This window comes from Vibrio sp. 10N.286.52.C3 (assembly GCF_041468865.1).
In the GTDB taxonomy this organism is placed as follows: domain Bacteria; phylum Pseudomonadota; class Gammaproteobacteria; order Enterobacterales; family Vibrionaceae; genus Vibrio; species Vibrio crassostreae_C.
The window spans coordinates 1-57671 of the sequence record NZ_JBFRJM010000071.1; the positions used below are offsets into that span (position 1 = coordinate 1).

Sequence of the window (57671 nt, forward strand, 5' to 3'; positions counted from 1 at the left end):
TGATGCACTTGCCACTTGAGCCGCCGACTGTGGTGCTGAACTTTCAGGGCGTGAGTTCGTAGGTACAGTGTCAGAGGTCTTCGACGTCTCTACCGTTTCGGCTGATTTATTATCAGGAGCTACCTCTTGATTGCTTTGCACTTGGGTACGCTGATTATTACTGTCCTCTGGCTGTAATGGGCTACTAGGTAATGCGCTAACAACCATTGAAGCTAGTTTGGAGAAACCTGTTTGATCATTGCCTTGGGTTTGTTGTGTCGTTTTTTCCTTTGAATTATTTGCCTCTGTTGGTTGCGCATCAGGTTGGGTATTTTCTGTTGAAGCAAGCATCTCCTCTTTCTCTTGCAACGACGTAATTGCCTGATTAGCGGTCATTTCACCTGAACTTACAGCATTGAACAGTTGAGCTCCTTCTTTTACAGAAATCGTATTACTGTCAATGGAGTCAAAGATTTGTGATTTCTGTTCGTCACTCATACCACTGTTCTCTGATGCCTCCATAAGTGCCAAGCTTTGCGCTGCAGTTTCAGCGAATTTTGTCATTGAACTTGGTACTGGTGACGGCTCATTTGACGGTACAGAACCCGGCATTGCTGTGTTCGCTACGGTGTCATTAACACCCGTTAATGGAGTTGTTCCGTTAGATTGGCCCTCTTTAATTGCAGCTTCATTTTGCTCTTTACCTGTCGCTTCAAGTTGTGACAACTTCACTTCATTCGGTGTATCTTTAGATGCGTGGTAAGCTTTCTGGTGTTCGGCCACATCCTCTATTCCAATCTGCAGATAATGTTTAGATAACAATTTGCCATTTACGACATCGTAATTCTTATTGACCTCAGATTGATTTGATAGATTCGAAACTTGCTCATCAGTAAGGGATGTACCAAGTGTTGAGGCAACATGAGCAACGTTGTTGTAATCAATGTCTCTGAACCCGTCCTCAGAGCCACCCATAAACAGTTTATAGTCCTCTAACGCTTCCATGGTGTATTTGCCCGATGCAAGTCCACCGACTTCTTTGGCAAATGACTCATCCTCAGACATTTCCGTTCTTAGTTGTTCTATATTCCCAACCGCATTATTGTGATGCTTGATTTCAGTGTCACTGAGTAGCCCATCTTTATTGAGCGTGTTCTCATCACTGGTTAACGCGATCACAGCGGCGCCATATACACCTTCGGAATTAGTGGTGAGTCCAAAATCACGAGCACTTGGGCTAGTTGCAATTTGTGGTCTTGTTAGTAAATCAGCACCTTTATTCAATGGTGATTCTAAGTGCTTCATGTTTTCTGCGGCAGGCTCTGATAGCTGTTGCGCTGTCGCAGAGTGAAACTGAGAAACTAGCCCCGCTGCAATGTCATTTACCAATCCACCACCATCTTTCGCAGCACTCTTAACTTCTTGAGAAATTGGAGTTGGATTAACTGTATCAGTGGCAGTTTTAATGGCCTTAATTTCATCTGTTTTCTCAGGCGCAACTTTTGATGCATTGGCGCGAGCCTTATCAACATTTTCCCCGTGCTCATCTTTGATATTTTTGGTGGTCAATAATGTACCAACCTCACCCAGTCGTTCATCTCGTGTTTTCTCAAAGCCTTGCTGGTATCTTTGAATTTCTTCCGGAATGCCTGCTACGGCTGAGTTGCTGGTGGTGTCTTTCACAGACCCTAAATTGTTACTCATCGTGGCAAAGTTTTTCGACATATCATTAAGTGCTTTGTCACCAATCAAGAAGTCGGCTTCATTGAATTTCTGCGAGATATCCATCAAGCCCGATTTCATTGAATTAATGTCTTTAGCGGTCGCCACTTCTTGATATTGATTAACCATTTCACTTGAGAAAAGTACTGCTGCTGCACGACCCACATCTCCGTGATAGTATTTAGATGCATCACGTTGTATTTGGAGGTTTCGGGCCTGAGCATTGGCATCAACGACTCTACGCTCCTCTGGGCTCATGTTGGCCATCTCACTTTCGGTGTTATAACCATTAGCCACCCACTCTTTAAATTCCTTATTGTTTGCCGCATTTGTAAAATTGGTTGAATAATTTTGATTCAAACCTTTTGCAACACCCAATGCGTGTTGCGTCGTTTCTTGGAATTGTTTCGCAGCTGTATAACTTTTCAGGTCTTGAATAGCATTTTGTCCCGTTTCGCCCCAACCTGTCGTTCTTGAAAGACCATGAACCTTTTGAATCGCTTCTTGACTAGTATATTGAGCACTGGTGCCGCCTTGTTCACTGGTCACGTAACCTAAGCTTGCCTGCAATGCCTCTGCCTCACGTTCCGTAAGGTTAAACCCGCCTTCTGCGTTAACCTGAACTCGGCCATCAAGACCAACCGAGAAATCACTTTTGCTTCTTGAACCCACTCGGTTTGTTTTTCCGGAACTCTTGTCATTACTCTTAGTGTCAGTAACTTGGACTCTTTCTGTTTTTGAATTGCCCTTATCTTCTATATGGCTAGTTCTCGTCACGGGGCCACGTCCGTGTCGTCCTGCAGCCTGAGAGCCCCCCTGCGTATTCGACATTGTTTTATTATTTTTTGCATTACTGTATTGGGTAGAGTCAGAAGCTTGAGTCGACGTCTTTGCACTCTCAGAGTTTTGCTGTGTTGAATCCTCTCCACTTCCCCAACCGAAACTTCCGCTACCCGAGCCACCACCACCCATTACTAACTTACCCATCAATTGAGTAATTTCTTGAGTATCTAGATTGGTGTTTTTCTGTAAACCTTCACGCACCTGCGCTGCAAATTGAGCATTTTCAGAATATTGATGACTATCACTACCGTTCACACTTTTTCCTTTTTGAATCTGCGTCATAAGCTGAGAAAGCTTGCCCCATGACTGTTGATGTGAAGCTTGGGATGATTGAACTCGCGACTCTGCCATACTTGATGTAAGGGATAAGTTACTGGTCATATTCGACATACCACTGAGTGTTGGCATGTTTTGATCTTGAATTTGATTTGTTGAATGAACCACACCGTTATCACCCATAGTCCAACTGTGATTACCCATTCTGAGTGAACCATTTTTGGCACCAACGGCAATATCTGGTGCGACAGCACTAGGATTAACATGTGCGGTTCCCCCGATCTTGCCAGCCATACTCACGGTTGCGTATTCGCCACCTTTCAAAAGCATATAAGCCAACATAGGAACCATTGTCGTCATGTAAGATGCGGTCGCTATATAACTTCGCGCTTCGGAATAGAAATTGGACAATCCCCCTATGGTGTATGCTGTTTGCTCAGTGATCGACGTTTCCAACGCATTTTGAATAGACCAATCGAGATAGAAGTTAATCAGAATCATCACAAATGGATACAATCCAACTAACACTAAGAATCGCATGTATGACGCGGCGATCTTAAAGCCCCCTTCACCAAAGATGATAAAGAAGGACATAAGTGGTGCAGCAAACCACACGAACGCTTCAAAAAATGAGATGGTGGCAGGGGCCATTTCAAGCCACAAGTTTCTGTCACCTGCCATAGTGAAAAGACGCTGTTGTTTAGCTTGATATTCCATAGCGTCAACAAGTTGGCCTCGTGCAGAATGACTAGCATCTAACCCCATAGCGTTCTTTTTGACGTGATAATCAAGGAAGTTATTCATTTGAAATGTGTAGCTGTCCATTGATGCAGAGCCCAACTGCTGAAGTGCAGAGCTTACTTGTGTCGCTGATATGCCTTTCGCTTCATTTAACTCATCGAGTCCGTCTGCTAATTTCGATTGGTCATTATCAATGTATGCGCTCAGTGCAGTGTAAGAGTCTTTACACGACATGAATGACGGTTGCCCTTCAAGATACATGTCGATGTACCAAATCGTTGAGCTGACCTCCATCGCGGCCCAAGCATCGACATTCGTCAATACATTGCCAACCTTCGCCTCTTGATAGGCTCCACCAACTTCCATGTCTTTGAACAAACAGCCATTCATGTAACTGTCTATGCTGCGTATGAAATCACTATCTGCATGCCCAATAGTACGAATATTCGGACTATTTACAGACCCTTCGATAGCCACCAGCGTTCTAAGTGCGTCTAAGTGTGTGCCTGAGTTCTGGGGCATCACAAAGATGTCACTCAAAATATCGATAAACGCGATAGGTACTTGAGTCGTTACAGCTCCACCGATAGCCAAACCAATAGGAATGTCAGTAAAATACGCTGAATCACCCGTACCAGCATGTTCGACTACAATGTCGACTCTCGGGTAGAAACACAGCATCCAGATAAGATAGCCCTTGCACACTGTTCCTAAGAATTCACCACCAATCTGACCCTTTTCAAAGAATTGTTTGAAGGCTGCAACGAAGAAGGAAAGAACTAATCCAAGACCGAACAAGTAGTTAGGCTGTCCAAATTCACCTGTTGATTGATCGAACGCCATCGACAAGCCAAGGAAAACTTGTCTAGCCCAATCAAAATTACCAATGGTATATATCAGAAATTCCATGACTTAGTTCTCCATACTCTTCTCGACTAACATATGCAAACGGTTCTTAGAGTCTTGTTGTTCATAGTGGCGGTCCACAATGTCCATCTGTATGTTCAACATTCCTCTTGCTTCTTTTATGTAGGCTTGGGCATTAGCATCGCTGTCGGCTTTAGCCGCGATTGCAACCGCATCCAAATACGCACGAGCAGATGTGAAAAATTGCATCGCAAAGTTGTACGCGTATTCATTAGCAATTGCCTCGTAGTAACCTTGGACCTCTGAACTTTTTCTGTATTTGGTCGCGAGTAAAGCTATGTAGCCATATACATCCATACCGCCACCCTGTATCACTGCTTTTTGAGTAGGACCAAAATCATTCGCACCGCGAGCACCTGTTCGATAGACCTCTAATACGCCTGCGGTCCCGTCTGTCGTTCCGTCCAACGCTTCTAAGAACTGTTTGTTCAACGGCCTCCAATCAATCGTTTCCTGAGTAATATCGAGACATTTAGAGCTGGCCACAGTATCTGGGTTACCGTCATTACACTTGAGCCTTGTCACTTGTTCTTGAGTATCAAAGCCACCAAAGGCGATATCTAGCAGAGTCAATGTCGCAGGAACCGGAGTTGTCGCAATTGAAGAGGTTTCGACACCTTGGCGGTCAGGGTCAGTGTTATCAGCAACATCTCGGATCTCGGTCCCAACTAGTGACATGACGGTTTCCGAAAATCTAGGGAAGAAGTCAGCGGCACCAACATTCATTTTTGATGTTCTCATGCCGTTAATTAGCAGGTTACCTGTCAGTAATTCCTCACCATTCTGAACTTTTTGGGAGAGCTCAAGCAATGAAGTGCCTGGGGCTATGTTTTGAAACCAATCAGCTGAATCTGTCGCAACACCAGTTGAGTTTGCGGCTTGACCGATTGCTAAAGCATCTCGGATTGATTGTTCATATGGGCCGACCGCGTTGGCCATTAATGCCTGACCCGCTTCACATGAGTTCTTGAAAAATTTGTTCCATTCATCCATCGCTTTTTTCAAGGCTTTGATGTTTGCAGCACACGTCGGACACAGAGCATCTAAAGCTAGGTTGAAGGCATACGACGCACTACCCGCTGCAATTTGTCTCATTGAGTTTTGGAGCATCCCTGTTAAATCTTTGATCATTGAAAATGAACCCAGATTAAGGTCGATTCCGTTACATCCGGCTTTCATCGACGGAACTTGAAAGTTCACGATATTTGGATCATGACTCTTAACACGGTATGAAAAAGAACCGAGTGCGATGGCGTTTTTATTACTGGTTTCGTAGTCGACAATACCATGACCTGTCGAGTACCCATTGAAGACGTCTTGCATTGGGTTGGCCAACACATTCATAGAGCATGTCAGCGAGGCGGCAACGATAAAAGACCTAATACGTTTCATAATTGATTGCCTCCTGCGCTTGTGCATTGACATTCTTTGTCAAACTTTTCTGTTGGTCTGATTCAGGCGAAGGGATAAACGGCAACACATTAAGTACCAACTCCTTCGCAATTTCGTAGCTGTCTTCAACCACTACTCGCTCATAAAACTGATATTCACTTGGTTCTAGAGTTTGAGGGTCAATAAGGTGAAGCTTGGCGAGTTCGTAGCTTGCTGACTCTGCAGAGCTATAAGCGGTCAAAGCTTCAGGGACCTCAAGAACGAGAGCTTCATAACGCAAAACTGGGAGCAAACTTGAATAGAAATTAAGTAGGCTGACTTTCAACGCGTTGATGTCGCCTTTATTCGACGTAATAGCGCCAAATAGCCGCTCGTAATCGGGCATTTCTACTATTTGTCGAGTCGTCGATTGATGGGAGTTGGTAGTGTTTGATGACGTAATCACGGGCTTTTGTGACTCGTTAGCCATCACTAATGTACTGAATGTCAGTAGAACCACTGGTATAAGCTTCATGACCATATCCTGATAGAGAACTAGGATTAGTGTTACTTAACGCCAGTGCAAAAAATTCAAATAAGGAGCCTTTTTTCGGTAATTAACGTGCAACTGATATAAAAAAGCCTGCTCATTAACTAATGAACAGGCTCCAATTAACCGCGATAAAGTTAGTAACCTTGCTGTGCCTTGAGGTTCGATTCTAAGATTTCAACTAGATAGTTTGCGTCTGTTAAGGCTCTTTCTTCATCAATATCTTCAAATCGTGTAATTTGCTGTAGTGACTCAACTGCCGACGCGTCGTTAAATTGTTCTTCTGAAATCACATTGGCCGTCTTTGCCTGAATAAGAACCAATCTGACTATTTCACTTTCAGTCACAATGCCTTGTGAAATGGGCGCTACGAACTCACCGGAATTACCGACTAAAAACAAAGCAGGCACTCTTTGAACGCCTAGCTCTTTATACTTCTGCTTGGTATCCGGTTGATACTCAGGAAACATACCATTTTCCATTGGCGCTAAATCGATGCTGATCGCATTTACATTAAAGCCATATTTGCTCATGAGGCGTTGGACAATTGGTGCTTGGCGTTTACAGTAATCACAAGTGCTCTCAAAAAAGAACCATAACCCCGCTTGTTTTGCTACTTCTTGAACCACTTCCTGTTCTGCACGATTCTTAGCTTCATTCTTAGCATTAAGAGCAAAACTCGATGTTGGCCTTGCTTGTGTTTCATCAAGAAGAGGGTTGTTGATGACATCTTGCATCCACGCTTCCCTAAAAGCAGTCGCCTTGTCCATAATCACACGTTGCATGTATCGGGCTCGTTGGATGTTCTCCGGACTAGGGTCATTAATTGCTTCACCAACAAACTCCATAAAGTGCGCTCGAATCCATTTCGTCGACATAGGTTCAGGACCAGATTTTGCTGTACTTGGAGGGGCAATAGGGACTGGTGGAGACACGGGCTTTTTGGGTTCTTCTGGTTCAGGCTCCCCATAAAAGTGCCAACCTTGAGCGGCACTTTTATCATTGACGAAATTTGCATCTGCCGTCGCGGTAGCTGCAAATGCAAGGGCGCATAACATCGATAAGCCTAGATAGTTCGATTTCATAATCTATACCTCAGCGGCTTTGGCTTTACGACGATTTCTCGCTCTTTCTGCACGACAATGAGCACAACCAGTACCAGGTCTTTCAGTGTGGCCAATATATTTTGTCCCACACTCACATTTGAAAATGTGGATCGTACCGTCACCGATACGATGAAGGAGTTGAACAAATCGATTGAAATTCACGTAAGCACGTATGTCTTCACTCGATTCATCAAATACTCTTGCATAAGCATCAAGCATCTTGTCGATATTGTCTTGAAGCGGCAATTTTACTGATGGGTCATTGGAGAGGATTGAATAATAAGCCCAAAGCTTATTCGAGATGGGAAACGCTTCCGGTACTTGATGAAGAAAGCTCGCATCTTTACCCATTCTTGATTTTTTAAAGTCTGTCTGCATTCGGCCAAGCTCATGTTGAGCAGACTTAGGCACTGAACCTAAAAGGTCTTTAATTGTGGCTGCGTTTGCACCAAAGCGTACAAGATCGAGTGCTCGCGTCTCCAATTTCAGCGCCATTTGAGACGCTGTGGATAATTGTATCTCGGACATATGACTATCCTTTCAAATTGTGAACAGACTGAATTTAGATCATATCGGTCAAGGTACGCATACGAATGCGTTCTACGCCGACATTGTGACTTTGAAATTCATGAGTCTCTAAGGCATTCAACATCTCAGCTTCAGTACCTTCGTGAAATACGAAAGGATTTATACCGGCAGATGTGAACCTGACAATTTGAAACAACTCAAAACTAGCAAACTTAATGATTTCTTGTTGAGTTGCCATTAGCTCAATCATCGCAGAATGCGGATCTGTTTGAGCGAGGTTGTGCATTGCGAGAATTAGTGATTGGCACTGAAAACTCATCTCATCGGTAGAAGGTGTAGATTCAGAAGTGACATTGAGATAAGCGTTCAATCGTGTTCGATAATTTTCAAACTGGCCTGTTTCAATTGCGGTATTGAGAACCGATAAACCTGTTTGTTTAGTGCAGCCAGAACGTAATGGGGCAAGGGTAAAGATATGGTGCTGCATCTCTGCAAACTTCTCTAGAGTATCGGGCTCGATACTTATAAATCGATCTACGTCGATGTTAGTCAGAAAGTTAATTTGAGCGGAGCATTCTCTGTTAGTTAAAACAGATTGGTGTGCAGCTGACAATATGCGAGCGGAAATTGCACGCACGGCTGCCATGTGGCCTAGACGTTTCATAAGTAAATCTTCCATGCTTTTACGCGGTTTGAACGATCCCAACATTGACCTTTCAAACACCTTACTAAGCTCACCACGAGCGTTGTTAGGTTGCGTTTACAGTATTGACGTTGTGTTCATTTATACGAAATTACGAATTCCATAATACGCAATTTGTTTTAGTGAACTCTTGGATTATTGCATAAATGTATAAAATCACAACAATGATTACAAAAAAACATACACATTCTCAACATTAACCCTTGACTTATTACAAATGTACTATTTCTAAATCAACTGATTAATCCGCTTGAAGTCAAGTTATCAACCAGTTCCGTAGATACCAAATCTGCTGGGTCTGTCTGTGGTGATTTAGCTTCAGGTATCTGTGGAGAATTTTGGGAAGAACCGTGTTCGTTGTTGGTGTTCACGTTACCCAAAAATCGATTAATAATTGCTTCACCGGATTGGTGATATAACAGCCCCAATTGGAAAAGAATTGGGAGTAACCAACTTCGGTTTTCACAATGATTCAATTCGCTTAACAAAACTGGGAAATCACGTTTAGATATTCTAAATCGCTCATTAACCTTCTCGCCGTTGAACGGCATCGTAAGCTCAACTTGTGATGATATCTTTTCCCAGTTCGACTCGTGCAATCGCTTAATCACTGCGCCTTTGTTTAGTATTCGTCGCAACATGATGCGCTTAAACTTGGGACTATCGGGGATCTCGATAGCTCCCCTTTCCACCCAAGTCGACAGGTTAACATCGATACTATTACTCATAAGCTACGCAACCTTGTTTGAATTAACACCCGCGATTTGTCTAGCTAACTCAGCAAAACCAAGGCATACAGCAACTTCATGTTTCTCGACTAACTTCACAGTATGTCTCGGAAATGCACGTTCTAGCGCTCTCGCGAAATCGGGAGCTGGACCACCAGACACAATAAACTCTTGTATGTCTGATGCTTCACCAAGCATGTTTGTAAGTAAATCGACTGCTTCATTACACAAACTGTCAATCAGCGGCAAGCAATCAAAGACACCATCAGCGACAGGGAAGTCATACGTTTCAGCAAATATTTCGAGCTTTTTCGTGTTGAATGCCTTGTCTACCAATTCGGTCCCGATGGACGTACCCAAAACCTCAGACAGGTAGGTGCTCAGGCTTCTGAGAATTTTCCCCTGACCTAGTTCGAATGCCTTTGTACGTTCTTCGTCGATTGTAAGCCCCGTTGAAGTCAAGAAGTCGGTTGTTCCATAACCTGGGTCAACAGTAACTCTCGCTCGGTTCCCAAGCGCCTCCATAATCCCGCAGTTCATTTTCTTTGCTTCAGACTTTGCATGATAAGTAAGTGCGCCAAGTGGCTGCGGCAATACATGTGCCTGTTTTACTCGGATCACTCGCCCATCCACATGATGTTCACCAATCATAAAATTGAGTAGTTCATCTTTACGATCAAGTTGGTTTAATGGAAGACCAGCCACCAGCAAGTCAATGCAATCCGTTTTTAATAGACTTAAGCCACCGATAAACAGCGCCTTGTAAGCCGGACTTGAGATGTAACGTTTATTAAGAAGTCTTTCGTTGGCGTCAGCTGCTTTTGACAAAACTCCCGGCCCCACTTCATAACTACTTCCGTCAATGTTCACTAAAACCGTATTTCGCTGAGTTGTGCCAAACGATTCCAGTCGCTTCAGCTCTGTAGGATTCACCTTTACAGCTCTTGATGGGAAGCAATGGTAATAACAGTGATCGCCTGTTATTTCAGATGCAACGCAGGTGGTTCCAAAGCCTACATCTATCGCTGCAACTTCCAGTTGTTTGTTCATAATCAATCACTCCGATCATTTGTCTTGATGTCAAACCTAGTGATACACAAAAATTGATGATGGTTTAGCAATTAGTGAGGGTATTTTTCATGTTTATTGTTAGCTGTTGAAAAATATCGTGCATGAATCGAATAAAATTGTATTGCGTATGAGGAAAATCGAGATGCTTGGGAAATATTGATAAACACCGTAATAAATCGGTTAAGAAATGACATTTGTAGAAACAATTGAAAAAAATTGCATAACATCGTTTCTATTTTGGTGGGATTGGGAATTGTATGGGAAGATTTGCGCGTTCTTGAAAGCAATTAGCCAGAAATCGAAAATCGTTACTCAAAAGAACGTCCATCAACCGACATACACATTTTGAGCGGTATTGTTAATCCTTATTTTCAATGACGCGCCTTAACGAAAGTAATCTAGTTCTGATCATCACTGCTAATCAACCACCATGAAACGACAGTTCGTTTCAGAATTTGGCATCACTGTCCCTACATATATCAATGGTGGTATCAAAATTCGACTAAAATTGAACCACCAAAACATTAGCACCTGCTAATGAATGAGATGTCTGACACCCCCCTCAATATATGTAGGGAATTTGAAAATGAGGATTTTATGAGTGTGGTGGACATATCTCCTACATATACATGGGGTGGTATCAAAAAGACGAAAAAGTGACTGGTGACAACGAAAATTCACACGAAAATTCAGCCTTTCGTCATATATTAGTGGTGGTGTACCACCCTCCGTATAGTAGTATTATAAAGGGGGAGCTAAAAAAAAGGCTCCCGCCAAGGGAGAGGTCGCTGGCGCATGGCAATTTAGAAAAGACCCTGCCCGAGAGTTAATCATTGACCGTGACACCCTAAGAATCGGAATCGACCCTGCCCGAGCATCAATCATCGACCGTGACACCCTAAGAATCAGAATCGACCCTGCCCGAGCATCTTTCATCGACCGTGACACCCTAAGAATCAGAATTGACCCTGCCCGAGCATCAATCAGCGACCGTGACATCCCATGAATATGATTCGACCCTGCCCGAGAGTGAATCAATGACCACTGGCTAACCGTAAAGAGTCTAACCAAGACATTGAAATGGAATCCTGAGCGGTACAGCCCTTCTTAAAAACAAAAAAATAAATATAAATATCCAAAAATCATCTCAAGCCGAACGGTACTACCCAAGATTGAGTCGTTGCCCGAGACGGTTCAATTTCTCGGGGTGACAATGAATATGAATTAATTACTAAACAATCTAGAAAATGGTGTTCAAGCCAATTGTCTTTGACGGATTCTCAACTCACGATGACCAGCGGATTCTCGGTTAAAAGACCGGCGCTGGTGCCGCGTCATGCCATCCCGTGTCAGTGCGAGACATGCGGGATTAATTCCCACGCCAGAGCGAGCGCCTGGGTACTGGTCATCCGCCGAGTCCCATCGCCCAGTTCCAAGGCAGGGAGCTGGTGGCAGGTAATAACGTCCAGTGTCGGTCAGAGATATTGAACTTGGATATTAGTTACCAGCGAGCCCCGGTCCGTGCATTCATCTCCAGCAGGTAATCGGGTGATAAACCGGCGCTGGTGCCGGGTCACATCATCCCGTGTCAGTGCAAGACATGGGAATCGTTACCTACGCCAGAGCGAGCGCCTGGGTACTGGTCATCCGCCGAGTCCCATCGCCCGGTTCCCAGCCGAGGAGCCGGTGCCGGGTCATAACATTCAGTGTCGGTCAGAGATATTGAGCTTGGATATTTGTTTCCAGCGAGGCCCTGGTGATAATCACGACCAGCAGGTTCTCGGGAGAAAGACCGGCGCTGGTGCCGGGTCATAACATTCAGTGTCGGTCAGAGATATTGAGCTTGGTATTAACAATCCGTCGTACCAAGTTGATTCAATAGGCTTGAGATTTGGTCGAGCTTTAAGTCATTCGTGTTGATTTTGATTAGTTTGAATAGCCCGACTGTTTTAGGCCCTAAGCTAATTGGCGCCGCACTGCCCGAGCAAAAGGTCCGTTCGTTCACCAAAGCCTATGAGTGTTCATCTCCCAGTGCCAGTGCGAGACATGGGAATTGATATCTGTGCGGGAACGAATACAAGGGGTTCTGGCCAGCCGCCGGGGTTCCAGCCGAGGAGCTGGTGTCTGGTCATAACATTCAGTGTCAGTCACAGACTTTGAACTTAGATATCTGATACCAGCGTCGCCTGGTGACCAGCAGGCACTCGGGTGAAAGACCGGCGCTGGTGCCGCGTCACATCATCCCGCGTCAGTGCGAGACATGGGGTATTAATACCCACGCCGGAGCGAGCTCCGGGGTAATGGCCAGTCGCCGGGTCCCAGCCGAGGAGCTGGTGCCGGGTTTACTGCATTCAGTGTCGAGCAATGACATTGAGTTTCAGTTTTTTTATCAGCGAGGCCCAGGTGATACTCGTGACCAGCAGGTTCTCGGGTGATAAACCGACGCTGGTGCCGCGTCACATCATCCCGTGTCAGTGCAAGACATGGGAATCGACATCTGCGCCGGAAGAAATTCTTGGGTGCTGGTCATCCGCCAGGGTCAACTGAAGACCGGCGCTGGTGCTGCGTCACATCATCCCGTGTCAGGCAATGACATTGAATTTCAGTTTTTGCTACTAGCATCGCCTGGTGACCAGCAGGTTCTCGGGTGAAAAACCGACGCTCTTGCCTGATCAGAATACCGACAGTCAGGCTAAAATGTTGGGGTTGTGCTTAAGATGGAAGTTTACTTACCGACCATTAATTTCTATTTGAGCTTACTGAATACATACTGACAATTCTTAAGCCACGGACACCATTGCTAGTCATTGCCTGATTAAAAAGCCTAAGAGTACATTCGGCCCAGAAATGTTCACCTCCCAGTGCCTGTCCAAGAGGTAGATAACGTCGAGGTCCTGATGACCAGCAGAAAACTGAGCGCTGGTGGCTGGCTCGCAACTGAAATGTCATTCAAAGATGTGGGAATCGAAATCTACGCCGGAGCGAACACCAGGGCGCTGGCCAGCCGAGGAGCTGGTGCCAGGTTTATTGTATTCAGTGTCAGGCAATGACATTGAGTTTGATAATTTTCATACCAGCGAGGCCCAGGTGATACTCGTGACCAGCAGGTTCTCGGGTGAAAGACCGACGCTGGTGCCGCGTCACATCATCCCGTGTCAGTGCAAGACATGGGAATCGACATCTGCGCCGGAAGAAATTCTTGGGTGCTGGTCATCCGCCGGTTCCCAGCCGAGGAGCTGGTGGAAAGTCATTAGTTCCAATGTCATTCAGAGAAATTGAGTTGAGCGACTGCACGAGCTCGAATCGTTGGTCACCAGCTGAATTCCACGAACGCTGGTCATGTCTAGTCCCCCTTCCCTGTCATAGCGAGACAAAGTGTTAGGCTGAACAAATTCAAATTCGTGGATACGACTTTCATGATTGAACCATTGTTCATACCAACGTAAACACCCGCAGACCTGCCCTATTCGGAAAGCAATTCTGAAATCTATTAGCGAAAATTCGTCCCTTATTTGAAAAAACGTCGATTTATTTCATGCAGTATCAACCAATACCCCATTTGGGAAGGAGACAGGGTTTATGCATGAACAGGCGGATGTCCTTGACGTTCAAACAGACGAACTTGATGTTCTTACTGAGGACATTGAGGCTGATGTTCAGGTTAAAAAAGACGATATCCATGCAGATTTAAAATTGGGTTTGATCACCAAGAACCTAAAACGTAATGCAATGGAACTGAAGGCGGTCTATGCCGAAGCCGGTGAACTTATAGCCGAAATGGAAGACTTGGCTGACAAGTATTACCGAAAACCTCAGCTCGAACAGAACCATGTAATTATCAAAGACAATTCTTACAACCGTAGAAGCACGTTCGCCAATACAGGCCATGTACTGATTGGGACTAAGTATTACACCAAAGACAGAGACGGTTGGGAGATGGTGATGTGTTTTGAACTTCGAATGCGTGACATGAGCCGCTTAAACAAAACAACAAAAAAGAAGGCGTATCACTTTGATCCCGATAAGAAGATTCCGAATTCAGAGAAATACTATGAAATTCCTAAGTTCGCGACGAAGTACGAGAACAAGTCAGAGAACAAGATTCCCTACAAAGTGCTGACCCACCCTTTTTCCAAATCACAATGTAAAAAATACATGAGGGATTGGGAATTAAAGCTGTTCCTAGCATTTAAGAAAATCATCAGTCCACCCACACGACGTTACCTCGGATTAAGGGAGCGCTATAAAACGCTTCGAGAGGAACGACGCGTATTACTCAGCATTTTCATTGCAGATAGAGGGCTCCCACTAAGCAGGGAATACAACCGAAAAATAGGCGAGCTAGAAAAGGTCATCGCTGACCATTACCCAGAACTCATCAATCTCTAAGGAGAATCACCATGGCTGAATTTAAGCAAATGCGACGCCACATCCCCGTTTCAATCGTGTGTCGAAGCGAGACAATGTACCGCTACTTAGGTCAAAAAGGCGGTCAATTGGTTGGCGCAACACAACGAATTGCGACGCTGTACGAGTCCACCGAAGACAACGATGAAAACCGTGATGCGGTAGTGTCTATCTTTGAAACCAACTTTGAACATTTGGAAGAAGGTCAAGGTGAGTTTGCAAGACAGGCTGATGCAGTGAAGCGTAAATACCGCAAACAAAATCGCAATGTACCTTTTCCTGAAATCGAAGTACCAGATAACCACAAAGTCGTCATCGATGTGACCCACCCTGTCTTCCAACGTGTGTTGCAGGTCATTCGAAAGTTCGACAACTCGATGGCGGTCATGGAAGTACTTTGGATGGTAGGCGATGTCGACGAAGAACGTTACAAGTACGCGAAAATCAAACTCGCTTCTACGATGTCGCGCTTCTCTAACGACGTGTTCCGTATTACCAACCAACTTCGCTCGCTAGACACTGGTCGCGGCACAACACACCAACGCGTTAATCAACAAATCAATCAAAAGTTGAAACCAGTAGAGGTTGTTGAAGAGGTCACCGATGAGCAGCCAGATAACGTGTCGGCTCCATTGAATGAAGCTGAAACTGAGCAAGAAGCAGAACCGGTGGATATTCATGCTGGTGGCGCTGAGATATTAGGCGAAGACGAAGACCCACTGAGTGCGGAAGAAATTCAAACCGTAATAACTCAAAAATCCGATGAGTCACTACAGGAATCAGCTTAATGCGAATGTTTGATGGCGTCAGATCAAAATTAACTCAAAGTGCAATTATCGTAAAAGAGAAATTGCGCTTGAAAACTGGTGAGCTGCATGAGGAGTTCGCCAGTGAAACTATTTTGAAGCAGCAGCAGGAGATCACACGCTTGCAGAAAGAAGTCGCAAGCATGATCAAATACCCGCCGACGCCAGATGGTGTCCCTGTCTTAACGAAGGGGGACATTTTATTCGCTTATAGAGGCATTATTAAGGAAACCTTCCTTGCCGTAGGCATGCTCGAAGGTACAGATAAAAACCTGACTCCATGCTTTATGAACACGTACATGCACGCGATCCGTTCTGTGATTTCATTTTTCCACCTACTGCCTGCTAGTGAGTACCATCATCACAATGAAGTTGGCGGCCTACTTCGTCATTCATTAGATGTTGCCTTAATGACCTTAAGAATGTCGAAGGGCTCTCGGCCTTTGGCTATCGGATTCCAAGATGAGGAGATGCTACGAGAACCGCGATGGCGCTTTGCCGCATGGTTAACAGGTTTGTTGCATGATGCAGGGAAAGTCATTTCTGACATGAGGGTTTCGGGGAAAGAGCTGGATACTACCTGGAACCCACAAATTGAAACCATTTACGAATTCAGTGAAAAATACGGTATTGACCGCTACACCGTTAGCTGGAATCCACGCCGTGCTAATCATTACCATGAGAAGCTGTCAGTGCTGTTATTAGACAGAGTTCTGAGTGACACAGCAAAGCGCTGGTTATATCAATCTAACGATAACCTTTCAGGACCAATCATTGACGCGCTGCAGAATTATGCCCGTAAGGAAGGGTATATCGAGAAACCATTGCGCCGTGCCGATGCGCTCAGTGCCGAACGAGATCGTAGAACCCAATTCCACAAACTCATCGGACAGCGTAAAGCCGGTAAGAGTCACGGCATTATCTCGGCCATCCGTGATTTACGAAAAAACCGTTGGAACAAAGTCAATGAAATCGGTGCTCGCATGTATGTCATTGATGGGGAGGTATATCTCGATTACCGAAATGGCGTGCAAGACATCATCAGCCACATGAACGCCAATTCTAGCAACTCGGGTCACCTAGCCAGAATTGAATCCAACATTGGTATTGTGGTTCAGGAGATGGAAGAGCTAGGTATTGTGGAGCCGATGCACGAAGAGTCAGACTTTGTGAGGCTCACATTTACAGCGAAGCAAGGGAAGATGCGACAAGTTGATATCGTTCGTATCAGTTATCCAGATTTGGTCTTCGAAGGTGAATTACGCCCACCTAACCTTAAAGACTGTTACATCGAATTTTCTAGCATGGGCGAACGCTTAACAATCGACGCCAAAGGCAGCTTGGATTATACCGAGCCAAAAGATAACCCATTTCAGACCCTTTATAACTTGGACCCAGAGCAAGGCTCCCAAGTGAATCGTAATAAGGCTCGTTCGTTGAATTTGCCGGGGCTACCAAAACCACCTGAAGAACTCATGCAAGCTGCTGAAAATCAATCACCGACAACGACCCCGCAGCAGATCAATGCACCAGCACCGGCCAACACGAGCAACGATGGGAAGCCAGCAACAGCGACACCTGCTCAAAACAACGTACCTGCGCAGAAACCAGCACCCAAACCACAAGCAACGAAAAAGCCAGCAACGAAAAAAGCAGCGACTAAGACGAACACCACAAAGGCAAACTCACCGTCAAAGACAAGGGGGCCAACAATCGTGTTCGAAAATGAAACAAATCAGTCGGTGGAAGAAAACAATGCGGCACCTAGTGTATGGGATGGCATGAACATCAACGCAGCTGACGACAAACCGGTTCAGGCACCGTCGTCCAAACCTCTAGCCACCGCAGCTAAAGGGCGTAAGTCCCAAACACAGAAAGCACCGCAAAGAGCTTCCGCTTTAAAAAATGTGTCTGATAAAGACCTAAGAACCTTGTGTTATGTGATGGCATGGGCGCTATCCAATGGTAGGACCGATGGTGATTCCATTGTCAGCTACAGCTCAAGAAATGCGATCTACGCGCACAAAACGTGGGTTCTTTGTCTTGTAGAGATGACCAACATGGAAATAAATACAACGGCCTTTTTTGACCGCTTCGGAGATGACATAGAGCCAGGGAAAGTATTGGGCATTGACGCGACAGAGCACATCAAGTTGGACAGCAGTTGCGTCAAAGCCTTCGCAGAGCTGTTCGGTGTGGGCGAAAAGCTGTTCTTAGATCAAATTAAAAATTTCAATGACTATGGTAGGCCGGAGCGTATGGATAACCTCGATTTCTTTGCAGGAAAGCTCACCATTAACAGCGAGCAAGAGAAGTTAATTTTAGATTCAAACCTCGCCAAAGAATTGAACTTAATTGCTAATGGAGTCGCTTCTGATGTTTAAGTCAAAGACAAAACCCCTGTATGACGATATTCAAGACTACTTCCGTGAAGTGTTTGAGATACAACAAGCTCGCGCATGGCTGGCTTCGGGTGCTTTTTTCAGTGTCGCTGGTGGATATCAAGCATTGTACAACCTATTCACTGAGACACCGGCTCCCGATACGGTGATGCTGACAGGGCTAGGTATGGCCACCAGCTTTGTCATGGCCGCAAAACGATCTTCTGAAGCATGGCCAATTCTAAAGATGCAAGCTCGATTGTGTTCAAACAAACTGGATATAGAGTCTTTGGAAGACACTCGAAAGAAGGCAGAAAAATACAAAGACCGCATGTACTTAGGGACCGGCTTTAATTGGGGGCCTGAGCACGCCATCAATATGTATAAAATCAACGCCCTCCCTTCTGCACGCCGCGACCAAAAAGTGCCTTTATATTTAAGGAAGTTTATCCCCTATAACCCTGATCTGAACGAAGCATTAGGTGGGGAGCCATTCCTCATGGCCTTGGGCAACGAGAAAGCTGTGACTGTGCATTATGATGTAGGCCGCGCACACACAATCATCTACGGCGTTCCGGGCTCTGGCAAAACAACGTTGTTAAAGTTAATCGCATTAAACAAACTGTGGTCAAAGCGAAAATGCTTGCTCATCATCATCGACCCAAAAAATACGCCGGAAATGCGAAATGGGTTGAAAGCAGAGATGGTTCGTCAGGGTAAAGGGGACCAGTTCTACTATTTTGCCCCCGCACGGCCATCAGAGTCTGTCGTTGTTGATTGCCTAGCCAACTATAACCGAACATCGGAACTGGCAACCCGTGTCGTTGAATGTATTCCAACGGGCGGCTCTTCTGGGGAAGTATTTAAACAATTCTGTTGGGAACGTGTAAACCAAATTACTCAGGCAGCGGAATACATCGGTGAACGACTCACACTTCGTACCCTTCATTACTACCTGCGTGAAGGTCTAGTTCGTCTGGTAGAGAAAACGTGTGAAACGTACTTCAGTCAAGAAATAGGTGTGGACTGGAAAGCCCAAATGAACGGTCGCATCAAGGCCATGGGCTCGCAAGACTGGCTTGAAAATATGATCATGTATTATTCCGATGTCATGGCCAAAGACAAACCTTGCTCTCAACTTTCTGGGATCATTGACGCCTTCCATAAAAAGTCATCTGAAGTGAGCACCAAAACTGGCTCATTGAATGCAATTCTGGAACAACTTTGTTCGGCGCCTCTAGATACTTTGTTGTCCCCTGATTTAAATAATTTGTCGGACAACCAACCGAACGTCGTTAATTTACGCGAGTTATCAAACACAGGTGGAGTGCTGTACTGCGCCACAGACGGTTTAACAGACCCAGTGATTTCAGGCACCTTATCGAAGCTTGTGTCGGCAGCTGCAGCGGCATCGTCAGCTGAACGTTATAACTTTGGTACAGGAGAAGAGCCAGAGGTTTGCTTTATGGTTGATGAAGCCCATAACGCGCTTAATGATCCAATCCTGAATTTACTCGCCGTCGGTCGTCAATCCAAATACGAACTGTACTTAAGTACCCAGTCCATGCCCGACATCGTAGAAAAAACCTCGCAAGCGACCGCCGATAGGATAACCGAGCTGTGTGCCAATACCATCGCCATGCGATGTGAAGGCAAAGTAACTCGTGAATATGTATCAGAAAAGATGGGGGCTGCCGATCTAAGAAAGCATCAAAAGATGATTTCAAACAGCGCCTCAACACAAGATTCCGTCTCTTCATTCAATTCAGGTTCTGGTGTACGTGAGTCATCAGAAGAGCGCAGTTTATTTCCACCGTTCATGGTATCGGCCTTACCCAATTTACAAGCTATATGCAGCTTCTCAAATGGAAATAAAACCCTACTCCGCCTGCCTGTAGAGCCACGTTAAGGAAATATTATGAAAGTATCGACCAAATTCAAAAAAATTACTGCCAGCGTTTATCTGAATCGAACGATCGATAAAGAGTTGAGCGAGCGATTGAATTATCAAGCGTTTATTTGGCCGTCTCTTGGTGAGGTTCAAATGCGAGTAGTGAGGTTATTCGGTGACGTTGTGCCAGCTTCTTTCAATGAAGGAGAAGAAGAACTCTTACTTGACGTGGTATTGCGAGAGATGGCCGATACATGGGATGAGCATTATGAAACACACGGCAAGGAAGTCGCCTTCAAGCACATCTTTTTGAAAGTGTTTGACCGAACCTCAGAACTGTTCAAAGTCATGGTCACATCAGAAGACACAAAGGCAGGCTGCGACCTAATCTGGGACCCGATTCGCTGTTCATTTTCAGACTTTGCTACGTCCAGCCGCGTATGTTGCATGGAAGTCATTGACAGAAAACTAACCTCAGAGAGCGAGAAACATTGTCGCCAACTGAGCCTGTTACTGCTCCCTCAACTCTTCGGTCGTCCTGAACTCAATACAATGGGTATCGCACCCTACGCCTTCGAAGATCCTCGCTCGGTGAATTTGTTAGACCTGTTACTCAAACCTGAAAAGATATTGGAGGCTGCTCATGGCGCATGATACCCAATCTTTTATCGACGAAGGTAACAAAGCCCTACTCGGTGATGGTGTCTCGATACTAAACCCGTGGGTAAGACTGGGGTTTATGATCTGGTTCTTTTCTTTGTTGTATTGCTGGTTTGGTATGTCAGCGGAGCAATTTAGAGCCGACGTCATCGATGAGGTGTCCATTGTTCAGTCGACAATGACCGAAGAGCAATCAGAAATAGTGTTCGACCGTGTAAACGGTCAATACCAGACGACGATGGTCGATACGGGCATCTCCAATGTCATTGATAGATTTTATATCAAACCTGAAAAAACAAATGGGTCCGGGGTCTTTATTGCAGGCATATCAGAGCGGCTGGTGGATAACACAAAGATGTGGTGGTATCGCAGCATACTTCGACTGAACGTACTCATGGAATGGCTTCTTTTAGGCGGGGTGCTTATCTTCGCGTTCATGAGTGATTCTTACTACGAATATCGTAAGCGAATCTACGCCTTTACACAGCACAACGTGAAAATAGCGGCACTGGCCTTTCGCATGATATTCATCATTCTCTTTTCACTATGGGTCTTCCTTGTTGTCCCCATCATTGATGGCGGATTCTGGCGATATTTACCCCTATTTTTCATTGGTTTATGCATCCTATTAACCACCACGATCATGCGTGAATTCCAACGCTTTTAAACAGACATAGGTAATCAATAACATGCGGATATTTAAAAAGAAGAATCAAGAACCAAAGTCATTGAGAGAAAACCTCAAAGAGTTTACGCAGCGATACCGGTCTATTCACAACCTAAATCGGATTAAGGTTGGTTTCATTGTCTTTGGTGTACTGTTTGCCGTTGGTCAAACCATATATAGAAGCCATTACTTCAATATGCCAGTGCCACATATCGCCTTAATCCAATTAGAGGGAGCGGTAGAAAGAGGCAGCCCTACCGCTGACGGCACCATACTTTCAGAAAGCATCAGGAAAGCAATGAAAGACCCTCTCGCGCACGCGATTTTAATCGAAGCCAATTCACCTGGTGGGAGTCCCGTGCAGGCAGAGATTTTACATCGCACCTTAATGTCCATGAGAGAAACTACCAATAAGCCGGTCTATTTTTCGATAGGAGAAATGTGTGCTTCTGCGTGTTTATACATCAGCTCTTCCGCTGACAAGGTGTATGCACATAGAAATTCATTGATTGGCAGTGTCGGGGTACGAATGGATACATGGGGGTTCGACAAACTCATTGAACAAGTTCAAGTTCAAAGACGAACGTACACGGCGGGTAGAAACAAAGCGCTTTTGGACCCATTTTTACCTGAAAACCCAGAAGCAACAAAGCACATTGAGACGCATGTCCTCCAGCCGCTGTTCGAAGAATTTAAAGATGCCTTGATTGAAGGTAGAGGCGAGAAATTGATGACGGATAACCCGGACATCTTTACCGGTTACATCTGGACCGGGGCTGAAGCTGTCGATATAGGCTTTGCAGACGAAGTGAAAACGCATTTCGAGATCCGTGAAGGACTAAGAGATGAATACCAAGTCACGGACATACAGAACTACACCAAAGCTAAATTCAGCATGATGAAGATTCTGAGCTCGGACTTTTGGGCAGAAGTTCTGGTTAAAACCGCCATCAAGCTGCGTGCAGATACCGAGCTGGAATTGAAATAGACGTCATGCTGGTTAAGAGCTGGCACTTGTCAGGGAAAGTGACATCAGGATTGCTTCTGTGATGTCACTCTCCCTGAATATCAAGTGAAATGGATGACATGATTGCGAAGAGCGTGCTTTCAATGTCGTTCAAAGACAATATTCACGCAGGTGGTGGAGTGATGGCAAAGGAGCCTACCCCTGTATGCGATAACATAAAATGTTATTGTTGAATAATATTTGAGCAGGGTAACTGAAGTATCTTCATATACTGGATGCGTTTCAGTTCGTGGAGTACCAACAAGCACGTAATCGAAGGGTGTGATGTATGTTGTGTTTCTTTTATTCGCAATGGCAAATGCTACAAAGATTGATCTTGTGCCAATAAATGTGACCGGATTCAAACAACGAATGATTTGAGTCAATGAAATTATCAACTTGGCTAGAGCAATTGCATAAGCCATTGATATTTCTATAAACAAAAGCATTCACTCATTAGATAGCTGTAAGCCCTTTCATTACACGGGATTATGCACATGATCCGGTAAGACGTTTATTAAAGATGCCTATTTGCCAATAGCAGATCCCTTAATTACTATATTCAAAACTATGAGAAAATTATCACTCCAATCTTATTGCAGTTAGGTGGCTTATGAGTAACAAAAAACAGGGACGTGACAACAAAGCAAGCACTGATGAACTCAATTTGACGCATCTGCTTCCTACACCTAACGGTAATGATGTTCGCGACGAAGTAAATGCGATTTTCCACAAAATGTCATGTTCTGAGCATGAAACCAATAAATTTGACGCTGAATGCTGCAAGAAGGTAGCGGATAAATTGACGCACCTCTATGCGTCAAGAGGGATCATTAGCGGTGACTTAACTGAGCATCATAAGCAAATCGTGGATTTTTCTCCTGAAGTGGAGCTGCAGCGCTATTTAGAAGGCCAAGCAGAAGATGAGCTTTTATGTAGCGCTCAGTGCCAATCATCAAACCACCAGCCGAATGCCTCACCGCCTGAGTACCCAATTGACACACTCAATGATCGGATTCTTGCGATTGTTGCAGAAGGTAAATACCTAGAAAGTCGCATGAAAGAACTCGGCGCAAAGGGTGGTGGTATTAGTACGATGAAGCGTTCGATTAAATACAAGTTACCCGATTGGGTTCTTAAGCATTGTGATGTGATTAGCGAGATCCACTTCAAGGCACTCCATAGACTGGATTACAATGTCAGTCGACAAGAGACAGAATCTTTCTTGGAAGCGTGTTCGCAGTTAAGAGCAGGGTTCTTTTGCGTAGACGATAACCGAGATGAGCAATAACCATGATCTGATGAGACTGTTCATCGTCAGCGCATGTAAATACCCATCCCCTATCTTCGTTAATCTAAGAGCGCGTTAACTCACTCAGGTCGTATTCAAAGTTCAGAGCCGAGTGGTGTAGGACACTGGCCGTTGTCTCTGCGCGAAGACTGGCCACAAATAAAGTTACGTTGTGTGCAACTTCTGCTTTATTCTCGACATTATAAGACCGTGATGTTCTCTTCCGCTTCGACGTCCTTACTCCAAATTCATCAGATGTAAACTCAGTCCAAGATACGTCGAATACTGGGTATGGCTTTCCTCTACTGACTCGTTGTGTTTCTCTCACTGACACTTGGCACCCATACTTAAGCTTCTTTACCCATCGTGGGTACGCGAGAATTAATGCAGCTCGCATGTCGCCATAAATATACGCGAGTTGCGCTTTAACGTATGTTTCTGCACTGCTTTAGGGGATTGATAACGAGAGGTAGAGAAATACTCACTGTCAGTGGCCTTTTCAGACCAAACAGTCGGGATCTGAATAAAGTAAGATCCCGCCCGTTTACTGCATGGAAATACATAGCTATTCATGGGTTGAAATTGTCCATCCTTGGTCAAATAACAGTCGTAATATGGAGAAATGGATGTTCTTCTATCTAGTTGTATAAGTTTTCGATCTGTTGCACATCAAAGAAGATGCTTTGATACTTTTTCCATTTTGAGTCGACGTGCTCTTGCCACGGAAAGCGGCCATTTGGGTCGGGTAAAACCAGTTGAAACATCGGAATTTGCTTGTCGGTCATGTCCAGCGTGGTTTCAGCAACGGTGAACGTACCATCATGCATATGCTCTTGAGATACTTTAACCAATGCAACCGGCACATTGAATACCTCTTCAACATAAGTGATAGGTTCATCTAACTCAATCACGCGTTCTTTGATGTGTTGAGCAAAATGGTTTCCGAAGAAGTGCATTTGTTCTGGACTTAAGCCGGTAATGGCGATCTCGAATGCGTTATCTGTACTGACCGACACGCCAACGGAGTACACATACTCTTCACCCTTTGGGCTTGCCGTCATAATGAACGTTGCCTCACCGTCTTTTAATGATGCTACAACTGAATCCATAACATTTAAACGTTCCATAATCATCTCTCTCATTGTGGGGATGGGAGTATTATGTAAGTCCGTTTCTTCGTATCCCCCCGATAGTTGAATCGTCCGATAGTTCAAAAGTGTTCAGTGGGTAAACGGGGGGTAAAATAGAAACCCGTTCAAGTCAAAAAGCCATGAAACATGACTCATTAGATTTCACCGTTGCACAATTTACTTGAATGAAGATTCCAAATGAAAATGTAATAAAGTCTCCATTATGAGAATCAATCCAAAACATACCAAATTTTGTTGAAGAATTCAGGGGATCTTGGTAAACAGATATTAATGCAATTGAGTGCATTTTCATTTGCCACTTAGCAAGGCGTTAATAATTGATAGAATGGTTTTGTTTCGAGTTAACGGAAACTTTAATGGTTTAGTATATTGTTACCTTTATTCAAAATTTTATACTAAGTCTTAAAATTCTTTCCGTTAATTGACATATTGTACCACACTCATCTGCATACTGTTTTACATGGACGGACACTGTACGACAGTAGCAACAAGTCCAAAAACTAAAAAATGCTATAATTTGATAACAAAAATAATAATAAGAGCACTCACATTTTTATAGCGAATGTGGTTGTTTTAAAGCCTTGTTTTACCGAAGGTTTTAAGAAAAGAAAAAACTAACTACGTCAAACGTTGCAAACAGTAGATATATCAAAAGTAAAGGAGTGTACGTCTACGCATTTCCTAAACATTTATAGCCATTCGAAAGTTTGGTTTAACTAAAGATAAGAATACTAAGTTAATATTATGCAACTACATCATACGCACGAGTTAAACACCACATCGAATCCATTTGAAACATTTGATGAAAACATCATTATGTTTTTGGAACATTATCAGATCCTCGATTTCAGTTTTGAGTCGTTGAAATCCTTTTTGAAAGCAGAGTATTGTGCGGCAAAGAAAACCGCTTCTTTAAACTTAACGTACCAAGAATGGGCGTCAAAGAACGACGAATATGTGTCGACCGTTTCTTCTTACTTCATTTATAAAAATTGGTTAATGAAATACGCGCCAACGGAATCTAACCAATTGGTCACGCTGCATTGACTGAACGCGTAAAAGCCCAAACATCTCACCGATATTTGGGCTTTTTCTTTGCCTGTCCCTACCCGATTTCATGTCATATACATGGTTTCTTTCTAACCCTCCGGTGATTCCATATTAAAACAGACCTTTCTTTGTTTTCTTGAAATGACATCGATCTGCTGAATGACGACGCTGGCCGGAAGCGCAGGTTTTCCCCCTACATACTCAAGATGCTGTAACTTCAAAAGCAATTGAATTAAAAATGCCTTGCATAACAGTTCAGATATCTCTTCGACACACACCGTTAAGTGGTCCAAAGGGCTCGATTTATCGAGGTGATCAAAGTATTCATTTTCGATGAACGACAGGGTGACAGCCCCAGAACCCACACAAGGTTCATATAACGATATTGCCCCACTATCTTCATTCATACCTGCGCGATTCAAGCCAGCTAAGAGCTTTGCCAGCGCGATTGGTGTTGGGAAAAAATCGTTGGTGTGCGCCAAGCTGGAGTATTTGGATAACAAATCCCCAAGAACATCCGTCTCGCCTTCTTCTATGGCCAACTTGCATATCAAGTGCGTCATCAGCTGACAATCCTTCTGGATATCAGGGACGGACAACTGTTCAATAACCGTCTCGCTCGGTGGGTACATCTCGGTATGTAAGAAACACCAATAGTCGATGAACATATCGAGAAATGAATGGGTCCCAAATTGATACCGCATACTTTCAATGACATTATTCAATTGGTTCTTCAGATCCTTACTCATGCGGTTCTCTCCCAATATTTCATCGTATTTGGGTCAACGCACAGCGCCATGTCTAGCCACTCTCCAAGCGCATCATCGCAATAAAAACGAAAACTGAATGCACAAGACTGCTGCTCTAAGTTGCCACGAATGTCGGTAAACCCTTCACTCGACACCGACACCTTGAGGTGTCTGGAATCTTCAGAGAAACTAAGTTGGTACTTATCCATATACGCTAACAGTGCAAACGGATCATCGAACTGGCCATGTATCGCGAAGAACCTCCCTTGTGTCTCGACTAACTGTTGAGTCATTCGCTTCACAGCTTCAAGGTTATCGATAGGGATGACACGACCGTTGTCCAACGACACGTTGTGATTGATGACAAACCGAGGTGGCTTGCCATCGATGCTCATGTAAATTGCACGACTTCGGTAGCTCTGTTTCGACAATGAGGTACGCAAGACCCCATGACTAATGCTGCTAAACAAAATAATGCTCATAAATCACCTCGGCTTTATTCGGGCTCATACCCGTATTCGTCGAGACACAGACCACCAGCGTCATTGAGCCTCACTGAAACACCTTGAATGCCAGTGTTGTAAACAATGGATTCCTCTGTACTCCCGTTCGCCAGTGACTGGTCGATGAATTCCTTAAGCTCACCGAGCGTTAATAGATCTTGGGTCTGTGGAGTCGCGTCGACATCTTGCATTTGAATTGTGTCTGTCATGGTCATCACCTTAGTGTTGGTTGTGATACTGGATGTGGAATGAAACGAATTGGCAGTGAACAAGCGGTTAAACGTACCCGCAGTTACCAATCGAAAGTCTCAAACAAAGGGATTTGATTGGCGTCTCGGTCGAATTCAATTAAGCCGATGTGGTTGAACGTTGCCCAAGCCATGATTTGATTAAATGTGTCACTCATACCATCCATCGTATTGAGGGTTAGACCTTCACTGCTCATTGAGTCATCGGGGTCAGCGGCTTGCAGCTTAATAAAGTAGCCATACTCTCGCTCTAGAACGTGTGTGTGGGTGTTACTGTGTTGTTGAACCAAAACGCTCAAGCGTTCGGAGTCATCTTTCGTAAGATGGCTAGTCGATAATGCCAGTGAGAGATAGAGTTCCATGCTGCTTGTTTCAGCGAACTTTTGGATATCGGTTTGGATAGAGTTAATCATCGTCAATCTCCAAGTGATGTGGGTACATAAGGTATGGCCCATCATAGGGAGAGCTGAATGCCACTCCCCCCGAACTGGCTGGCAGGGCAATCATGACAATGGATAGTGAATGAAACGGGGGAGAGATAATTAACGAAGTTGATTTAATGGCAATACGAATGAATAAGGCTATTTATGGTGCCAACTGTTTCCCCACATAATTTCTGCTCGGTTCATTTCTCCCCCCGTTTCCGCCTGGTGCTGATTTGCTCCCCCCAATTTGCTCGCGTAGTTTGATAGGACATCCACAAAAAAAGGAACTCATTATGGGAATCGCAATCTTTACTCGTCAGCAAGTGGAAGAACTTGTCCAATTCTGTAAGAAGCACAATAAAACCCAGTTTTTCCTTGCCAAAGACCAAGGCTTGTACATTGGTCAAACCGTTGGCAGTCAAAAAAACAATGACTTTGAGAACAACATTCAATATGCCAACGGGTGTGATCCTAAGTTGGATGATGATGAGTGGTGGGATAATTCAAGGGACATCGCAGGTGGCGACGATTTTGGCGAACACCTCCCTTTAGGCACGATTGAGAAGACCTTAGCTGACAACTCTTGGAAGAATCTTAAAGTGAAAATCACTGAAACCGAACTGACGTTCATCGTCTAGTAAAGAGTGGCAGTGTTGAAGTATTTTGACATACGGCGTTGTGAGCACAGCGATTGATTTATTTATAGTGGGGTCGCACTACCCGCACATGCGTTCCCACTATAAATATCGCTTTTTCACGATCGATTAGAACTCAGGGCTGCGTTCAGGATTTGCAATGTGACCCCTACCTCTTGCCTCCCGCAAAACCGCCTACGGCCATAGCCAGTTGACAGTACGGCTTTAAGAATGAGTACACCACACTGAGTAGTGCAGATACTGAACTATGACCCTCACCTCCCCCCTAAAATCGCACAAGCCATTATCCAATCCCCAGCGAACAAAGAAATGGGGGGATAGCTCACTATGGCGAGCTAAATTATTCATTCAGCAGCTGACTGTGCTCAATATCAGCCGAATAATAATGTCCAACTAGGAGGTCAACCATGGGAACCCTAATGAACAACAACCAGATAACAAAAAGTATGGGTAAAGCCTTTGGGTTATTAAAGGGAGAAGTGGTACTTGATTCATTTGCGGGAGGCGGAGGTGCCAGTACCGGTATCGAACAAGCGTTAGAGTGCTCAGTCGACATCGCGATTAATCACAATTTGGACGCGATCAACATGCACAAAATGAACCATCCCAACGCGCAGCATTACTGTGAAAACATCTGGGATGTTGACCCTGAAGAAGCCTTACTTCGCAGTGGAGGTGATTCTATCGGATTGGCTTGGTGGTCACCCGATTGCACCCATTTCTCGATTGCGAAAGGAGGTACGCCCGTCAAGCAAGCAATACGTGGGTTAGCTTGGGTTGTCATCAAGTGGGCGCTACGGGTCCCAATTCGCGTTAATTTTCTTGAGAACGTTAAAGAATTCAGCACTTGGGGTCCCTTATTACAAGATGAGCACGGCGACTGGCGACCAGATCCTGATCGTAAGGGAGAGACATTCAGAGATTTCACCAAAGCGCTGACGGTAGGGTTATCCCCTCGTGACCCGTCGTGGAAAGAATGCGTACTTGCTTGTGGGATTCAATACGACATTAAGCAGAAGCTCAAACTGTTCAAAGGGCTCCAGTACGATGTTGATTTCCGTGAACTAGTGGCAAGTGACTACGGCGTACCAACGATTAGAAAGCGTTTGTTTATGGTCATGAGAAATGACGGACAACCGATTGAATGGCCAGAAGTCAGTCACGGTGATCCAGCAATCAATAATCAATTAGCCCCACAAAAGGTTGCTGCCGACGTGATTGATTGGACTATCCCTGTAAAATCCATATTCAATCGTAAAAAGCCATTGGTAGAGAAAACCATGGCTCGTATCGCCAAGGGGTTACAAAAATTCGTTTTTGATTCTGATGCGCCTTATATCGTCGAGCACAAAAACCAACGACCATTCATTACCGAACACGCCAATGCGAGCAGTCAACGAAATATGCCAATCGATGAGCCGTTAAGAACCATTTGCGCTCAGGTGAAAGGGGGGCATTTTGCTGTTGTGTCAGCAGATTTAGAGCAAGCATTCCCCAATGAGCAAAATAATGACTCGCCATCGGTCAAGGACAACAACCAAGAGTTGTTAGCGTTCATGGCCAAACATTTTTCAGGATGTTCTGGTGCCGATATCAATGATCCGTTAGCGACGATCACAGGCGTCGACCACAACGCATTAGTGACAGCGAACGTCGAAAAATCGATTATTCCCACCTATGAAGAATGGATTCAATCTACTGAAAGATGGGGAGGGACACGCGCTGAATATGAACGCCTGTTTGGTCAAGACGTGGAAACAGTTACTACCAGTCACGTTATTAAGATGAGAGGCACCAATCTTGGGCATACAGTGAGTGAACCGGCTCATACAGTGAGCGCTGGTGGCAATCACTTAGGGATCGTCAACAGCTTTCTCATTAAGTATTTTGGTTCTAATTTCGGCACTGACATCACTACGCCAGTTCACACGTTAACCACCAAAGAGCGCTTTGGGCTCGTTGTCGTGCGGGGCGAAGTGATGGTTAAGATGCACGGTGCTATCTATCGAGTGATCGATATCGGTATGAGAATGCTAGAGCCCCATGAACTCTTCTTGGCTCAAGGCTTTCCAAAAGACTATCAATTTCAATTTGACCAAAATGGAAAGAAAATCAGCAAAGCCAAACAGGTCGCACGCTGTGGTAATTCTGTTTGTCCTCCCGTGGCAAAAGCATTGGTTTCGGCCAATATCAAGCACATACCGATGAACTACGCTTTACCAATAGCCGCTTAATACCGTCGTCTCCAGTACCCATGAACTAGCGGCCTAGTTGGTCGCTAGTCACCGAAAGCCAAAACAATGTAACACCATCACGGACATACGGAGTTCACATGGCAACACAGCTTCAATGCGAAATCAAAATCTCGACAAGCTTAATGGCCGTTTCAGTGGTATCTGTCCACTACGATAACAATCAATTTCTCGGACTCATCGATCAAGACGGAGATATTTTGGGTATGCCATTCAACAGCCGACCTTACAAGCCAGTCAATCCATACAGTGAATCACATAGCAAACCACATATCGGTGAGCCCTACATCGGTTACGCCGCCAAGCAACGTTACGATGGCACCTACGATATCCTATCCGAGCCCAAACCCGTTTCAAGATCCTGGGAGGACATCGAGGATGCACAAGTCACCGAACTTTACTGCAAATAAAGGCAGGAATCTCTGCGGCTAATTGAAATTTCACCGAGCCCTTCTTGTTATAAATGGATATCGTCAGAAATTGGAGACATCACAATGCTAAAGAAAATTACGAGCTTTACCCTAAAATCAGTGCTCGCGTTCTCTGTAACGATAACCCTCGTATCATTCGGTCAATTAGGTCAACTCATGGCGAGTAAAACCCACCTTGAAATGTCAGTCATTGAAAATTGGATCACCTCTCACCCAGCTGATATCGTGCTGGTGGCCGAGTATCGAGAGAATTGCTTAAATCATGGCAAACAGGTTACCAGAGATAACCTCGAACAATCCTTAGCAGCGGCCAAACTAGAAGATTTCCTTGTCACCAAAGAGCGCTGTGCGAAATCGATGGGTTTAGAAGAGCTGCATAACAACATTGAAGTCGCCGTCCAACAAATCGAGTCGTATGCTTGGCCATTGTCATTGCTGGACGACTCACTAACGAACTAGCGATAAGGAACTTGCCATGTTACATACACAAACAAGCCCAACTGCGGCACAACTAAAACATATCATTGCAAAAGCCGAACAAGACAAAGCGTATCGATTAAAAACGGCAGCGTTTAAAGAGTGGCAGCACAAACTCCACCCAAATGACCAACTCCCCCGAGGTGCCTTCTTTAAGAACAAACGTGCGGGAAAGCCCATCGTTATCATGGACGAATTTCATAGGTACTTTGAAAGACCAGCACATCCATTCCCGTATGACCCAACAGCCGCTCTCAGTACCACAAACCAAACACAGAACGCTTAAACCTAAGCCACATTGGGAACACGAGCGCGAATACTATTCAGATGATAGAGGAAAGGTATGACAACTTCACTTGAAGCAATGCAAAGAAACGGTGTTGTCATGGAAAGACAGTGAGGGAACGTAATCAAGCGGAAATAGCAGGTCAAAATATGCACAGTTTATGCAATTGGATTTCTTACACACCGAATTGGTGTGGGAGAGTAATAAAGTCTCATACCAAGTAATAAAGAATCATACTGAGTATTAAAGTATCATACTAAAACGGCAGCGATCTCATCGGTACGCTGCCACAATCGGTACGCTGCCATTTCTAAATCGAAAATGCCCCGAAATCATCTAAAGCAAAAGCTCATACGCATTCTGTTAATATGAATTTGCCCTACGAAAAATTATCCGAAGGGAGGTGCAACAAGCGGAACAGTAAAATGAGACTGCATTTAGCGATTAAACTCTCATTAACTGTCGGTAAGTCAATGATTTAAAATTGAAAGAAGCAGAGCGAAAATACACAATGGTGAGAATAAAAATGGTTTTTCACCGTCTAACTATCGTTATGCTCTATGAGGGAACTAAATGAGAATACTTGGCATAATTGCCCTAGCAATCGTGGTCTTTGTTTCAGTTGTGCTCTTTGTCTCAGTTGTTCTTAATCATGAACTGGTGTTATCTGTGCAGAAAGCTGGGACAGTGGATGGTTGGTTAGGTTTTTCTGGTGGTCTCTTTGGTGGATACTTGGCGTTCCTTTCAGCTTACTATATTTACCACAAACAACGCCACGACATAGTCAGACCCATTTTGGTTGTCGAACCTGCTAATAAACCTTGTGGGAACATGCTTCACGTTATACATCGGGATGTTGGAGCTGATGGCTTACCACTAAAACACACTAAGCAGATCCCAATATGCATTAGGAATATTGGCATAGGAGCCGCGTTAGATATTGAATGTGAAAGTACAAGCCAGTACAAGCTGTACTATTCCTCATCTGATGGCTATGGGTGTGAAACTCATGAATCGCTTGTACTCATTGGAATTGCTGATAACCAAGTTGAAGTTCGAGATCTACTAATTCAACTTCCTTCTCTTGAAGAACATGCTGCACGAACTGTTGAGTTTACGTTAGCTTATAAAGGGGTTTATGGACAGAAGTATACAGTCATTGCACAGGTGTTAATTGAAAGCACTGACCGAAAAACTAGTGAGTCTTGGGTTAAGACGATAAAACGAACATAACAAATAAATGTTCAAGAGGAGCTTCCAACGCTTAGCACTCTCAGTTCAAGGTTAGGGTCATGTTTACAACGTAATAGTTTAGGTTTGGTGGTAGCATTCTCACTATTATGCGGCTAAGTAATTCAGGGGAATATCGCATGGAAATGCAGACTGTAGGAAAAGGAGCTATCAGCGTAATTAGCTGTCTAAAAGACGCGTACAACAAGTCCAAAAAACGAAAAATTGACACTTTCATGAAATGTGTAGATGTACGATACGAGTTAATGACTCTTGGTGAGAGAGATACGTTGATCACTTATTTGGACAGTAGTGAAGGGCAGGATCTTCTCTCTGATTATGTAAATAATGCGCTTAATACTAGTAGCCAAACTGTCATAATGGCTTATGCGTTATTGTATTGCAACGATGCTGACTTCTCTTTTACAGCTTCAGAAAAACACTCTATCGTATCGGCCCTTCAGGGTATCAGTGATGAACTAGTTTTATTGTTCGTTGAACTTTCCAAGTTAGACCCTACCCATGAAAATGATGCGTTTAAAAGAGTCTTAGTGACTAACCAAATTGGTTGGCAGATCCAGCATGGTGGGAATCTTTATGTCGATATCGCAGAGTTAATTAGACGAGGACTTCTGTTGTTAGATCCGAAGCCTGCCACGTTTGAAAGCAGTGAGTGGAACATAGCTTTCGGACTATCACCTCTAGCATTACAGTGCGTAAAATTACTTGAAAAAAGTGCTGAGTTGCTAAAAATCACAAACGTTTAAGGTACTTTTACTAATTCATTCTTTGTTAATTTAGTAAAGTCACTGACTCACTTTTGTCCAGAAATGAGTCGAACCTAGTATGATACTTTAATACTCATTTGTAGCTCGATTCATGCTAGGTGTAGCAGTTAGTATGAATCTTTATTTTGCATCATGACTAAATTCATACGGTAGAATCTGGGCTATTCACTGATTTAGTATGAGACTTTATTACTCTCCTACAATTGGTTAAAAAATACACGGGGGTTATACCCCCAAATCCTCTGAATGACAATCAAATAAATGAATATAGTTGCATAATAATTCACTCTAAAAAGCCCTGTCACCAACAATCAACCTAGAAAATATTGTCGATACGCCGTCGAGCGTCGGAACCACATCATCTCTACGCCAACAAAGCGACTCAGTTCACCATAAGCCTGTTTCATTTCACTCATCAAATCTGATGTTATTTCAAAGAGTTTGCAATAGATAACTTCATACTTTCGCTCGTTAAGTTTAGCCAATACTTGATAGGTAGGGTCTACATAGTCGCCATCAGCCAGTTTGAGCCAGCAGTGTTCTATCGGTAGCCAAGTGCCGCCACAATTCACCATCGCAACCCCGTAAACCACACAGTCTGCATTCAGTAAATTCAAAGCCAGAGCGCTGTTGTCATAGCAAAACGACGGAATTGTTACTTGCTCTATGACGGCCAATTTGTCATCAGGAAGGTCAGTCACCGTGACCCCCTCCATGTGGTCAGGATTAACGCAGATCATTTTCGCCATTTCTGGACTCGCTTGAATACTCATACTATGCCCACCACGGTTTGTTGCAGGCCCAAACAATGGTTGCTCCCGCTTCATATTTGCATTGCTCTGCAAAGTCATGAGCCTCTTCTGAATGGCCAAAGCTTTCATCGGTATCAATACCGAACACATCTGCCGCATGACCGTTCAGTCTTACGCCGAAGCCTGTGAACTGATTGGCTTTATCAAGGACTTCATAAATCGTTGCTGTGTTTTCTTCTGTATTCGTTGCTGTATTAATTGACATGATATGAACCTGTTATTGGTTGAGGACAGGTTCATTATGCGTAATGAAATATGCCTTCCCCCCAGAACGAGACGATGGCCAGCAATTTAGGGTTTCAGAGGCATTTACGGGGGGAGTTGGGGGGAGTAAGCGTTGTTAGCATGCCGAGTTTAGAGAGCGCAGTGCCATCTCACACAGACAGTATCACCTCAGTGACAATCAATGACATCAATCTAACAGGTCATGATCTTGTAATGCCCCATTGTCCCTCTTAGAAATTCTTTTGATACCCTCTTAATGTGCTCGATATCCGAGTCGTTGAGTTCCGGGTAGTAGTTGACAACCAAGGCACGCACCGCCGCATCACGACTGACATGGATACCCAAATCTCTTTCAATGACATTCACAAACTCAGGTTTACCTGAACCGCGAATACCTTGATCACGCTTCCGGCACGTCTTGAAGATAGCCCACTCTTTCTTGCTCATCGTAAAGCCCTTATATTCTGGATGCGCTCTGTATTAACGCGACGCGACCTTAACCACCAAATCAATGAATGGGGGTTAACGTCATACTGAAATCAGGTGCCACCCATTGCTTGAAGTCACCGGAATGAACAACAAGTTGAAGCTTATAGCCAGTACAATTGAGCTCTTTTTTAGCAAGCCTCACTAGAGCTAGACCTGTTTTGTCCGTTTTAAATTCAACGGTCTTTGATGTGAATGCCGAGTGCAGTTCCGCTTTAAATGTTTGCATTAAATATCTCACTCTGTTCGTTAGATATCTCCAGTATCCACCCCCTTACTTCCCTCGCCCCCCATTTGGGGTTTGGAGTGATATATGCCCTACACACATTGATCGAAAGGGGGGGGAAATAGTGTGCAGCCATAGAATAAAAGTTCAGGTACATAAACCGTCATTCAAAAACAGGGAGAAGAGCATGAGCCAAACCATTACCGTGTATTCATCGAACTACCATCACGGAAGCAAGTCTGATGGCGTATCGAGCAACGATCTGGAACCGTACATCTCCAACAATTACGCCTCTGAATGGCTATCTAATCTCTCAAGTGCTCCCCGTTTCGTGCGAAAATAAACTCTATTACGTAGCCGTGATGCATGCTGGTGGAAGAAATAAAGTGCGTCTTGGCCAACAGAGAGAGTTTAAGACTCACAGCCTGCCATCGAATCAACGCTCGACATCCACTCCAGGTATGAGCCACCAGCCCTGAGCGCCTTCACCTAAATTCAATGATTTTGTGACATCTTGTGCGATAGGCTTGAGCGTTCCCCGTCAATTAGCAAGCCGTTTTCCTCTCGTAGTTTAGACTACAGCCCGGACAGTTAGGTTAAGGTTCAATTTCGATTCACCAAAATCTCGCCCTGACAGGACACCAACGGTATGAACAGTGTTGAAAATTACGAAGTAGGATTAGTGTTTTTCCTGCTCATCATTAGCTTCATAAGTACATGGGCAGCGGTGATCATGGATAAAGTGGGATTGGTGGAAGTTAGCCTTGTTTCAATGGGATTAGCAATCACGCAATCGTGGGATACGCTCATCAAGCAATTGTACTTGGACATACTGGCTCTGGCTCCTGAGATGGACCCATTCATGAGCGTTTTGGTGACTGGGATACTAACGGCAATCGTTGTTCTCGTGCCTCTTGCTGCCATTTTGTTTAGCCCTTTTCCCTTTATTGATGATAACGGGAAGATCAGCTTAAAATATTTCCTATCGATATTCGCCCGCAAAAAATGAGCCTATCCATTTCGTCCTTAGCAGAATTAAACTAAACCATCGTAAATGTATGAAGCATGGGTGTGTCCAACGATAAAAAAGAAGTCGATGTTCAACGCATCCCTAGACAACATCTCCTCGGTGACAATCAGGCAAGGAACACGAGAGCCATTGCATAGAATGTGTCCTACCTCAAGTTTGTCTTTTTCAGCCTTAACCGCATTAGGATATACCGTTTTTACATCAGCTTCAGCTCGCTGCTGATCTGTTAAGTGACGTTCTACAGATGATTTTTTCATATTAATTTCCTGATATTAAACTTCGCTAATCCAAGGTAATCGACGTGACTATCCACATCGACTGCCTTCATTTCTGCTTAAAGTGTTACAAGGAATCGTCTTGTACGACAGTTCCAATTGTCTGCTCCGTTGTCAGGTTCACCAAACGCATGTCACAGACTCGCGCCACATTTTTAACCAAGCATGCCACCTCATCGTCCGGTCCAGCGTCATATCCGTTTAGATTCGTTCTCAGCAACGCATGAGGCAAAATATCAGCGAGTGGTTGTTCGAAGTCGTAGTCATAGTCGTCTGAAAACATCGATATGGTTTCCGTCAATGATTCAAAGGTGCTGTAAGTCTTAAATACCGGCTGACCTTCACTAAACTCGTTGTAGCCATGAGTCGTGATGATATCCAAGAGAAAGGGCTTCCCATTTTTCGGTACGACCTCTACTGCACCAAAATTAAGGATGCCATCAAAGTCATGACCTTTAAGGGTAATAACCAAGGCTAACTGAGCGATTAGGTTTTGATTACGTTCTTGTTGGCTAGGTACTGTTGATATCGCTGCTTTATCGGTCTGATTCGTTTGAGGTGCTGCAATTACTTGTTCCATGTTCAATCCCTTTTGTTATTCACTTAGTTGCTTGGAATGAGTCTATACCTGCCGCTCTGAATGGACAAAAAAAGACGGGGGGAGTTGAATTAAAATGGGGGGAGTCCAATGACATATGCCTGCGCTTTCGATGCGACTACCTAAGTCCTTGAATGTAAGCCACCAGCAAACATCAGTAGTTACTGAATGGCTAACACATAGTTTGGCAAACAGTTAACACGTAGAGCACGATAGATCGGCGTGTTGTTTTCAGATGAGCTGAATTTCGCCGTTTCAATGCAATAAAAGTGGGGAGCTTGTGATTGATAGGGACAATAGCCTACATATGACGCAGCGTTTGTTTCAAAAGGCTCAAAATCAATTAGCGTACCTCGGATAACGGCATGCACCAGTTTCGATTGCTCGCGTTTAACCCTTGCTTGCCCCTTCTCGCTTACGACAAACTCACAGTCAATCAATGACACTGAGGAAGAGTAGCCAATCACCTTTCCATAAGACTCTTTCTCTCGTGACCGAATAGAATACACACGCATCGTATCGGTGGAGCGATGTAAGTTCAGATACACATCAACTTTCATGTCATGATCTCCAAGGCGTTAAGAGAAAGAATCGAACAAGGTGTCCGTTAGCAATAACGAGCTTCATGAGCAGCTTTGAGTTTTTCCATCAATGACGACAAAACAGCGGCTTCCGTTTCAGGCAGGGAATCACGAGCGAATGCTTCTAAGAACTCGAAATCCAGCGCTTCATATGTAGCATCGAACTGACACACCTCATCCGGAGCTTCAACTGCTGTTCTTTGCATGTCATCCAATAGTTTGCAATGGTCTAGGTATTGCTCGGTCGTTCCATCAAGTAACTATTTGGTTTCAAGCCAATGAAGGAGCCTTTCCCATGCCATGTCTTCGTCCGTGGCATAAACAAGGTATGATTCTGGTTCGAAACCTTCTGCGTGAGTAACGACTAAGTACGGTTGTTTCATGTCTACCTCCAATTTAAAACGTTAGGGACTGGGTGCTGCCCACGTCCCGTTCCAGTTAGGTTATGCCAGTTCGTGAGCGTGCTTTGTCGCGATGTCCACAATTTCGCTTTCGAGGAATTCCTTGATTTTACTTTTACGAATTTGCTTCAAGTTCTTGGCTTTAAGTTGAAAGTCTTCAATGGTTTCCTTGCTGGAGGCAATTTTCGATTCCCAATACTGAAGTTCGGTAGGATCGGATTTCAGCTGAACCTTATATTCTTCAAGATCACATTGAGCGTCATTGACCACCCATAAGTGAGCAAGCAAATCCAATCTCGATTTATCTAAGATATGACTTTTGCAGGCCAGCATCGCTGATCGTTGGTCTTTATGCTCAATGAAGGAAAAGCCTGAATTTTCAGGTAACGAAGGCATGATCACTTCTACAACCTCATTGCCTTTACTGTCGTAACCACCATCAGCACTTGGGTACTTCGATAGCATTAGAACGCCGCAATATGCGATCTCATCATGAATGACTTGATACCAACTGTTGCCCCAAAACATTGCCATGAGATTTCTCCAATCTGTTGTGTGTGATGACAGCTAAAGAGTAGATTCGACCTATCTCCCCTCCCCCCACTCACTGTGGCAAGTCAATCGCTATCTACCGTGCTAACCAATACGGGGGGAGCCCTTACATTCATCCACTAAAGTATCTCTAAACCGCAATCACGGAGATGCAGCATGAACAACCTTACTTTTGAAACTTGGGTGGAATCCTTTAAACCAATCATCAATGAGAATGGGGGTAGCGCCATCTTCCTTGATGAAAAATGCATCTCATTCGAAACCTATGGCAACGACCTAGAAACCATCAAAAAAACCGACGCCAGTCGAGTTTGGACGATCATTGAGATTGACGTAGATGAAGAAGAGGATGAGCTGGGGGAGCCTATCGACAGTAAATGGGTGATTGTCAATGGATGCCATTGGGTTAACCGAGTTGCCTACATCATTACTCAAACGCCATGGCAAGACGGCAGTGACTACGAGATCACTTACGACTGATACAAATCACACAGACTCCTGAAAGGCAAAGAGAGGCTAATATGGACATGAATAATCAAAAAATCGTCGCTAACGATCTACTCAAGGCAAGAAGTACTGCTGATCCATCAATCGTATTGGAATGTGCTGATGGCAAAGTACGCATTTATTCGTTCCCAATCTCAGACCAAGACAGCAAAGAAAAGATGACCATGGCGCTGCGCGTTCTTATGGGTAAACTCAACGTGCTCAAATACACGTTCGTTCTAGAAGCTTGGATGAGTACCAACCCAGACATCAAACCTTCGATGTCGCCTACACGACAAGAGTATATGGTGTTTTTGATCAATGACCGTGTAGACGAGACATGCACATTCTGGCCGATTCAAAGAAAAGAAGATGGCTCTGGCTTTGTCACCGAAACACACGATGTAAACCAAAACGGACAATCCGGTCTAATGTGCGATTTGTTTGACACTGAGCCGTATGAAAAACTCAGTTTTACGAAAAAACGAGCGATCGACAAATTGGTTCTCAGACTACTGAACATGCGTGCAGAAGCAACACCAACCTTTCATTAGTTTGGTTGTTCCCATGTAAAAAGAGCACCATTGTGTGCTCTTTTTCAGTTAGGCGACTTGTGGGAACTTCCTTTCCGGTTCGCCATCTCTCACCAACTCATAAAGCATTGGTTCATAATGGTTTGTGGCCATCAGTATTAAATAGACGGGAACACCTTGGTCATACAGTGATTTTTGAAACACTTTGACTTCTTTCACTGTCATTGAAGCTGTGCGTTCCCTCATCATTCGCGCTTCACTGACCATGCTATCCGAATAAAATTGCCCAGCCTTGGAGTTGACCTTCAGGTATGGTTGAATGCGCTTACCCAATCGGTCTAACAAGAATTGGTCACTAAAACCCGACTGCTTCAATCTCAGAACCTTGTCCTTCAGTTGTTTCCTTCGATCAAAGACGTAGCGCTTTTGTTCATTGACCAATTGAGCGGCCTTATCCGTGAGTCCCTTTTTGTTTTTGAAAATACCATGCCTTGCGAGTCCCAATAACTCATGTTCATTCACTGTCGTTGATGAGGGCGAACCATCAAGGTTATACCGGGTATAGCAAGCTTGATAGCAATTAATCAGCGCCAGCTTGTACTCTCTGCTGGTGAAAAAACGGTCCAGAAAAAAAGAAACGTCTGCCTGACTGAACGATTGACACAACGTTTCTTGCAAAGCGGCACCAGCTCCGATGGCAAGAGGTTTGAGAGGCTTTCCTGACAAAATGGGAAAGCGTTTGAATGCATATTGTTGGATTTGCTCTTGAATAACACGATCCATGTTTACCCTCTTCGGTTGTTCCATACCCTCATCATTGTATCTAACTGAGTTTACAGATTGACAAATAGCGAGAGCAAAAGACGAAATTACCCAACTCAACAAAATGGACTGGTAAATTGCTAAACTGTCATGGTTTTCGTCGTATAACAAAGTTAGTGCATAACTAGCGAGATATAGTATGACGCCTGAATTTGAAGCAAAACTCGACCGCTTGAATAAACTTCGAAAAAACGCAATGAAAAGCAATGCGTTCTCGGATGCTGCCAAAGAACACGAAAAAGCCATCCAACAAACCGACAGCCACTCCCCTGCCACCACCAAAAAGACCAAAAAGAAAGGTCCCAAATCATTAGCGGAAATCTACAAACCGCATACACATGAAGAAACCCATTAGATAATGGAATCTAAGAATGGGCGCTGCTGGTGGTATTCGCGGATACCCAATCTTTGATATACGCCGAAAATGCACTCTGGTCAGAGATATGCCCCGAGCAAGCCGGTTGACCCGTAAACTCCGCTTTTCGTTTAGCAATAAAAGCCATGAACTCCCAATTGGTGCCAGTTGGACACCATTGTTTGAAAGCCAAATATCGTTCATTCATGATTCTTCTCCTCGGCAGAAACGCTGTCTATTGATAGTAACGTCCCCTCGTCAGAGTACCTAGAAACCTCCCCCCGTTTGGTATCGCTGGTGGTTGAAATCATCGCCATCGAAGCCCTTTCTATTCTGGCTGCAGCTCTGTACTCAGAACCCGTCATCCGCCTGAAATATGAAAGTCACAGATGGTCGATGCATGGAACTCAATAAAGCATATTGATTGTCAACAATGAAATTTTGAATAAATCAAGATTTTGCCACATAAAAATAAGCATAAATAACAGGTGCTTATGTAAAAAAACAAATAAACCTAAAAAAACGGCTCACTATTTGGAATTCAAAATTAGGTTACCTGCAATGATTCAAGGGCCTACTTAAAAGGTATTTACCGGAATTATTGGAGATATTTCTATGCAAAATACAATCAACGTCAATGATGTACAAAAAGTAGATTCAAAGACGACATACCTCGGCTTAATTACATTCGCGCTTATGTTTTTTACCGTCTCGGCCATTGCCGGTTCAGGTGGTGATGCGTTCCAAGGCCTATTTGATGAACTAGTGAGCTTTGCTGAAGGTGTTCCTGGACAAATTATCGCGTTCTGTTCTTTCGCAGGGATCATCATCTTCTCAATGGTTCGACCAAACCTTATCGGTCTTGGTGTTTCTGTCATCATCATGCTGGTGCTGGCGCAACTTCAAACCATTATCACTACCATGCTAACTGCCGGTCTTCCGGTATAAAGCAACAGATGTCTCTGGGCCTTATAGAAGAGGCCCAGAAGTACATAAGGGGGTCATATGAGTAAGTTAGACATCAATAATGATGCTCGTCCTCAACTACCGAACAATCAAACCTATGTGCCACTTCGAGTAAACGACAAACAATCGGTGATCGGAATGGAGTCGGATACAGCGGGGATTTTGCTTGTCGGTATCGCTATCGGACACATCAGCAAGAACCTGTTACTTATCGGTGGAATTGCCATTCTTTTCGCTCTCGCCTATTCATGGGTCAAAGATAACTATCCCAAAGGTCGGCTCAAACACATGTTGTGGTGGGCTGGAATCATTAACTTTAAATCCCGTAAATCGTTTCCAGAAGCATTTAACCGTACTTATTTTCGCTAACTCTTTGTAGCGATCCGTTTTTAAATTCTATGTGTTGTTTTAGCAAAAGTTTGAGGTTTGCTATGAATATATTTAACCGTAAAAAAAAGGGGCAGGATGAGTCTGAACTGGAGCATGATTCAGATTCGAATGTCCAACGTTCTTGGCAAGCAGCCATCGACCACAGCAACAAAATGACGAAGATGATGGGGCTGTCCATCATTATCTGCGCATTTCTAGCGTTTAAGGTAATGACAGCGAAACCCATCACCGTTGTTACCCCGCCTAATTTCTCTGAAGAAATTGTCATGATAGGCAACAAAGCCAACTCAGGTTACAAGAAGCAATGGGGCATATTCATTGCCAGCATGCTTGGTAACGTGAATGTCCGTAATGTGGATATTGTCTTAGATACGCTCAAACCAATGCTCTCCATACGAGATTACGATGCATTGAATGAGCAAGTGATCAGTCATGTGAAAGCTTTAGACATCAGGGACCAAGTGCAAGAGTTCAACGTATTAGATGTGTTCTACGATAACAAATACGACAAAGTGATTGTTTACGGCGAGCGTAAGCTTACTGAGCGGAAGAATCGCGGCAATAAAAACGATGAACGCCGTGCAGTACGCTGGACATACGAACTCAAGATTGCCAATGCACACGGTAGTCCAAAGATGAAGTCCATTGACCAATACGAAGGCGCTCCGCAGATAGAACGCAATCGTATCGAACGCAAGCAAGACAAGTAGGTCCCGTTATGAAAAATTTACATCACCTCGCTAGATATACGATCTTGCTTTGTGCCACGTTATCATTCGGTGCAATGGCAAACCAAAACGTCATCCCTATTGAACCTGTTGGCTCGAAAGTGGAGCGACAAACAACGCAACCAGAAAATAAAGCTGCTGTTGCAGCAATGGTTGACCAAGTAGTCAAATCTTTACCGACCGATAAGCAAGAGTCATTAAGTCAATTCACTCCAGTCAATGACCCAGCTGCGAAGCAACCTATTGTCAGCACAAAATCCGTCGATGAATTTGGAAGAGTCACCCAATCAGACAAGAACGTGATTGTCGCAACACCACCAACGGCCCAACCACCGAAACCTTCTCTGACTGCATTCGAACGTATGCAGCGACAAATGGCGAAAAAGTTTAAGCCGGTTCAGAAGTACAAACTACGCCCTTCAGACAATATTACGTTGCCTGCAGCAAAGTACATTCTCAACAGTATTCGCACCTCTTTCAAAGAAATTAACATTCGCAGTTCAGATCCCAATGTTGTCATGAAAGTGGATGGTAGCTTTATCTATTTCACATCTAACAACGATGCCCCTTTTAATATCATTATGTTCGAAAAAGGGGTGCCTGAAACCCAAGTTAACTTAACGATTTGGCCACTTGATGTCATGCCTGCAATGGTACAAGTCGATGTCCTATACAACAAAGCACTACAAGCAAAAGTGAACCGCGTATTGGCGTCCAAAAAACAGGATAAAATTGAGCAAGAAAAGCGCATTAAAGATATGGAATCTGAATTGGCCATTGCCAGTGATCCTGAAGTTAAGTCATCTCCATACGTCGAGGGTATCAACAAACTGTTTGCGCAAACGGCAGGAAAAGCAACACCTACAGGTTTTGACTTACAGACCAACATTCCACGAGACGCGTTACGTCCTTGTCGATTTGGAACATATGCAGAGACGAAACAACGTTTAATATCGTCTCGACGAATCGTGGACGTTGTATTGGTTAAAAACGTTACGAATCGAAATGTGGTTTTGCGAGAGCAGGATTGCTGGGTAGATGATGACGTGATCGCAACGGGTATCTTAAACAAAGCGACCTTAAAGCCATCAGAAAAAACCGAAGTATACGTATTGCGCGACCGACTGTACTACCAACGTATGCATTCTCGCAATGAACGTCCATCACTTCTGGATTAATCGAGGTGAACCATGAAGATTAACTTTAAAGAGCTTTGGGAAACCAACAAAAATTTCCGATATGGGGTGATTGGCGTCTGTATTGTTCCTGCCGCCTATGTAGCGATGCAATTTATTCATCCGGGCAAAATTCAACGACCGAACGCAGACGCGAATAAAATCGAAAAAGTGTTCATGCCTTCGAGCACACGTACCCAACTAGAGAGGGAAGACGTTGACGGAGTTCGTGACGCCTTAGTTGAAATTTCGGCTATCGATAAAAAGTCGTCGGCACGTAATGACAATTACCAGTACGACCTGTTAAGACAAGAGGTCGATGGTCTTCGTCAAAAAATGGCCGATCAAGATGCTGAGATTGCCGAATGGAAGTCAGGCAAACGACAATTGGAAAGAACCAACTATGATCCGAACCAAATCCGACAAGGCCGCCAAGTCGTTGTAGATCGACACGGGAACGCAACGGAAATCACTGTCGACACTAATGGCGTGCCGAACCAACAAGTGAGCCAGTTGCGCAGCTCCCCTCCCCCAGCTCTTGCAGGCATTCGAAGTGTCGATGAAGGGAATGATGCGATTTTGTTGCAAGACGGGCGTGTAAAAACCTTAGTAGAAGCGAACCAACTGGTCGATGAAGATGAAATGTCAGAGGCGCAAAAACGTGAGGCATTGAATCAGAAAGAAATGGAGTTGGCTGCAGCCTTGAAGAACTATCAGCAAAAACCTGAGCAAAAAGGGTATTCAATTTCATTGCCAACCACCAGCCTTGTAACCGGTACTTTGCTATCAGGCATGCAAGCTCCAACCAGTATTGGTTCAGCGAGAGAGCCCCTTCCGGCGGTCATGCGCATCAAGACAGATGCACTGTTGCCAAATGGTTATCGTGCTGACCTAAGAGACTGTCAGGCACTATTATCCGGCATTGGTCAATTGTCAGACCGCAGAGCCTACATGAGACTAGAAAAAGTGGTCTGCATCGATGAGGACGGACTCACGGCAGAAGCAGCGGCGCAAGGCTTTGCTACTGGCTCTGACGGTCAGGCAGGGATTCCAGGCACGTTAGTTGCTCGAAACGGTGAAGTATTGAAAGGCTCCATGTGGGCGGGTTTCTTTTCTGGACTGGCACAAGGTATTGCCCCATCAAGGGTGCCGGGTGTCGACATCAACTCTGACGGAACAGGCTTTCAAACACCCGATCTAGGGACACTAGGCACCTCGGCTGTACTCCAAGGTGGCGCCTCATCTTTGGACCGCATTTCGGAATACTACGTAAAAATGTTGGAAGAAATCTGGCCAACCGTTGACGTACCAGCAATGCAAGAAGTGACCTTCCTACTTCAAGCCCCTTTAAAACTGACGTTTAAGGAGATCTAATATGGCCACTGGTGATAATGAAAAGAAAAATGACCAACCAACTGAGGCGTCGAATTCCAGTCAGGAGCTTGAACAACTCATTGAGAAGGCATCAAAACCAACAATGCCCGACGAACCTAAAGGCGACGAAGAACCGACCGTGATTGAAGCAACGCAAACGCAAACGGAAAGTAAGACGTCAAATCTATTGCCGAAGATCATCTTAGTGTGGTTAATGGTCCTATCAGGGGTAATGGCTTATGCCATGATGGTGATCGACAAACAAAGTGAAACGTCATTAAGACAACACCCGATTGTGTTTTACCCGTTTGGTAAAGCGTTTTCGGCCCTTAAATCTCAGGGTTATGATTTTGCTGCTATAGAAAAATATAACAACAACATGATCCAGATATTGAACTCTGAAGGGAAAGTGGTGCTACCTGCAGCTAGTGTGCATGGTCAGTTACCAGATTCTCTTGTTGTTAAGCTAATGTCCGTCGATGAAATGAACAGGCTGGCTTCGCAACAATCGGAGTAACAAAACCAATAAAACTAGCAAACAACACAGCTTGGCCACTTTCACAGTGGCCTTTTTTAATGCACTCCACTCGCGGCATCCATCGCACTCAAACAGATCGTGTCATACTTCGTCTTCATCACATTGACTTTGGTTTCTGCTCGAACCGCTCTGTTATATGAGGCCAACACCTCTTCGCTAGAGTCTTTCACCAACGCCAAGATCGCTTTTTTCTGAGTCTCTGTTAAGTCGGTGGCCAGCAACGCGTCGATGCTTTCATCTATACGATCAAAATACTGAGCTAACATACTTCCCTCCTAGTTAATTTCATTTTGAATATTCAATAGCAAGTGACGACAAGCATTGTCTCTAAAGCGAACGTAGTCCACGGGTGAACCAATACCATGTCTAAGCGCATCTAACGTTTCCCGAAGGACGACGACCGGCATGTCAGGGTTTCGGCACTGTAGTCCATAGAAGTCGAACTCAAAAACCGTCATGTTTGCTTCGTCGATCTGATAGCGCCTTGAGATATCTTCAATACGTGTAAATAGCCCATAGGCATCGATATATATCGTTTTCCCTTCAATATCGAAAGCATTGAGGTAATGAAGGTCAACGCCATACTCAGACAGAATCACACCTCGAATCGGGAACCGGCTACGTTCTCCAGCCACAATCAAACCCTCGCACAAGACATAACATTTTGAATGAGCGAACTCGTCAATAAATTCAGTGGTAACTGGGCTTGGCTGCTCACACAGATATTGGATGTCACTGAGAGACAATGAACGCATCACATCAATCAGCTCACGACATCCATGGCTATGCCACATTACCCGCTTTACTTCATTCTCCATTGCTGCTCCCCGGCTATTCGTTGAATTCAATATACGACGTTTCCCATACCTGGCCTAGCAATCTCCCCCCACTTAGTACGTAACCCACTGAACGAGAGCTCGAAACATGTATTTTGGATTCGTTAATTGCCATTTATTTCAGCCCCATACGCTAGATTGATACGGTTCAACCCGAAAACATCATCACTAGTATTAGTGATCGTTTTCTCCAAGCTGGAGAGCTTCCAATTCTCCCATGCTATGCATGTCCTTACTGTCAATGCACTTTGACACCAACAAGAGTTACCCACTCGCATTACTACCCGTAATTAACCCCAATCAACGGTTCAAAACACACACCTCTTTGGTGTTTTTTATGTACCTGCGATATCACCTACCCGTGAGGAACTATCCATGAAATTAAGCACTTTGTTCACCATACTATTTGGTTTAACGACGGTTTATTTCTGTATTCACCCTGTTCTTGTCGTTCGTAGCACAGACTTCCCTTCTGCATTCCATAATGTGGTCGAATTCTGTGAAACATGGCGTCATGTTTTGTTGATCACCCTACTCTCTTGGGCTTTGGCAGGCATAACACTTTGGCTAACATTTACGATTCACAAACACAGAGTTTAACCCCCTGTTAGAACCTGGTACTTCCACCAGCACTTAACAAACCTCATTGTCCAGCAATGACAACGAACCTCATCCAATCGGATGAAACTTCCCGGTCAATCGTTCCCCTTCAGGCATTTATGTCTCGTTGAATGCGCTTATAACCGGCTTGTAACCCCTTGTGATGTGCTCACCCAGCGCTTCGCAGATTCATTACCTACCCTATATCGAGGATAAGACTATGACTAACTCAAACAACTCAGTTCAAATCAAAATTAATGAAAACAATTTTCTTTCGAACCTTGGTGCGATTTTTTCCAATACCGGAAAAGTGATCAATGAATTGATTCAAAACGCTTCCCGCGCCAATGCTACAACCATATCGTTTACCACATCAGTCGAAAATGGCCGTGCCTGCTTAACGATTCTGGACGATGGTTCGGGTATCGCAGACATGCAAAAGCTTCTTTCTATCGCGGAGTCAGGCTGGTCAAGCGATGTAGACAAATGTAATCCATACGGAATGGGATTTTTAAGCACTCTCTTCGCGTGCGAACACATCAAAATCCAAAGTCAGAATCAAATGCTTTCATCAAGTACTGAAGACATCGTTTCAGGTGAATCTATCGAGATAGAAGACAGCCTGCACGGTAACGGTACATTAATTGAAATGGAAGGCGTTACTGACGCTTTGTTTAACTATCTCACATCGACTGCTTATAACCGAGAAATCGACCAAGTTGGTGCAGGTTATGACATAGATGTGGTACTCAACGGGAAAATACTCGCTAAAACACACTCAAGAGTCGTTCTGGATGACATAGGTAACTTAGTTAAATCGAAGTTCAGCTTCGGCACTATTTATTTTAATCCCGAAATCGACAAACTGAGTTGGATCGCTTATCTGCAAGGTGCTTTTATAGCGAATAACTATAACTCTGTGCAATCACGCACCTTACAACCAGATCACATCGTTCATTTGGATGATAGCGTTAGGGCAAGAATGCCGGATCGTGCTGAGTTATTGGACTCCGAAGAAATTAAAAAGTCGATTCACGTTGAAATGAAAAAGCTAATGCAAAATTCACTTCAACAAAAGCTTAATGAGCTAGGTTCTGAAGCATTCGCGGCAAATTCCACACTCTGGAAATGCGCGATAAATTATGCGCCTGAGCTTCTTAACGATATTGATTTTTTAACTGAGTCTGAGATCGAAGAAAGCACAACTTACGAGCTCGCACTCGCTGGACATGATGCCGTAACACATAGCCAACTTGAACAGCCGATTTCTCGCACTGATGTGGAATCATCATTACTCTTTGCATTTCCAGAACGTGAAGAAGAATATGAAACCATCAACATCAACTACCTAATGGGTTTGGACAACGTGGTATTTGTTGATACTCAGAAATTGCATAAAGACCATTGGATCCACAACTGTACTATCCGTTACGTTGAAGATTTGAAGGTCGATATCCAATTGTCTAACCCTAGCCCAACAGAGATACTAAATGGGTTTTACTCCATCTCTATCGTTCTATGTGATGAATACACGCTGTCCGGCGAATACGGTGATGTCATCATTAATGATGATGCAGCTGTAGCCTCAGATCAAACATTGGTGATACCCGCCAAAGAAGATCTGTCAATGGCTTTGCGTATTTATGGAAGTTACGAAGATGAGTGGAATTGCTATTGTGAAAGCGATATGGACCGCGACATTTATCTGCTTGAGAAATTGTATATGAAATTAAGGGCGGAAAGTCCTGAAGTTCTGATCCAAAGAGTTCTCGATGATGCGTTCATGGGATCTGGATTGAAAAACACACTCAATAACCTGAAATTTAGTATTTCGTTTTCAGGAACTGACATTGTAGTTACCGAAACTAAGTAACCACACTAACCCGCCAACCTACCTGTCTTTGTACGGTAGAACACCAAGTATGGAGTTACTATGAACTCATTTACTGACTCCCTCATCGACCATTCTCATGAATTGGGTCGGGGATATGGTCCTTACGCTCAAGTCGATATGTTACACAATATCCTTGAGTTAATTGGCCCAACTTTGGATAAAGTTAAATTGCAGGAACTCATTAACAGTGTAGGGTTTATTGAAGCCCTAGACTTAAAGAGTGAAGAAGATAAGGCATTTGTATTAGGGCAGTTACAAGACGCTCTTAATCAATAACTTATCGTTATCGGAAGCTCCCATCATATGGGAGCTTTTTTTTTGAATCCACAATAGACCGCAGAGTCGAGTTCGTATCGTGTTATGGCACAGCCCTTTCATTACATGGCTGCTTGACCACCAGCATCAAGAGGTAATTATGCCACTGAGTTTATAGTAGGACGCGTCCTACTACCCAAAAACCGCCCTAACCAAACAAAGTTTTGCTGAACTCTTCCAATTGAGCAATCTGCTCAGGCGTTGCATTGTTCAGTTCAATTTTCGACTTTGTTTTACTCACGACTTGGAATGATACCGATACCTTCCCATTCTTTGCCCACGATTGAGGTTCCTTATTAATGCCCCCCAATTTAGGAGAAACAGGACTCCAATCTTTCAACCGTGCAATAAGCTCTTTGTTCACTTCCTCTGCATTCATGGCTTCGAATTCTGAGCGGTTTTCGTCAATCCATTTCGTGAAGGCACTTTGCTTATCTTCACTCTCTGAAACCGTGCCGATCAATTTACGAAGGAACTTGGCATCTCGGCTACTAAAGGCATAGTTTGAAAACAGGCTCTTCAGACTGTCAGGCATCGAGTAGATAGCGAGGGAGAGTGAGATGTCTGATTTTTCGTATAGACGTTCTTTCTCTAATTTGTACGCCGACCAATCATTCACTTCCATCAAACGAGAATAGAGCTTGCCCTTTTCGTAGTAATTGAAAGACGTTTTGATGTCAGACGACGCCACCAGCCAGGTAATGGTTTCAGGTGTTGGGATTTGATCTAATATTTCAAAGTCCAGCCCCACTTTTTTATCCATGGCAATATCAGTACGACATGAGCCATCCACGACATAGATCAGGCCATCTTCACCTTGGTAAGCAAGTACAGGTGAAATTTGCATACCGAACTCGATTTCATCACTCATCTTGTTGAGTTGAATCGTATTGCGGCTCGACTGTTCACGAACGTTGTCCACGTCAATCCTAACCAAAGTCATAATCTCATCGTATGACAAGGTACGTTGGATAGCACGGTAGCTTGTACCATCAATGGACTTAATCTCACGACCTGTTTGCGCAAAGTCCAGCTTCTTAGTCTCAGTTAAAAACTCTTGGAGACTAATGCCGCCCTCCTTTAGTGAAGCTTCAATGGAAGCCAACTTCCCCTGTGCTAAGGTCATAGTGGTTTCGCGCTCATTACCACCCATGAAGGCTTGGGGCTTGCGTTGTGAGCTCGACACACTCTCCACTTCAGGTTCAGTGATTGAAGGTGATTCTTGTGCGGCCTTAGCAGCGTTGGCAGCAGCGATTTTCTTTAGACGGTTATTGGCCATGATTATTGCTCCTCACCTTTGTCCTGTTGTTTCCAAACGTCCGTTATCAGCTTATGAATGTCGGCCACGACTTCTTTACAGTTCGCCTGTGCCGCTTCTAACGCTTTGCCTTTCTTACTGTCCATTGACCTAGAGAATTCGAAAACACTGCTATGCTCAGACGCACAACGTTTTACAGCTTCACTGTGTTTCATTTTGGTCGACAACACTGCATCACCAAACTGACTGACTAGAGCATTGAAAATGTCCAGTTCCGAGTCACTGCCCTTCCAATTGGAAATGACAATCTTCGCAAAGTCGTAGCCTTGATGACCTTTAGCAATGAAGTTACCAATGATGCTATCCAGATATTGAAAGTAGGCGCAGGTCGCATCGGTATCATTATGTTCCGCCTTACACGGAATCAGCACGCTAGTCGCAGCGAAGTAACTGTTCAACGTTGCAAAACCCAATGAAGGCGGAGTATCAATCAATATGATGTCAAACTCACCATCGAGTGCATCTAAGATATTTTTCAAACGCGTTGTAGGGTCAACATTCTGCTTCTTCAAATCGTCGCTGGTACTCAAAGATTCCGTGTCTCTATCAGACTGGGACGCAGGGATAATTTTCAGATTGGGGATGAGCGTATCTGAAACGGCGTTGCGCACATCGTCTTGAAACGTCTCTGTATTAGGATCAATAGTCATCAAGTCGCCAATGCTGGTGCGAGCGTCAGAAATATACTTAGCTCCATTTCGCTCAATGTGTTTGGTTTCGTGTTTATGCACTGGAGGGTAGAAACTTGTCAGAGTTGACTGGCCATCCATGTCAATAAGACAGATCTTGTAACCAACATGATAGTTAATCGCCAAACCTGTTGCTATTGTATTGGACAGTGACGTTTTAGATACCCCGCCCTTTTGGTTTTGAACGGCAATAATCTGCGTCTTTTGTTTCGCTGTTCTTTGGAATGGTTTGTGTCTTTTCTTAAGAACGGTGGTATTCGGCATGTTATCGCGGATCAAGTACAGCTCTTCAAGAGTCAGGTAGTACTGAATACCAACCTCAGCATAGCGTTTAGGATCGATACCTAACGCTTTCGTTAAATCGGTCAATACCTTTTGAGAACATTCGAGGTACTTCAATGCCTCAGCTTGTGTGAAAGAACGAGGTTGCTTTTCATTTGTTTCGCGGCGCAATTCCAAGAATTTAGCACCTCCGTCCCCAAGTTCGTCAACTAATTCAAGCGTCTTGAGCTGTTTCTCTGTCATTGTTCCCATAGCAATATCCACCAGTGGCCTGTTTGAAAGCTAGTATGAACCAATATTAAAGGTAAGAAAAGATATAATAAGTCAATTTTGGATAAATTCATTGAAATTCGACTTACGATAAAGTTTTAAACTAATGATGTACTTTTCTGCAAAAGATAGGGGAACGATAGAGGAAAAAACAAAACACAACAAAAACAACAACTTAAAATAGTAGGACGCGTCCTACTATTGTACTTATCGGCCATGTTGTGCAATTCATAAACGAACGTGAGTAAGGAGTAATGGGTTTGAAGCCACCACTAACATACGAAAAGTCAGCTCTGCGATACATAAACGCGGGAACTGACTGAATGTTAGGCTTCAATGTATGAGAAAGAAATTTTGTTGTAGTAGTGACCAAACAGGTGTGATGAGAATGTGGAAATGCCAACAAGATGAAAGCAAACCAGAATGAAGCTAGTCACACTAAACAATCAAAATCTCTTACTATTCTGTCATGATGACAGATTGGAACACGGGTAAAATGCCGGAGATATACTCTACGACACTTGCTCCATTAGGTATTCAAAAGCGGTTTCTACCTGTGCTTCTGTCATCGAATCAAATTCAAAGCGTTCCATCGATTCAATTAACTGACTGGGTACAGGTTGTGTGTCGTGATCAGAGTGAGTGCTCGGCACTTTAGTTGTATTCATGTATCTATCACCTTCTTGTCTTTGATGAGTAGATACTAAATCAACAAAACACCCCCTCCCCCCATATTGGCGTTAGGGAAGCATAAACAGGGGCCGAGAATAGAAAACGGGGGGAGATTGGCTTTGAGGTGCAGCACCGAATATTAAATTTTCGTCTCTAGCTGGCTTGAAGAGGACTCTTCATCGAGACAACTAGAGTGGAATTGATAGCTAAAGACTTTCACTAATTCTTGCTCACGAAAACTCGCCACAACAGCAATTTGGTAACCCATCGTAAAGAAGTCGTCATAAGAATAAGGGATCTGTGTTAATCGCTCACCGGTATCAGTAAAGCCAAGTACCCATGTATTGGTGCTTGAATCGAAATCAATGATGGTCAGTAGAATTGAGCGTCTTGCATCGAATCGATACACAGAATTGGTGGCCATGGAAAAGGCAAACCCAAATTCATCGTCCATAGTAGGTTCAGCCGGGACACGAGCATCAGCAAACAGCTTACAGGCAGATAGCTGACTAAGGAGAGCTTCAGAACTGCCTTCTACTTTATTGAAGAAACCAGATATCGCTCCGAGGAAAGTATACCCGCGTTTATTCGCCATCTTTGCAAGACCAGGTAAATCAGATTGAGCTTCACTGTCAATCAGAATCGCAATTTCTGTCTTCACCACCGTTTTTCGCCATATCGGTACTAACGACATCCAATGGCTCATAGGAAGACCGGTATACCCTTGTTCAGTTTTCAACGTTGCAAAATATCCAGAATCCACAGGGTAAATTGTCAGAACAGCAAGGGTAAAATTACTTGTGCCAGAAGTAGGAAAAAAACTGGAATCTGAATTGAAACATGTCGTCGAGTCAACGGAGAGGATGTCGTTATCTATCCAAGACATTGACGCCTCGGGAACTCGAAAACGGACCAGAACATCTCTTTCACGCACTGCCTTATATTCCTTGGGAAGACATAACATAGACATATGTGGCAAGTTAATGTCATCAGGATGTGTTCGCAAACTCTTCACGACTTGCTGGTGGATATACACATCGGCCTGCTCTTGAGTACACTCAACTTCTTTGACAGAGCCGGTATCGCTGCGCTTAGTTTTGTAGATCAGTTTTTTGGAGCGACCACTCACTACAGAATGAGTGAGGAATACATTCTTCTTCCCTTGCGTGATGATATTCGCAGTAGGCAGTCGCTCAGGTTCGTTGTAAGTTTCAGTGTTCGTCATTAGTACCCCCACCCGCCCATAAAGCCATCAGAACCAAGAGTGGTTGGCGATGGGTTATCAGTTGACGGTTGTTCTGTTGCATCTTGAACCGGAGGAATAAATTCCATTTTTGGTCCATCAGTGGAACCTGCACGCTTAATCAAATCAGCAGCAGACTCACCTGTGTGTGTAACTACCTTCGAAGTACACACAGTATTGGTGTTCTTGATTGGCTGTCCAAAGGTGTTAACAGGAACGTTGTTTTGGTTTGAACTTAATAATTGCTTCTCTTTCTTTCCACGAGCGATCTCGTGGTCCATGGTGGATTTCATGTTCGTCCACATATTATCTTCTACGCTCATGAGCGTTTTAATACGACTGCGGTAATGAGGCTTATCGAAACCGAGTTGATTGAACAACAAGCGCATCATTCTACGAATTGCAGATTTCTTACGCATCTGACCAACAAATGCAGTATTCCAAACCGACTGGTTAGAACTGAAACTCATAGCCGCCATAAGCTCGATCTCATCCAACTCTTCACGGGATAGTGCTTCACAATAAACATGCCCTCCCAGTGTCTCCCCAACAGCATAAGCACATAGTAAGTCCCCACTGGCATAGGCACCTTGAGAAGTATGCTCAGGCAGTGAACGAGAGCCATGATAGACAAATTGGTCATTGCTAAAAACTTGATCCGCTGTAACTTGCGCCATTTCACCTGACTCGAACGCTAAGTGAATCAGTCCGTGGTATGTCGGCATAAATTCCAACACGAAGAAATTCGATACATAATCGTGACGATACAAAAAGGTGCCGTGATTCAAGCCTTCCTCAACAGACAAACCAATGGTCGCTTGGTTCAGTATGCTCCAATACACTGAGTTCGCATCCATATTAGAGGTAATCGACTCACCAAAGCTTTCCAGAATGTATGCCACATATTCCAGCTCTAAGTCTGTATCAAGACCCGATTGGTTCTCAGCAACGATAGTCGAAAAATGAGGACGTGCAGCCTCGACTGCTTGTAATACTAGTGATTGATTAGTCATGATAGCGCCCTCCAATTAACGGCAGTACTTCGGAATAGTGATAGAAGTGATTCCTGATAGATTCACGCGTTTTGTCCATACGCCTGTAGAAAGGCAAGTCGCCAATGTATGTAGCCCATCTTTGAACTTAATCATCGATTCTTCCTTTCTTTGTAAGTCATAGACTTCACATAAATCAGCATCGACATACTCAATGCATGCAAACAAGAAGGCACCCAAGTTCACCTCAAGCAAGCTTGCTACGTAGGTATAGAACGCTTCTTGAATGTGATATCCCAAGTTACCCGCTTGCTTGGCAAACGCATCAGGGTCCGTACTCGCAGTTGTTTTTACATCAACAGCAATACAGTCGAAGCGTAGCCAGTCAAAGCGACACTTGAGCCACAAGCCAGTTTCTGGGCAGTGAGCGATAAAGGAGATCTCTGGTAACCCATCTTGAATCAATGCATCTGCATCAACATTATCTCGACATGTTTCGTGTACGCGGTGTGCATCGTCCCAGACAATGGCATCAATCGCTTTTTTACCTTTATGGATAGCCTTATTGTTGTGCTCTTCTAAAACCGTATCCCAAAATTGCAGGGTCGGTTCTACTGCCAATAACTCTTTCATCAAACGCTCTTTATTGGCGCTTTTTGGCACATTAGGGATGTTAAGCTTCTCAACAAGCGCTTGCATTTCTGCGACCGTTCTAAGGGCATTTGGGTAATCAGCTGGCACAATATCGCGGTAATAGCGGTCATAGAACCCATGAGGCTCTAGGACCAACTCATGACCATAAGTGCCTGCATCAAAGGTGCGTTGCAGCGACTTCGACACGGTTCTACCACGGTCAATATCGCTTATGTATTTTCTGTAAAAGTGGGCAGGGGATTTCTTTACAAGCAGTTTCAACTGAGATGATGAATACGCGGGTAGGGCATGGTAAACCTCGTTCTCCATACCAATGTAAATCCCCTCGATGAGCTCACCTTTTTCATCGAGCCAGCTCGGGGACCCATCTTTGTTGTATGCCTTAAGCACATCACAAGTACTACCATCAAATTTGAATGGAGTAACCGAATCTCTTAGCGAGCTAATCATTTCAGTAATCATAATATGCCTTCTTAAACTTGTTTGTGATGTTATGAATATACATCACGAAATCCATTTTTTAGTAGTAATCTCCCCCCACTTTGAAAATTAGCGAATTCTCCTTGAGCCCTTATATATCAATGTCTTTGAAAGAAATCCTAACTGTCTAAACCAGTCCAAAATCGGTGTATAACCAATGATGACAGAATCAAAAATGGACATCGAATATGCTAGGTATGAACTATGTAATTCCATACGCCAAACACAGAACAAATACTGGCAGTGGCGCAGGTGTGCCGTTGATATTGAAATCGAAAGGGCTCGCAAATGGTGAAGGACTTTATGGTGATTGCTTTAACTTGCCGATAAAGCAAGGCGGGGTGTGGTTGAAAGAAGCCGAAATGGAATCAATGCTCACGAGCACGCTGGTGGAGCTCGGTAAGATACCGAAGAAATTTATAATCACCCGGTTGAACTTAGGACCAAAGGCTGTTCCTGATGAGTTGTTTCTCAATATCTTTGCGAGACATCCTCTGCCCTCAAATGTGAAGCTCAATGGTGTTTGGGCAAGAACGCTTACCCCCGAGTCGCCGTTTGTACTTTCTGTTATCGACCTTCGTGGCCAGAAGTGTGAATTATCCGTGACGGAAAAAGTCAGCCTGCTGCTGGGCAATGTATCCGGAGAAGTCGCGATACTGTCAGACTCCCCTTATACGACCTTTCCAAAGTGCCAATATCAAGCCAAGATGCTGAACGCGGATTATGACAATGATGGCCGTGTAGCTGGGCGGCTATTGAATTTTGAACAGCTACAGCTTTCTAATGCGGCTGCGCTTTTGATCGATGAATCTACGAAACCAGAAAGACTTCAACAAGTTCTCCATTGGTGTGAGTTGTATCAAATAAAGGTCCGAAAGATAGACGCACGGCACGGTCAACAATAAATATTGCCAATTAACGCCCGAAAATTGGCTCTTTAATTGAAAACATCGTTTGAGGGAAACGTTACCTT

The 57671-nt window shown here is 44.2% G+C and carries 63 protein-coding genes; 30 read left to right on the forward strand and 33 right to left on the reverse strand.

What is annotated here, in order from left to right; genetic code table 11:
- The 8 genes from AB4138_RS21050 to AB4138_RS21085 all read right to left on the reverse strand — a co-directional run.
- On the reverse strand, positions 1-4470 hold a 4470-nt coding region (locus tag AB4138_RS21050), incomplete at its 3' end, for a conjugal transfer protein TraG N-terminal domain-containing protein (protein WP_372307584.1).
- A gap of 3 nt (positions 4471-4473) precedes the next feature.
- The gene (locus AB4138_RS21055; protein ID WP_170964548.1) at positions 4474-5880 is read right to left on the reverse strand and encodes a conjugal transfer protein TraH; all 1407 of its coding nucleotides are present in this window, start codon (positions 5878-5880) and stop codon (positions 4474-4476) included.
- Positions 5867-6394: a hypothetical protein gene (locus AB4138_RS21060; RefSeq protein WP_136987106.1), complete on the reverse strand. Its 528-nt coding sequence runs from the start codon at positions 6392-6394 to the stop codon at positions 5867-5869. Before AB4138_RS21060 ends, AB4138_RS21055 begins: the two co-directional genes overlap by 14 nt.
- 152 nt (positions 6395-6546) lie before the next feature.
- A complete protein-coding gene (gene traF / locus AB4138_RS21065) occupies positions 6547-7494 on the reverse strand; it encodes a conjugal transfer protein TraF (RefSeq protein WP_136987107.1) in 948 nt (315 codons plus the stop codon).
- Positions 7495-7497: 3 nt separating this feature from the next.
- The gene (locus tag AB4138_RS21070; RefSeq protein WP_081231361.1) at positions 7498-8043 is read right to left on the reverse strand and encodes a hypothetical protein; all 546 of its coding nucleotides are present in this window, start codon (positions 8041-8043) and stop codon (positions 7498-7500) included.
- Between the two features lie 34 nt (positions 8044-8077).
- Positions 8078-8707 carry a hypothetical protein gene (locus tag AB4138_RS21075; RefSeq protein WP_136987109.1) on the reverse strand — a complete coding sequence of 210 codons (630 nt, stop codon included), beginning with the start codon at positions 8705-8707 and terminating at the stop codon, positions 8078-8080.
- A 272-nt stretch (positions 8708-8979) separates the two neighbouring features.
- Positions 8980-9474 carry a hypothetical protein gene (locus AB4138_RS21080; RefSeq protein ID WP_136987110.1) on the reverse strand — a complete coding sequence of 165 codons (495 nt, stop codon included), beginning with the start codon at positions 9472-9474 and terminating at the stop codon, positions 8980-8982.
- 3 nt (positions 9475-9477) lie between these two features.
- Positions 9478-10524: a ParM/StbA family protein gene (locus AB4138_RS21085; protein ID WP_136987111.1), complete on the reverse strand. Its 1047-nt coding sequence runs from the start codon at positions 10522-10524 to the stop codon at positions 9478-9480.
- A 3600-nt stretch (positions 10525-14124) separates the two neighbouring features.
- Here AB4138_RS21085 and AB4138_RS21090 point away from each other — a divergent pair.
- The 8 genes from AB4138_RS21090 to AB4138_RS21125 all read left to right on the forward strand — a co-directional run bounded on the left by AB4138_RS21090 (position 14125) and on the right by AB4138_RS21125 (position 23654).
- Positions 14125-14934, forward strand: a complete 810-nt coding sequence (locus tag AB4138_RS21090; protein WP_136987112.1) for a hypothetical protein — start codon at positions 14125-14127, stop codon at positions 14932-14934.
- An 11-nt stretch (positions 14935-14945) separates the two neighbouring features.
- Entirely contained in the window at positions 14946-15740 is a 795-nt protein-coding gene (locus AB4138_RS21095; RefSeq protein WP_136987113.1) for a hypothetical protein, read from the forward strand.
- On the forward strand, positions 15740-18142 hold the full coding sequence (mobH, locus tag AB4138_RS21100; protein ID WP_372128045.1) for a MobH family relaxase: 2403 nt from the start codon (positions 15740-15742) through the stop codon (positions 18140-18142). The genes AB4138_RS21095 and mobH overlap by 1 nt, the downstream gene beginning before the upstream one ends.
- Positions 18135-20048 carry a conjugative transfer system coupling protein TraD gene (gene traD / locus AB4138_RS21105; RefSeq protein ID WP_162299038.1) on the forward strand — a complete coding sequence of 638 codons (1914 nt, stop codon included), beginning with the start codon at positions 18135-18137 and terminating at the stop codon, positions 20046-20048. Before mobH ends, traD begins: the two co-directional genes overlap by 8 nt.
- Positions 20049-20057: 9 nt before the next feature.
- Entirely contained in the window at positions 20058-20684 is a 627-nt protein-coding gene (locus AB4138_RS21110) for a hypothetical protein (protein ID WP_086715022.1), read from the forward strand.
- Positions 20674-21357, forward strand: coding sequence for a DUF4400 domain-containing protein (locus tag AB4138_RS21115; protein ID WP_372069091.1), 684 nt, complete (start codon positions 20674-20676; stop codon positions 21355-21357). The genes AB4138_RS21110 and AB4138_RS21115 overlap by 11 nt, the downstream gene beginning before the upstream one ends.
- 22 nt (positions 21358-21379) lie before the next feature.
- Positions 21380-22345 carry a S49 family peptidase gene (locus AB4138_RS21120; protein WP_154723885.1) on the forward strand — a complete coding sequence of 322 codons (966 nt, stop codon included), beginning with the start codon at positions 21380-21382 and terminating at the stop codon, positions 22343-22345.
- Positions 22346-22976: 631 nt separating this feature from the next.
- Positions 22977-23654 (forward strand): hypothetical protein, encoded by a 678-nt coding sequence (locus AB4138_RS21125; RefSeq protein ID WP_154723884.1) that lies wholly within the window; start codon positions 22977-22979, stop codon positions 23652-23654.
- 638 nt (positions 23655-24292) lie between these two features.
- On the opposite strand, the gene AB4138_RS21130 is transcribed toward AB4138_RS21125, so the two are convergent.
- Positions 24293-24781, reverse strand: a complete 489-nt coding sequence (locus AB4138_RS21130; RefSeq protein ID WP_162299039.1) for a DUF4262 domain-containing protein — start codon at positions 24779-24781, stop codon at positions 24293-24295.
- Positions 24782-25549: 768 nt separating this feature from the next.
- Here AB4138_RS21130 and AB4138_RS21135 point away from each other — a divergent pair.
- Positions 25550-25852, forward strand: coding sequence for a hypothetical protein (locus AB4138_RS21135; RefSeq protein ID WP_102305682.1), 303 nt, complete (start codon positions 25550-25552; stop codon positions 25850-25852).
- 92 nt (positions 25853-25944) lie between these two features.
- Here the strand turns inward: AB4138_RS21135 and AB4138_RS21140 are convergent, their stop codons facing one another.
- The 4 genes from AB4138_RS21140 to AB4138_RS21155 form a co-directional block, all read right to left on the reverse strand.
- Positions 25945-26604 (reverse strand): hypothetical protein, encoded by a 660-nt coding sequence (locus AB4138_RS21140; protein WP_231903955.1) that lies wholly within the window; start codon positions 26602-26604, stop codon positions 25945-25947.
- The gene (locus AB4138_RS21145) at positions 26601-27086 is read right to left on the reverse strand and encodes a hypothetical protein (protein WP_136987137.1); all 486 of its coding nucleotides are present in this window, start codon (positions 27084-27086) and stop codon (positions 26601-26603) included. Before AB4138_RS21145 ends, AB4138_RS21140 begins: the two co-directional genes overlap by 4 nt.
- Positions 27087-27100: 14 nt before the next feature.
- A complete protein-coding gene (locus AB4138_RS21150; protein ID WP_372069092.1) occupies positions 27101-27316 on the reverse strand; it encodes a hypothetical protein in 216 nt (71 codons plus the stop codon).
- Positions 27317-27399: 83 nt separating this feature from the next.
- Complete coding sequence (locus AB4138_RS21155; protein ID WP_372050543.1) at positions 27400-27768, reverse strand: hypothetical protein; 369 nt, start codon at positions 27766-27768, stop codon at positions 27400-27402.
- Positions 27769-28073: 305 nt separating this feature from the next.
- Here AB4138_RS21155 and AB4138_RS21160 point away from each other — a divergent pair, with 305 nt between their 5' ends.
- The 7 genes from AB4138_RS21160 (at position 28074) to AB4138_RS21190 (ending at position 33879) form a co-directional block, all read left to right on the forward strand.
- Entirely contained in the window at positions 28074-28418 is a 345-nt protein-coding gene (locus AB4138_RS21160) for a DUF3085 domain-containing protein (protein ID WP_136987140.1), read from the forward strand.
- Positions 28419-28843: 425 nt separating this feature from the next.
- Positions 28844-30670 (forward strand): DNA cytosine methyltransferase, encoded by a 1827-nt coding sequence (locus tag AB4138_RS21165; protein WP_372069093.1) that lies wholly within the window; start codon positions 28844-28846, stop codon positions 30668-30670.
- A gap of 98 nt (positions 30671-30768) precedes the next feature.
- Complete coding sequence (locus AB4138_RS21170; RefSeq protein ID WP_372069094.1) at positions 30769-31098, forward strand: hypothetical protein; 330 nt, start codon at positions 30769-30771, stop codon at positions 31096-31098.
- 84 nt (positions 31099-31182) lie between these two features.
- On the forward strand, positions 31183-31578 hold the full coding sequence (locus AB4138_RS21175) for a hypothetical protein (RefSeq protein WP_372069095.1): 396 nt from the start codon (positions 31183-31185) through the stop codon (positions 31576-31578).
- 16 nt (positions 31579-31594) lie between these two features.
- Positions 31595-31882: a hypothetical protein gene (locus AB4138_RS21180; protein WP_154723878.1), complete on the forward strand. Its 288-nt coding sequence runs from the start codon at positions 31595-31597 to the stop codon at positions 31880-31882.
- Between the two features lie 573 nt (positions 31883-32455).
- Positions 32456-33115, forward strand: coding sequence for a hypothetical protein (locus tag AB4138_RS21185; protein ID WP_136987124.1), 660 nt, complete (start codon positions 32456-32458; stop codon positions 33113-33115).
- 137 nt (positions 33116-33252) lie between these two features.
- Positions 33253-33879: a hypothetical protein gene (locus AB4138_RS21190; protein ID WP_136987123.1), complete on the forward strand. Its 627-nt coding sequence runs from the start codon at positions 33253-33255 to the stop codon at positions 33877-33879.
- Positions 33880-34211: 332 nt separating this feature from the next.
- Here the strand turns inward: AB4138_RS21190 and AB4138_RS21195 are convergent, their stop codons facing one another.
- The 4 genes from AB4138_RS21195 to AB4138_RS21210 form a co-directional block, all read right to left on the reverse strand.
- On the reverse strand, positions 34212-34673 hold the full coding sequence (locus AB4138_RS21195) for a hypothetical protein (RefSeq protein WP_372069100.1): 462 nt from the start codon (positions 34671-34673) through the stop codon (positions 34212-34214).
- Between the two features lies 1 nt (position 34674).
- A complete protein-coding gene (locus AB4138_RS21200) occupies positions 34675-34917 on the reverse strand; it encodes a hypothetical protein (RefSeq protein ID WP_102305692.1) in 243 nt (80 codons plus the stop codon).
- A 212-nt stretch (positions 34918-35129) separates the two neighbouring features.
- Positions 35130-35384 (reverse strand): hypothetical protein, encoded by a 255-nt coding sequence (locus AB4138_RS21205; RefSeq protein WP_102305693.1) that lies wholly within the window; start codon positions 35382-35384, stop codon positions 35130-35132.
- Between the two features lie 61 nt (positions 35385-35445).
- Positions 35446-35652: a hypothetical protein gene (locus AB4138_RS21210; protein ID WP_081230226.1), complete on the reverse strand. Its 207-nt coding sequence runs from the start codon at positions 35650-35652 to the stop codon at positions 35446-35448.
- A 646-nt stretch (positions 35653-36298) separates the two neighbouring features.
- On the opposite strand from AB4138_RS21210, the gene AB4138_RS21215 reads away from it, so the two are divergent.
- The gene (locus AB4138_RS21215; protein ID WP_372105006.1) at positions 36299-36658 is read left to right on the forward strand and encodes a hypothetical protein; all 360 of its coding nucleotides are present in this window, start codon (positions 36299-36301) and stop codon (positions 36656-36658) included.
- A gap of 26 nt (positions 36659-36684) precedes the next feature.
- Here AB4138_RS21215 and AB4138_RS21220 read toward each other — a convergent pair whose 3' ends face one another.
- The 6 genes from AB4138_RS21220 to AB4138_RS21245 form a co-directional block, all read right to left on the reverse strand.
- Complete coding sequence (locus AB4138_RS21220; protein WP_372069103.1) at positions 36685-36936, reverse strand: hypothetical protein; 252 nt, start codon at positions 36934-36936, stop codon at positions 36685-36687.
- 85 nt (positions 36937-37021) lie between these two features.
- Positions 37022-37534 carry a hypothetical protein gene (locus AB4138_RS21225; protein WP_372069104.1) on the reverse strand — a complete coding sequence of 171 codons (513 nt, stop codon included), beginning with the start codon at positions 37532-37534 and terminating at the stop codon, positions 37022-37024.
- 179 nt (positions 37535-37713) lie between these two features.
- The gene (locus tag AB4138_RS21230; protein WP_372069105.1) at positions 37714-38112 is read right to left on the reverse strand and encodes a hypothetical protein; all 399 of its coding nucleotides are present in this window, start codon (positions 38110-38112) and stop codon (positions 37714-37716) included.
- Positions 38113-38159: 47 nt separating this feature from the next.
- Positions 38160-38339 carry a hypothetical protein gene (locus AB4138_RS21235; RefSeq protein WP_372128037.1) on the reverse strand — a complete coding sequence of 60 codons (180 nt, stop codon included), beginning with the start codon at positions 38337-38339 and terminating at the stop codon, positions 38160-38162.
- 54 nt (positions 38340-38393) lie between these two features.
- On the reverse strand, positions 38394-38516 hold the full coding sequence (locus tag AB4138_RS21240; protein ID WP_372128035.1) for a hypothetical protein: 123 nt from the start codon (positions 38514-38516) through the stop codon (positions 38394-38396).
- 60 nt (positions 38517-38576) lie between these two features.
- The gene (locus tag AB4138_RS21245) at positions 38577-39068 is read right to left on the reverse strand and encodes a hypothetical protein (RefSeq protein WP_372069107.1); all 492 of its coding nucleotides are present in this window, start codon (positions 39066-39068) and stop codon (positions 38577-38579) included.
- A 174-nt stretch (positions 39069-39242) separates the two neighbouring features.
- On the opposite strand from AB4138_RS21245, the gene AB4138_RS21250 reads away from it, so the two are divergent.
- On the forward strand, positions 39243-39566 hold the full coding sequence (locus tag AB4138_RS21250; RefSeq protein WP_154724134.1) for a hypothetical protein: 324 nt from the start codon (positions 39243-39245) through the stop codon (positions 39564-39566).
- A 41-nt stretch (positions 39567-39607) separates the two neighbouring features.
- Positions 39608-40126, forward strand: a complete 519-nt coding sequence (locus AB4138_RS21255) for a hypothetical protein (protein WP_136987017.1) — start codon at positions 39608-39610, stop codon at positions 40124-40126.
- Positions 40127-40174: 48 nt separating this feature from the next.
- Here AB4138_RS21255 and AB4138_RS21260 read toward each other — a convergent pair whose 3' ends face one another.
- On the reverse strand, positions 40175-40888 hold the full coding sequence (locus AB4138_RS21260) for a hypothetical protein (protein ID WP_136987018.1): 714 nt from the start codon (positions 40886-40888) through the stop codon (positions 40175-40177).
- A 178-nt stretch (positions 40889-41066) separates the two neighbouring features.
- Here AB4138_RS21260 and AB4138_RS21265 point away from each other — a divergent pair, with 178 nt between their 5' ends.
- Entirely contained in the window at positions 41067-41282 is a 216-nt protein-coding gene (locus AB4138_RS21265) for a hypothetical protein (protein ID WP_081230236.1), read from the forward strand.
- Between the two features lie 10 nt (positions 41283-41292).
- On the opposite strand, the gene AB4138_RS21270 is transcribed toward AB4138_RS21265, so the two are convergent.
- Entirely contained in the window at positions 41293-41490 is a 198-nt protein-coding gene (locus AB4138_RS21270; protein ID WP_081230237.1) for a hypothetical protein, read from the reverse strand.
- Positions 41491-41897: 407 nt separating this feature from the next.
- Between AB4138_RS21270 and AB4138_RS21275 the strand changes: the two genes are divergently transcribed.
- From AB4138_RS21275 to AB4138_RS21300, 6 genes are all read left to right on the forward strand, one after another.
- Entirely contained in the window at positions 41898-42230 is a 333-nt protein-coding gene (locus AB4138_RS21275) for a hypothetical protein (protein ID WP_081230238.1), read from the forward strand.
- Positions 42231-42287: 57 nt separating this feature from the next.
- Positions 42288-42617 carry a type IV conjugative transfer system protein TraL gene (locus tag AB4138_RS21280; protein WP_136987019.1) on the forward strand — a complete coding sequence of 110 codons (330 nt, stop codon included), beginning with the start codon at positions 42288-42290 and terminating at the stop codon, positions 42615-42617.
- A gap of 62 nt (positions 42618-42679) precedes the next feature.
- Positions 42680-43348 (forward strand): TraE/TraK family type IV conjugative transfer system protein, encoded by a 669-nt coding sequence (locus AB4138_RS21285; RefSeq protein WP_372128033.1) that lies wholly within the window; start codon positions 42680-42682, stop codon positions 43346-43348.
- An 8-nt stretch (positions 43349-43356) separates the two neighbouring features.
- The gene (locus AB4138_RS21290) at positions 43357-44544 is read left to right on the forward strand and encodes a hypothetical protein (protein WP_372128031.1); all 1188 of its coding nucleotides are present in this window, start codon (positions 43357-43359) and stop codon (positions 44542-44544) included.
- Between the two features lie 12 nt (positions 44545-44556).
- The gene (locus AB4138_RS21295) at positions 44557-45915 is read left to right on the forward strand and encodes a TraB/VirB10 family protein (protein WP_136987022.1); all 1359 of its coding nucleotides are present in this window, start codon (positions 44557-44559) and stop codon (positions 45913-45915) included.
- A 1-nt stretch (position 45916) separates the two neighbouring features.
- The gene (locus AB4138_RS21300) at positions 45917-46432 is read left to right on the forward strand and encodes a hypothetical protein (RefSeq protein ID WP_372069111.1); all 516 of its coding nucleotides are present in this window, start codon (positions 45917-45919) and stop codon (positions 46430-46432) included.
- Positions 46433-46488: 56 nt separating this feature from the next.
- On the opposite strand, the gene AB4138_RS21305 is transcribed toward AB4138_RS21300, so the two are convergent.
- A complete protein-coding gene (locus AB4138_RS21305; protein WP_086714999.1) occupies positions 46489-46719 on the reverse strand; it encodes a hypothetical protein in 231 nt (76 codons plus the stop codon).
- A 9-nt stretch (positions 46720-46728) separates the two neighbouring features.
- A complete protein-coding gene (locus AB4138_RS21310) occupies positions 46729-47271 on the reverse strand; it encodes a hypothetical protein (protein ID WP_154724033.1) in 543 nt (180 codons plus the stop codon).
- A 393-nt stretch (positions 47272-47664) separates the two neighbouring features.
- Between AB4138_RS21310 and AB4138_RS21315 the strand changes: the two genes are divergently transcribed.
- The 3 genes from AB4138_RS21315 (at position 47665) to AB4138_RS21325 (ending at position 50059) form a co-directional block, all read left to right on the forward strand.
- Positions 47665-47889, forward strand: a complete 225-nt coding sequence (locus AB4138_RS21315) for a hypothetical protein (protein WP_133150982.1) — start codon at positions 47665-47667, stop codon at positions 47887-47889.
- 220 nt (positions 47890-48109) lie between these two features.
- Positions 48110-49762 carry an ATP-binding protein gene (locus AB4138_RS21320; RefSeq protein ID WP_372069112.1) on the forward strand — a complete coding sequence of 551 codons (1653 nt, stop codon included), beginning with the start codon at positions 48110-48112 and terminating at the stop codon, positions 49760-49762.
- 60 nt (positions 49763-49822) lie between these two features.
- Entirely contained in the window at positions 49823-50059 is a 237-nt protein-coding gene (locus AB4138_RS21325; RefSeq protein WP_086714996.1) for a hypothetical protein, read from the forward strand.
- Between the two features lie 187 nt (positions 50060-50246).
- On the opposite strand, the gene AB4138_RS21330 is transcribed toward AB4138_RS21325, so the two are convergent.
- The 6 genes from AB4138_RS21330 to AB4138_RS21355 form a co-directional block, all read right to left on the reverse strand.
- Positions 50247-51377 (reverse strand): hypothetical protein, encoded by a 1131-nt coding sequence (locus tag AB4138_RS21330; RefSeq protein WP_136987026.1) that lies wholly within the window; start codon positions 51375-51377, stop codon positions 50247-50249.
- A 2-nt stretch (positions 51378-51379) separates the two neighbouring features.
- Positions 51380-52639 (reverse strand): ParA family protein, encoded by a 1260-nt coding sequence (locus AB4138_RS21335; RefSeq protein WP_086714994.1) that lies wholly within the window; start codon positions 52637-52639, stop codon positions 51380-51382.
- 530 nt (positions 52640-53169) lie between these two features.
- The gene (locus tag AB4138_RS21340) at positions 53170-53325 is read right to left on the reverse strand and encodes a hypothetical protein (protein WP_154724030.1); all 156 of its coding nucleotides are present in this window, start codon (positions 53323-53325) and stop codon (positions 53170-53172) included.
- 143 nt (positions 53326-53468) lie between these two features.
- Positions 53469-54554: a hypothetical protein gene (locus AB4138_RS21345; protein WP_372128027.1), complete on the reverse strand. Its 1086-nt coding sequence runs from the start codon at positions 54552-54554 to the stop codon at positions 53469-53471.
- Entirely contained in the window at positions 54554-55585 is a 1032-nt protein-coding gene (locus tag AB4138_RS21350; protein ID WP_081230253.1) for a recombinase RecT, read from the reverse strand. Before AB4138_RS21350 ends, AB4138_RS21345 begins: the two co-directional genes overlap by 1 nt.
- Before the next feature lie 15 nt (positions 55586-55600).
- Positions 55601-56680 (reverse strand): PD-(D/E)XK nuclease-like domain-containing protein, encoded by a 1080-nt coding sequence (locus tag AB4138_RS21355; RefSeq protein WP_372157500.1) that lies wholly within the window; start codon positions 56678-56680, stop codon positions 55601-55603.
- A gap of 206 nt (positions 56681-56886) precedes the next feature.
- Here AB4138_RS21355 and AB4138_RS21360 point away from each other — a divergent pair, with 206 nt between their 5' ends.
- Entirely contained in the window at positions 56887-57603 is a 717-nt protein-coding gene (locus AB4138_RS21360) for a hypothetical protein (RefSeq protein WP_372128025.1), read from the forward strand.
- Positions 57604-57671: the final 68 nt, after the last annotated feature.

Coding starts and splice junctions, on each gene's coding strand:
- AB4138_RS21055 (WP_170964548.1), bottom strand. CDS start 5,880: ATGAAACGTATTAGGTCTTTTATCGTTGCCGCCTCGCTGACATGCTCT.
- AB4138_RS21060 (WP_136987106.1), bottom strand. CDS start 6,394: ATGAAGCTTATACCAGTGGTTCTACTGACATTCAGTACATTAGTGATG.
- traF (WP_136987107.1), bottom strand. CDS start 7,494: ATGAAATCGAACTATCTAGGCTTATCGATGTTATGCGCCCTTGCATTT.
- AB4138_RS21070 (WP_081231361.1), bottom strand. CDS start 8,043: ATGTCCGAGATACAATTATCCACAGCGTCTCAAATGGCGCTGAAATTG.
- AB4138_RS21075 (WP_136987109.1), bottom strand. CDS start 8,707: ATGAAACGTCTAGGCCACATGGCAGCCGTGCGTGCAATTTCCGCTCGC.
- AB4138_RS21080 (WP_136987110.1), bottom strand. CDS start 9,474: ATGAGTAATAGTATCGATGTTAACCTGTCGACTTGGGTGGAAAGGGGA.
- AB4138_RS21085 (WP_136987111.1), bottom strand. CDS start 10,524: ATGAACAAACAACTGGAAGTTGCAGCGATAGATGTAGGCTTTGGAACC.
- AB4138_RS21090 (WP_136987112.1), top strand. CDS start 14,125: ATGCATGAACAGGCGGATGTCCTTGACGTTCAAACAGACGAACTTGAT.
- AB4138_RS21095 (WP_136987113.1), top strand. CDS start 14,946: ATGGCTGAATTTAAGCAAATGCGACGCCACATCCCCGTTTCAATCGTG.
- mobH (WP_372128045.1), top strand. CDS start 15,740: ATGCGAATGTTTGATGGCGTCAGATCAAAATTAACTCAAAGTGCAATT.
- traD (WP_162299038.1), top strand. CDS start 18,135: ATGTTTAAGTCAAAGACAAAACCCCTGTATGACGATATTCAAGACTAC.
- AB4138_RS21110 (WP_086715022.1), top strand. CDS start 20,058: ATGAAAGTATCGACCAAATTCAAAAAAATTACTGCCAGCGTTTATCTG.
- AB4138_RS21115 (WP_372069091.1), top strand. CDS start 20,674: ATGGCGCATGATACCCAATCTTTTATCGACGAAGGTAACAAAGCCCTA.
- AB4138_RS21120 (WP_154723885.1), top strand. CDS start 21,380: ATGCGGATATTTAAAAAGAAGAATCAAGAACCAAAGTCATTGAGAGAA.
- AB4138_RS21125 (WP_154723884.1), top strand. CDS start 22,977: ATGAGTAACAAAAAACAGGGACGTGACAACAAAGCAAGCACTGATGAA.
- AB4138_RS21130 (WP_162299039.1), bottom strand. CDS start 24,781: ATGGAACGTTTAAATGTTATGGATTCAGTTGTAGCATCATTAAAAGAC.
- AB4138_RS21135 (WP_102305682.1), top strand. CDS start 25,550: ATGCAACTACATCATACGCACGAGTTAAACACCACATCGAATCCATTT.
- AB4138_RS21140 (WP_231903955.1), bottom strand. CDS start 26,604: ATGAGTAAGGATCTGAAGAACCAATTGAATAATGTCATTGAAAGTATG.
- AB4138_RS21145 (WP_136987137.1), bottom strand. CDS start 27,086: ATGAGCATTATTTTGTTTAGCAGCATTAGTCATGGGGTCTTGCGTACC.
- AB4138_RS21150 (WP_372069092.1), bottom strand. CDS start 27,316: ATGACAGACACAATTCAAATGCAAGATGTCGACGCGACTCCACAGACC.
- AB4138_RS21155 (WP_372050543.1), bottom strand. CDS start 27,768: ATGATTAACTCTATCCAAACCGATATCCAAAAGTTCGCTGAAACAAGC.
- AB4138_RS21160 (WP_136987140.1), top strand. CDS start 28,074: ATGGGAATCGCAATCTTTACTCGTCAGCAAGTGGAAGAACTTGTCCAA.
- AB4138_RS21165 (WP_372069093.1), top strand. CDS start 28,844: ATGGGAACCCTAATGAACAACAACCAGATAACAAAAAGTATGGGTAAA.
- AB4138_RS21170 (WP_372069094.1), top strand. CDS start 30,769: ATGGCAACACAGCTTCAATGCGAAATCAAAATCTCGACAAGCTTAATG.
- AB4138_RS21175 (WP_372069095.1), top strand. CDS start 31,183: ATGCTAAAGAAAATTACGAGCTTTACCCTAAAATCAGTGCTCGCGTTC.
- AB4138_RS21180 (WP_154723878.1), top strand. CDS start 31,595: ATGTTACATACACAAACAAGCCCAACTGCGGCACAACTAAAACATATC.
- AB4138_RS21185 (WP_136987124.1), top strand. CDS start 32,456: ATGAGAATACTTGGCATAATTGCCCTAGCAATCGTGGTCTTTGTTTCA.
- AB4138_RS21190 (WP_136987123.1), top strand. CDS start 33,253: ATGGAAATGCAGACTGTAGGAAAAGGAGCTATCAGCGTAATTAGCTGT.
- AB4138_RS21195 (WP_372069100.1), bottom strand. CDS start 34,673: ATGAGTATTCAAGCGAGTCCAGAAATGGCGAAAATGATCTGCGTTAAT.
- AB4138_RS21200 (WP_102305692.1), bottom strand. CDS start 34,917: ATGTCAATTAATACAGCAACGAATACAGAAGAAAACACAGCAACGATT.
- AB4138_RS21205 (WP_102305693.1), bottom strand. CDS start 35,384: ATGAGCAAGAAAGAGTGGGCTATCTTCAAGACGTGCCGGAAGCGTGAT.
- AB4138_RS21210 (WP_081230226.1), bottom strand. CDS start 35,652: ATGCAAACATTTAAAGCGGAACTGCACTCGGCATTCACATCAAAGACC.
- AB4138_RS21215 (WP_372105006.1), top strand. CDS start 36,299: ATGAACAGTGTTGAAAATTACGAAGTAGGATTAGTGTTTTTCCTGCTC.
- AB4138_RS21220 (WP_372069103.1), bottom strand. CDS start 36,936: ATGAAAAAATCATCTGTAGAACGTCACTTAACAGATCAGCAGCGAGCT.
- AB4138_RS21225 (WP_372069104.1), bottom strand. CDS start 37,534: ATGGAACAAGTAATTGCAGCACCTCAAACGAATCAGACCGATAAAGCA.
- AB4138_RS21230 (WP_372069105.1), bottom strand. CDS start 38,112: ATGAAAGTTGATGTGTATCTGAACTTACATCGCTCCACCGATACGATG.
- AB4138_RS21235 (WP_372128037.1), bottom strand. CDS start 38,339: ATGCAAAGAACAGCAGTTGAAGCTCCGGATGAGGTGTGTCAGTTCGAT.
- AB4138_RS21240 (WP_372128035.1), bottom strand. CDS start 38,516: ATGAAACAACCGTACTTAGTCGTTACTCACGCAGAAGGTTTCGAACCA.
- AB4138_RS21245 (WP_372069107.1), bottom strand. CDS start 39,068: ATGGCAATGTTTTGGGGCAACAGTTGGTATCAAGTCATTCATGATGAG.
- AB4138_RS21250 (WP_154724134.1), top strand. CDS start 39,243: ATGAACAACCTTACTTTTGAAACTTGGGTGGAATCCTTTAAACCAATC.
- AB4138_RS21255 (WP_136987017.1), top strand. CDS start 39,608: ATGGACATGAATAATCAAAAAATCGTCGCTAACGATCTACTCAAGGCA.
- AB4138_RS21260 (WP_136987018.1), bottom strand. CDS start 40,888: ATGGATCGTGTTATTCAAGAGCAAATCCAACAATATGCATTCAAACGC.
- AB4138_RS21265 (WP_081230236.1), top strand. CDS start 41,067: ATGACGCCTGAATTTGAAGCAAAACTCGACCGCTTGAATAAACTTCGA.
- AB4138_RS21270 (WP_081230237.1), bottom strand. CDS start 41,490: ATGAATGAACGATATTTGGCTTTCAAACAATGGTGTCCAACTGGCACC.
- AB4138_RS21275 (WP_081230238.1), top strand. CDS start 41,898: ATGCAAAATACAATCAACGTCAATGATGTACAAAAAGTAGATTCAAAG.
- AB4138_RS21280 (WP_136987019.1), top strand. CDS start 42,288: ATGAGTAAGTTAGACATCAATAATGATGCTCGTCCTCAACTACCGAAC.
- AB4138_RS21285 (WP_372128033.1), top strand. CDS start 42,680: ATGAATATATTTAACCGTAAAAAAAAGGGGCAGGATGAGTCTGAACTG.
- AB4138_RS21290 (WP_372128031.1), top strand. CDS start 43,357: ATGAAAAATTTACATCACCTCGCTAGATATACGATCTTGCTTTGTGCC.
- AB4138_RS21295 (WP_136987022.1), top strand. CDS start 44,557: ATGAAGATTAACTTTAAAGAGCTTTGGGAAACCAACAAAAATTTCCGA.
- AB4138_RS21300 (WP_372069111.1), top strand. CDS start 45,917: ATGGCCACTGGTGATAATGAAAAGAAAAATGACCAACCAACTGAGGCG.
- AB4138_RS21305 (WP_086714999.1), bottom strand. CDS start 46,719: ATGTTAGCTCAGTATTTTGATCGTATAGATGAAAGCATCGACGCGTTG.
- AB4138_RS21310 (WP_154724033.1), bottom strand. CDS start 47,271: ATGGAGAATGAAGTAAAGCGGGTAATGTGGCATAGCCATGGATGTCGT.
- AB4138_RS21315 (WP_133150982.1), top strand. CDS start 47,665: ATGAAATTAAGCACTTTGTTCACCATACTATTTGGTTTAACGACGGTT.
- AB4138_RS21320 (WP_372069112.1), top strand. CDS start 48,110: ATGACTAACTCAAACAACTCAGTTCAAATCAAAATTAATGAAAACAAT.
- AB4138_RS21325 (WP_086714996.1), top strand. CDS start 49,823: ATGAACTCATTTACTGACTCCCTCATCGACCATTCTCATGAATTGGGT.
- AB4138_RS21330 (WP_136987026.1), bottom strand. CDS start 51,377: ATGGCCAATAACCGTCTAAAGAAAATCGCTGCTGCCAACGCTGCTAAG.
- AB4138_RS21335 (WP_086714994.1), bottom strand. CDS start 52,639: ATGGGAACAATGACAGAGAAACAGCTCAAGACGCTTGAATTAGTTGAC.
- AB4138_RS21340 (WP_154724030.1), bottom strand. CDS start 53,325: ATGAATACAACTAAAGTGCCGAGCACTCACTCTGATCACGACACACAA.
- AB4138_RS21345 (WP_372128027.1), bottom strand. CDS start 54,554: ATGACGAACACTGAAACTTACAACGAACCTGAGCGACTGCCTACTGCG.
- AB4138_RS21350 (WP_081230253.1), bottom strand. CDS start 55,585: ATGACTAATCAATCACTAGTATTACAAGCAGTCGAGGCTGCACGTCCT.
- AB4138_RS21355 (WP_372157500.1), bottom strand. CDS start 56,680: ATGATTACTGAAATGATTAGCTCGCTAAGAGATTCGGTTACTCCATTC.
- AB4138_RS21360 (WP_372128025.1), top strand. CDS start 56,887: ATGCTAGGTATGAACTATGTAATTCCATACGCCAAACACAGAACAAAT.